General features: G+C 66.2%; 48 protein-coding genes and 1 tRNA gene (1 of these 49 running past the window's edge). 24 read left to right on the top strand and 25 right to left on the bottom strand.

What is annotated here, in order from left to right; all coding sequences use genetic code 11:
- The 6 genes from ACZY0B_RS17810 to ACZY0B_RS17785 form a co-directional block, all read left to right on the top strand.
- Nucleotides 1-202: the final stretch of a hypothetical protein gene (locus ACZY0B_RS17810; protein ID WP_463765493.1), read on the top strand. The gene continues 1472 nt to the left of window position 1, outside the view; the window shows 202 of its 1674 coding nt (coding positions 1473-1674); its start codon lies beyond the left edge, outside the window; its stop codon occupies nucleotides 200-202.
- 164 nt (nucleotides 203-366) lie between these two features.
- The gene (locus ACZY0B_RS17805) at nucleotides 367-1812 is read left to right on the top strand and encodes a tyrosine-protein kinase domain-containing protein (protein ID WP_463765492.1); all 1446 of its coding nucleotides are present in this window, start codon (nucleotides 367-369) and stop codon (nucleotides 1810-1812) included.
- Nucleotides 1809-3284 (top strand): O-antigen ligase family protein, encoded by a 1476-nt coding sequence (locus tag ACZY0B_RS17800; protein WP_463765491.1) that lies wholly within the window; start codon nucleotides 1809-1811, stop codon nucleotides 3282-3284. The genes ACZY0B_RS17805 and ACZY0B_RS17800 overlap by 4 nt, the downstream gene beginning before the upstream one ends.
- A gap of 79 nt (nucleotides 3285-3363) precedes the next feature.
- Entirely contained in the window at nucleotides 3364-4368 is a 1005-nt protein-coding gene (locus ACZY0B_RS17795) for a glycosyltransferase family 4 protein (protein WP_463765533.1), read from the top strand.
- Nucleotides 4365-5321, top strand: a complete 957-nt coding sequence (locus ACZY0B_RS17790) for an aldo/keto reductase (RefSeq protein ID WP_463765490.1) — start codon at nucleotides 4365-4367, stop codon at nucleotides 5319-5321. Before ACZY0B_RS17795 ends, ACZY0B_RS17790 begins: the two co-directional genes overlap by 4 nt.
- Nucleotides 5318-7021 (top strand): FAD-dependent oxidoreductase, encoded by a 1704-nt coding sequence (locus tag ACZY0B_RS17785; RefSeq protein ID WP_463765489.1) that lies wholly within the window; start codon nucleotides 5318-5320, stop codon nucleotides 7019-7021. Before ACZY0B_RS17790 ends, ACZY0B_RS17785 begins: the two co-directional genes overlap by 4 nt.
- 5 nt (nucleotides 7022-7026) lie before the next feature.
- Here ACZY0B_RS17785 and ACZY0B_RS17780 read toward each other — a convergent pair whose 3' ends face one another.
- Nucleotides 7027-8070, bottom strand: a complete 1044-nt coding sequence (locus ACZY0B_RS17780; RefSeq protein WP_463765532.1) for a glycosyltransferase — start codon at nucleotides 8068-8070, stop codon at nucleotides 7027-7029.
- An 11-nt stretch (nucleotides 8071-8081) separates the two neighbouring features.
- The gene (locus ACZY0B_RS17775; RefSeq protein ID WP_463765488.1) at nucleotides 8082-8903 is read right to left on the bottom strand and encodes a class I SAM-dependent methyltransferase; all 822 of its coding nucleotides are present in this window, start codon (nucleotides 8901-8903) and stop codon (nucleotides 8082-8084) included.
- Between the two features lie 228 nt (nucleotides 8904-9131).
- On the opposite strand from ACZY0B_RS17775, the gene ACZY0B_RS17770 reads away from it, so the two are divergent.
- Nucleotides 9132-10007: a hypothetical protein gene (locus ACZY0B_RS17770; protein ID WP_463765487.1), complete on the top strand. Its 876-nt coding sequence runs from the start codon at nucleotides 9132-9134 to the stop codon at nucleotides 10005-10007.
- A gap of 36 nt (nucleotides 10008-10043) precedes the next feature.
- Here the strand turns inward: ACZY0B_RS17770 and ACZY0B_RS17765 are convergent, their stop codons facing one another.
- The 5 genes from ACZY0B_RS17765 to ACZY0B_RS17745 form a co-directional block, all read right to left on the bottom strand.
- Nucleotides 10044-11990, bottom strand: coding sequence for a glycosyltransferase (locus tag ACZY0B_RS17765; RefSeq protein WP_463765486.1), 1947 nt, complete (start codon nucleotides 11988-11990; stop codon nucleotides 10044-10046).
- Nucleotides 11987-13450 (bottom strand): oligosaccharide flippase family protein, encoded by a 1464-nt coding sequence (locus ACZY0B_RS17760; RefSeq protein ID WP_463765485.1) that lies wholly within the window; start codon nucleotides 13448-13450, stop codon nucleotides 11987-11989. The genes ACZY0B_RS17765 and ACZY0B_RS17760 overlap by 4 nt, the downstream gene beginning before the upstream one ends.
- Nucleotides 13451-13456: 6 nt before the next feature.
- Nucleotides 13457-14962, bottom strand: coding sequence for a sugar transferase (locus tag ACZY0B_RS17755; RefSeq protein WP_463765484.1), 1506 nt, complete (start codon nucleotides 14960-14962; stop codon nucleotides 13457-13459).
- Between the two features lie 149 nt (nucleotides 14963-15111).
- On the bottom strand, nucleotides 15112-15675 hold the full coding sequence (locus tag ACZY0B_RS17750) for a dTDP-4-dehydrorhamnose 3,5-epimerase family protein (protein WP_463765483.1): 564 nt from the start codon (nucleotides 15673-15675) through the stop codon (nucleotides 15112-15114).
- 85 nt (nucleotides 15676-15760) lie between these two features.
- Nucleotides 15761-16921, bottom strand: a complete 1161-nt coding sequence (locus tag ACZY0B_RS17745) for a PPE family protein (RefSeq protein ID WP_463765482.1) — start codon at nucleotides 16919-16921, stop codon at nucleotides 15761-15763.
- Between the two features lie 481 nt (nucleotides 16922-17402).
- Here ACZY0B_RS17745 and ACZY0B_RS17740 point away from each other — a divergent pair, with 481 nt between their 5' ends.
- The 3 genes from ACZY0B_RS17740 to ACZY0B_RS17730 all read left to right on the top strand — a co-directional run bounded on the left by ACZY0B_RS17740 (nucleotide 17403) and on the right by ACZY0B_RS17730 (nucleotide 20956).
- Nucleotides 17403-18080, top strand: coding sequence for a TetR family transcriptional regulator (locus ACZY0B_RS17740; RefSeq protein ID WP_463765481.1), 678 nt, complete (start codon nucleotides 17403-17405; stop codon nucleotides 18078-18080).
- 114 nt (nucleotides 18081-18194) lie between these two features.
- On the top strand, nucleotides 18195-18902 hold the full coding sequence (locus ACZY0B_RS17735; RefSeq protein ID WP_463765480.1) for a TetR family transcriptional regulator: 708 nt from the start codon (nucleotides 18195-18197) through the stop codon (nucleotides 18900-18902).
- Nucleotides 18903-18976: 74 nt separating this feature from the next.
- Nucleotides 18977-20956, top strand: coding sequence for a hypothetical protein (locus ACZY0B_RS17730; RefSeq protein ID WP_463765478.1), 1980 nt, complete (start codon nucleotides 18977-18979; stop codon nucleotides 20954-20956).
- Between the two features lie 20 nt (nucleotides 20957-20976).
- On the opposite strand, the gene ACZY0B_RS17725 is transcribed toward ACZY0B_RS17730, so the two are convergent.
- Together ACZY0B_RS17725 and metG are read right to left on the bottom strand one after the other, a co-directional pair.
- On the bottom strand, nucleotides 20977-21339 hold the full coding sequence (locus ACZY0B_RS17725) for a PAS domain S-box protein (protein WP_463765477.1): 363 nt from the start codon (nucleotides 21337-21339) through the stop codon (nucleotides 20977-20979).
- A 197-nt stretch (nucleotides 21340-21536) separates the two neighbouring features.
- Nucleotides 21537-23093 carry a methionine--tRNA ligase gene (metG, locus tag ACZY0B_RS17720; protein ID WP_463765475.1) on the bottom strand — a complete coding sequence of 519 codons (1557 nt, stop codon included), beginning with the start codon at nucleotides 23091-23093 and terminating at the stop codon, nucleotides 21537-21539.
- Between the two features lie 18 nt (nucleotides 23094-23111).
- Here metG and ACZY0B_RS17715 point away from each other — a divergent pair, with 18 nt between their 5' ends.
- The 5 genes from ACZY0B_RS17715 (at nucleotide 23112) to ACZY0B_RS17695 (ending at nucleotide 29123) form a co-directional block, all read left to right on the top strand.
- Nucleotides 23112-23972, top strand: coding sequence for a TatD family hydrolase (locus ACZY0B_RS17715; RefSeq protein ID WP_463765473.1), 861 nt, complete (start codon nucleotides 23112-23114; stop codon nucleotides 23970-23972).
- A gap of 143 nt (nucleotides 23973-24115) precedes the next feature.
- A complete protein-coding gene (locus tag ACZY0B_RS17710) occupies nucleotides 24116-25243 on the top strand; it encodes a transglycosylase family protein (RefSeq protein ID WP_463765471.1) in 1128 nt (375 codons plus the stop codon).
- Entirely contained in the window at nucleotides 25207-26127 is a 921-nt protein-coding gene (rsmA, locus tag ACZY0B_RS17705) for a 16S rRNA (adenine(1518)-N(6)/adenine(1519)-N(6))-dimethyltransferase RsmA (RefSeq protein WP_463765469.1), read from the top strand. The genes ACZY0B_RS17710 and rsmA overlap by 37 nt, the downstream gene beginning before the upstream one ends.
- Nucleotides 26128-26198: 71 nt before the next feature.
- Nucleotides 26199-27158: a 4-(cytidine 5'-diphospho)-2-C-methyl-D-erythritol kinase gene (locus ACZY0B_RS17700; protein ID WP_463765468.1), complete on the top strand. Its 960-nt coding sequence runs from the start codon at nucleotides 26199-26201 to the stop codon at nucleotides 27156-27158.
- Nucleotides 27159-27485: 327 nt separating this feature from the next.
- Entirely contained in the window at nucleotides 27486-29123 is a 1638-nt protein-coding gene (locus ACZY0B_RS17695; protein WP_463765466.1) for a fatty acyl-AMP ligase, read from the top strand.
- 76 nt (nucleotides 29124-29199) lie between these two features.
- Here the strand turns inward: ACZY0B_RS17695 and pth are convergent, their stop codons facing one another.
- From pth to ACZY0B_RS17655, 8 genes are all read right to left on the bottom strand, one after another.
- Entirely contained in the window at nucleotides 29200-29775 is a 576-nt protein-coding gene (pth, locus tag ACZY0B_RS17690; protein WP_463765464.1) for an aminoacyl-tRNA hydrolase, read from the bottom strand.
- 12 nt (nucleotides 29776-29787) lie between these two features.
- Nucleotides 29788-30450: a 50S ribosomal protein L25/general stress protein Ctc gene (locus ACZY0B_RS17685; RefSeq protein ID WP_463765462.1), complete on the bottom strand. Its 663-nt coding sequence runs from the start codon at nucleotides 30448-30450 to the stop codon at nucleotides 29788-29790.
- A gap of 141 nt (nucleotides 30451-30591) precedes the next feature.
- Nucleotides 30592-31461, bottom strand: coding sequence for an oxidoreductase (locus ACZY0B_RS17680; RefSeq protein ID WP_463765461.1), 870 nt, complete (start codon nucleotides 31459-31461; stop codon nucleotides 30592-30594).
- A gap of 119 nt (nucleotides 31462-31580) precedes the next feature.
- Nucleotides 31581-32219, bottom strand: a complete 639-nt coding sequence (locus ACZY0B_RS17675) for an LpqN/LpqT family lipoprotein (protein ID WP_463765459.1) — start codon at nucleotides 32217-32219, stop codon at nucleotides 31581-31583.
- Nucleotides 32216-32581: an arsenate reductase (glutaredoxin) gene (gene arsC / locus ACZY0B_RS17670; protein WP_463765457.1), complete on the bottom strand. Its 366-nt coding sequence runs from the start codon at nucleotides 32579-32581 to the stop codon at nucleotides 32216-32218. Before arsC ends, ACZY0B_RS17675 begins: the two co-directional genes overlap by 4 nt.
- The gene (locus ACZY0B_RS17665) at nucleotides 32582-33562 is read right to left on the bottom strand and encodes a ribose-phosphate diphosphokinase (protein WP_463765455.1); all 981 of its coding nucleotides are present in this window, start codon (nucleotides 33560-33562) and stop codon (nucleotides 32582-32584) included.
- Between the two features lie 100 nt (nucleotides 33563-33662).
- Nucleotides 33663-35138: a bifunctional UDP-N-acetylglucosamine diphosphorylase/glucosamine-1-phosphate N-acetyltransferase GlmU gene (glmU, locus tag ACZY0B_RS17660; protein WP_463765453.1), complete on the bottom strand. Its 1476-nt coding sequence runs from the start codon at nucleotides 35136-35138 to the stop codon at nucleotides 33663-33665.
- Between the two features lie 129 nt (nucleotides 35139-35267).
- Nucleotides 35268-35339, bottom strand: a tRNA-Gln gene (locus ACZY0B_RS17655).
- Nucleotides 35340-35508: 169 nt separating this feature from the next.
- Between ACZY0B_RS17655 and ACZY0B_RS17650 the strand changes: the two genes are divergently transcribed.
- Complete coding sequence (locus ACZY0B_RS17650) at nucleotides 35509-36102, top strand: TetR/AcrR family transcriptional regulator (protein WP_139826646.1); 594 nt, start codon at nucleotides 35509-35511, stop codon at nucleotides 36100-36102.
- Between the two features lie 195 nt (nucleotides 36103-36297).
- Here ACZY0B_RS17650 and lysA read toward each other — a convergent pair whose 3' ends face one another.
- Nucleotides 36298-37638, bottom strand: coding sequence for a diaminopimelate decarboxylase (gene lysA / locus ACZY0B_RS17645; protein ID WP_463765451.1), 1341 nt, complete (start codon nucleotides 37636-37638; stop codon nucleotides 36298-36300).
- A 107-nt stretch (nucleotides 37639-37745) separates the two neighbouring features.
- Between lysA and mfd the strand changes: the two genes are divergently transcribed.
- The 8 genes from mfd to ACZY0B_RS17605 all read left to right on the top strand — a co-directional run bounded on the left by mfd (nucleotide 37746) and on the right by ACZY0B_RS17605 (nucleotide 48740).
- Nucleotides 37746-41405 (top strand): transcription-repair coupling factor, encoded by a 3660-nt coding sequence (gene mfd, locus ACZY0B_RS17640; protein WP_463765449.1) that lies wholly within the window; start codon nucleotides 37746-37748, stop codon nucleotides 41403-41405.
- Nucleotides 41406-41444: 39 nt separating this feature from the next.
- Entirely contained in the window at nucleotides 41445-42542 is a 1098-nt protein-coding gene (locus ACZY0B_RS17635) for a nucleoside triphosphate pyrophosphohydrolase (protein WP_463765447.1), read from the top strand.
- Nucleotides 42543-42808: 266 nt separating this feature from the next.
- Nucleotides 42809-43540, top strand: coding sequence for a lytic transglycosylase domain-containing protein (locus ACZY0B_RS17630; protein WP_463765445.1), 732 nt, complete (start codon nucleotides 42809-42811; stop codon nucleotides 43538-43540).
- 89 nt (nucleotides 43541-43629) lie between these two features.
- Complete coding sequence (eno, locus tag ACZY0B_RS17625; protein ID WP_463765443.1) at nucleotides 43630-44919, top strand: phosphopyruvate hydratase; 1290 nt, start codon at nucleotides 43630-43632, stop codon at nucleotides 44917-44919.
- 35 nt (nucleotides 44920-44954) lie between these two features.
- On the top strand, nucleotides 44955-45650 hold the full coding sequence (locus ACZY0B_RS17620; protein WP_463765441.1) for an FtsB family cell division protein: 696 nt from the start codon (nucleotides 44955-44957) through the stop codon (nucleotides 45648-45650).
- Entirely contained in the window at nucleotides 45643-46134 is a 492-nt protein-coding gene (locus tag ACZY0B_RS17615; protein WP_463765439.1) for a DUF501 domain-containing protein, read from the top strand. Before ACZY0B_RS17620 ends, ACZY0B_RS17615 begins: the two co-directional genes overlap by 8 nt.
- Complete coding sequence (locus ACZY0B_RS17610) at nucleotides 46125-47069, top strand: Ppx/GppA phosphatase family protein (RefSeq protein WP_463765437.1); 945 nt, start codon at nucleotides 46125-46127, stop codon at nucleotides 47067-47069. The genes ACZY0B_RS17615 and ACZY0B_RS17610 overlap by 10 nt, the downstream gene beginning before the upstream one ends.
- 63 nt (nucleotides 47070-47132) lie before the next feature.
- Nucleotides 47133-48740, top strand: a complete 1608-nt coding sequence (locus ACZY0B_RS17605) for an MFS transporter (protein ID WP_463765435.1) — start codon at nucleotides 47133-47135, stop codon at nucleotides 48738-48740.
- A gap of 116 nt (nucleotides 48741-48856) precedes the next feature.
- Here ACZY0B_RS17605 and ACZY0B_RS17600 read toward each other — a convergent pair whose 3' ends face one another.
- The 7 genes from ACZY0B_RS17600 to ACZY0B_RS17570 all read right to left on the bottom strand — a co-directional run.
- Complete coding sequence (locus tag ACZY0B_RS17600) at nucleotides 48857-49537, bottom strand: response regulator (protein WP_463765434.1); 681 nt, start codon at nucleotides 49535-49537, stop codon at nucleotides 48857-48859.
- Nucleotides 49534-52113, bottom strand: a complete 2580-nt coding sequence (locus tag ACZY0B_RS17595; protein ID WP_463765432.1) for an ATP-binding protein — start codon at nucleotides 52111-52113, stop codon at nucleotides 49534-49536. The genes ACZY0B_RS17600 and ACZY0B_RS17595 overlap by 4 nt, the downstream gene beginning before the upstream one ends.
- Before the next feature lie 12 nt (nucleotides 52114-52125).
- The gene (locus tag ACZY0B_RS17590; protein WP_463765431.1) at nucleotides 52126-53049 is read right to left on the bottom strand and encodes a potassium-transporting ATPase subunit C; all 924 of its coding nucleotides are present in this window, start codon (nucleotides 53047-53049) and stop codon (nucleotides 52126-52128) included.
- Nucleotide 53050: 1 nt separating this feature from the next.
- Nucleotides 53051-55201 (bottom strand): potassium-transporting ATPase subunit KdpB, encoded by a 2151-nt coding sequence (gene kdpB / locus ACZY0B_RS17585; RefSeq protein ID WP_463765430.1) that lies wholly within the window; start codon nucleotides 55199-55201, stop codon nucleotides 53051-53053.
- A complete protein-coding gene (gene kdpA, locus ACZY0B_RS17580) occupies nucleotides 55201-56871 on the bottom strand; it encodes a potassium-transporting ATPase subunit KdpA (RefSeq protein WP_463765429.1) in 1671 nt (556 codons plus the stop codon). The genes kdpB and kdpA overlap by 1 nt, the downstream gene beginning before the upstream one ends.
- Nucleotides 56871-56960 carry a potassium-transporting ATPase subunit F gene (locus ACZY0B_RS17575; RefSeq protein WP_463765427.1) on the bottom strand — a complete coding sequence of 30 codons (90 nt, stop codon included), beginning with the start codon at nucleotides 56958-56960 and terminating at the stop codon, nucleotides 56871-56873. Before ACZY0B_RS17575 ends, kdpA begins: the two co-directional genes overlap by 1 nt.
- A gap of 371 nt (nucleotides 56961-57331) precedes the next feature.
- Nucleotides 57332-57671, bottom strand: a 340-nt coding sequence (locus ACZY0B_RS17570; RefSeq protein ID WP_463765425.1) for a DUF2254 family protein, incomplete at its 5' end; no start/stop codon positions are given.

The raw sequence follows: 57671 nt of genomic DNA, 5'->3' as shown, positions 1-57671 counted from the left end.
CATCGACATCGGGAGCTTGCCGCCCGGGAATTACACCGTGCAGGCCGCGGCCACCTGGCAACAGCACAAGCCCGCGGCGTCGCATGTCGTGAACTATCCGCCCATGCAGTTGGCCCGCGACGGGCGGGACGGAACCGGCTGGTATCCCGTCGCGACGCTCGACATACCGCGCGATGTGGTCACCTCCACCCCCCGCCAGTGAATGGCGCGTAGGGTGCCTCCGCAAAAGGCCGCTACTGCCTGGGCAGACGGGGGAATCTCGATTTGACGATGCTGCATAATGAACGATGAGTTTGCTCAGCGGGCATGAAAGAGACTAAATGTATGCTCTGCACCGACTGGGGATGTTAGAAGGGTATTAGTTGGATGGATTTCCGTACCTTCGTCCGGATTGTCGGCGCGCACTGGAAGCTCGCCGCGGGCGCGTTCCTGGCCTGTCTCGTCGGTGCCGTCGTCGTCACGGCGTTGCAGACGAAGCATTACCAGTCGTCGGCCACGATCCTGATCTCGTTTTCCGGTGCCACTGACCTGACCGAGCTGTACAACGGCACGCTGACCGCGCAGGAACGGCTGTCGTCGTACGCCCAGATCGCCGGCGGACGCACGGTGGCCGAGCGCGCGATCAGCCAGCTCCAGGTTCCGATGAGCCCCGATGTTCTGGTGAGCCAAACGCAGGTGAAATACACCGCGAAGTCGATGCTCTTCACGATCGCGGTCAGAGACACCGATCCGGTGCGTGCCGCGGCGCTGGCGGGAGCGATGGCCGACCAGTTCGCCGTGATGGTCCCGACGCTCGGCGTGACTGGGCACTCGAACACCGGAGCGCCCCCAACGACCACGCCGCGACCCGACACGGGTGAGGCGCCCCTGCCGCCGGAGGTGCCCGGGCAGCCCACCCCCAAACCGTTGCCGGTAGCCAGGGCGCGAGTGGTGGAGGCGCCTCGGGTACCCGATCACGCGATCGCCCCGTCGCCGGTGCGCAATATAGCGTTGGGACTGGTCGCCGGCCTGCTTCTTGGTATCGCGGTGGCGCTGGCCCGCGAGGCGACCGATCGCACGGTTCGCACCCGCGAGAAATTGGAAGAACTTTCGGGCTTGCCGACGTTGGGGGAGCTGCCCGGAAAGCGCGGCACCGCACCGAAATTCGGCACCGATATCGCATTCGACGACGCGGTCCGGGGCCTGCGCACCCGGCTGACCAGGGCCATGGGACCCGATGCGCGCCGGGTGTTGGTGGCGGCGCCCTTCGGCGGTGAGGGAACCACGACGACGGTGCTGAACCTGTCGCGGGCATTCACCGAACTCGGCCAAGACGTCCTGCTCATCGAGGGCGACACCAGGCGGCCCGTGATCGCCGGTTTGCTGAGCGTCGAATCAGGAGAGGGGTTGGCGCATGCGCTGGCCGACCCGAGCATCGCCGTGCAAGCCGTGCGGCCGACCCCGATTTCGAGGCTGTTCCTGCTTGCGGCCCGGTCCGGCCGCCGCGGCGAGGGCGTGCCCGCCAGCGCGTTCACGCCGGACGTAATCGACAACGTGCTGGCGAACCTGTCTTCGCGGTTCGGGCACACAGTGGTCGACGGCCCGCCGGTGTTGGCCACGGCTGACTCCGGGCTGCTGGCCGGCGCGGTTCAAGCCACTGTGCTGGTGGTGCGCGCGAAGCGCACCACCGTCGATGAACTCACCGACGCGCTGGCAGCGCTGCGTGCGGCCGGCGCGCAGATCGTCGGAACCGTGCTGACCGATGCCCAACCGTCCGTGCACAGCAGGGCCGCCGCCCGCGCCTACCGGGGAAAACTCAGCGGGTCGTCGTGATTTTCTACCTGCGGAGTCGCGATCGCCTGATAGTGGCTGTTGCTCTGCTGGCTGTGTTCCTGTTGGGATGCTTCCTGTTCGGCGTGCTGTCCGTCCGTCGAACCACCGAGGGCGTGATGCTGATCGCCGCCCTGTTCTGCCTGGTCGTGTACTGGGTGAAACCCGAAGGGATGGTCGCGATCACGCTGTTCGGGGCGTTCGCGGCACTGCCGGAAGGTCTGCACGTCGGCAAGGTGATCGGTCCGGTCGCGATCTACGCCTACCAAATCGCCGCGGTGCTGGCGATCTTGTACCTGATCCCGATCGTGCGACCGCGGTTTTCCGATTACCTCCTGCCGGGGGTGTTCGCCATGACCGTGGTGCTCTACACCTTTTACGGATTCTGGGCCGGGCACGACGACCTGATGGTGGCGCGTGAATCGACGACGCTGCTCGAAATGGTCGGCGGGTTCGTGCTGGGCATGCTGGTCGTCTACGGCCATTACACCGCATGGTTGATCCGCGTGGTGATCGTCATTCTCTGGTTTTCGGCTGGCATGGCGATCGTCAGTTCGTTGCATGCCGTTCGGCTGGCCGGCCGGGCGGAAAGCCTGGAACAGGCGACGGGCGCCGGCCAGGCCCTGCGCATCGTCTTGTCCACCCAGACACCGGCAACCGCCGTGCTGGCCGCACTGGTCGCCGCCGCGATCGTCGGCCGGGTGAAGCCGGTGATGCTTTACGCGCTGGGGCCGCCCGCGTTGATCATCTCGCTGCTGTCCTTCTCCCGGAACACGCTGATCGCCATGGTGGTCGCCGCCTTTGTCGCGTTCCTTTCCAGCTTCGGGTTGCCGGCCCTGCGGCGGATGGTCACGGTTATCGCGGTCAGCGTGGCGGCCCTGGCGATCACGGTGCCCGGATCGCTGTTCTTGCTGCAGCATTCGCAGGCCGGGGCGTGGCTCAGCGATCAGTTCACCGCATTCGGCCAGCGGGTGCTCGGCGGGATTTCGACAAGCGCGCTCGCCGTGGACGACTCGACGCTGGACCGACTGCGGGAAAACGCCCGGCTCAATACCGCGATCGCCGAGGCGCCGATCTTCGGCCATGGTCTGGGCTACGCCTACCAGCTGCCGACCGGGAACGACCCGGATGCGTTCGCGTGGAAGTTGGGCCCCACCTACTCTCACCTCTTCTATCAGTGGTGGTTGGCCAAAGCCGGGGCCGTTGGCATGGCGGTGTTTGCATGGTTCGCGGCCACACCGATACTCAAGGCGGTGCGAGGCGCGTCGGCGCCGGCCAAAATCAGCGCGGCGGTCAGTGCCAGCCTGCTGGCGATATCCGCGGTCTGGCCGTTGCCGGAGATGCCGATGGATGCCTTGGCGTTGGGCCTGGTCCTGGGAGCGACGATGGGATTTGCCGGGCTTCAGCGCCGAGACCAGGAGACGAGCCAAGACATCGTCGACCGCGTTCCGGAGCTGGCCGCCACGCCCGGCTGATTTTTCGAAGCGTCACGCGGGCGGTTGCTGAGCTGGTTTATCTTGACCGTGTGGCCAGTCTGCTGGGGGACCTAGCTTGGTGTTAGCCGTTACCCATGTCGGGCCCGACATGTACAGCTTTGGCGGGACGCAGTCCGTGATCCGGGTCATCCGCGACAACAAGATCGGCGCCGACGATATCCGGGTCCTGTCCACCTGGGACGGGCGCAACCACGCGAAGAGCTTCCTTCTCACCGCACGCGCGGGCGTGGCGCTGGCCCGGACTCGACGCCCGGCCATCGTGCATTTCCACATCTCGAATGGCGGCGCGTGGTTGCGCGAGGGGCCGCTGATTCGGCTGGCGAGCGCTCGCGGTTTCTGCATCGTCGTCACCATCCACGGCTCCGACTTCAAAGAGTTCGCCGCGGCGCGCCCCCGCTTTGTCGGTGCCACGTTGCGACGTGCCGACCACGTGATTCTCTTGTCGGAGGAAGCTCGGGCCGCCGTTCTCGAGGTGGTGCCCTCGGCGGCGACCTCGGTGGTGGCCAACCCGATCCCGATCGATCTCGATGCTCCTCGAGCCGCCTCGACGCCACCCGTGGTGCTGTTCGCCGGCACCATCGGTCGCCGCAAAGGTGTCGACGATCTTGTCGCGGCCTGGCGGCTGCTCCTGGACGAGGGCATCGAAGGGCATTGCCGGATCGTCGGCCGCATCGACGACTACACCCCGCCACCCACCGAGCGGATGACCGTCGAGGGACCCGTACACCCCGACGACATCCGCGATCTGCTCCGGACGGTTCGGGTGGTAGCACTCCCGTCCTACGCCGAGGGGATGCCGATGATCCTCACCGAGGCCCTCGCCGGCGCGCGGCCGTTCGTGGCGACTCCGGTCGGCGGAACAGCGGAAATAGCGTCCGACCCGGGTATGCTCGTGCCCGTTGGTGATGTGCCCGCGCTGGCAGCGGCGATCGGCCGGTATCTGCGCGATCCGGGCTTGGCCGAGCGTGATGGGCTGCGCGGCCAGGCGCACATTGCGGCAACACGTAGCCCCAAAGTGATTGACGCGGAACTTCGCCGGATCTACGGGGGCTGTGGGCTTTGAAGCAAGTCGAACTGGAGGGACCGCAGCTCGCGGTGAGCGCGGTCGGTTTCGGATGCGGCGGTTTGCTGCAAGCGCCGTCCCGCAAGGAGCGGATGGCCGTCCTCGGCAGCGCCCTGGACAGCGGAATCACTCACTTCGACACCGCGCGGATGTATGGCCTGGGGATGGCCGAGGCAGAGCTGGGGGTGTTCGTACACACGGTCGGACGCGACGCCGTGACCATTGCCACCAAGTTCGGCATCGATGTCGGCGGCGCGGCGCGGCGTCTCGGCCGGTTCCAGGCTCCGGCGCGGGCGTTGCTACGCAAGGCGCCGGCGCTGCGCCGCGCCATCAAGCGACAGCAGGGGCCCGATACGACCGCCCGGGTCTACGACGCGGCCGTCGCGGCGCGCAGCCTCGACGAGAGCCTCGCTGCGCTGGGTGTCGACCACGTCGACATCCTCTTCATCCACGCCCCGAAGCCCGGCGACACGGTCGAAAGCGGTGAACTCCGCGAGTTCTTCGAGCGCGCCAAGCAGCAGGGCAAAATTCGCGCCTGGGGTGTCTCTCAAGACGAGGGGTTCGAGGTGGATTTTGCCGAGGAGTTCGCGCCGCGGGGCGTGAGCCAATTTCGCAGCGACCTGCTCAACCCTGCGCCGCGTCCTGCCGACATCGCGTTCGGCGTGCTGAACCGGTCGCACACGATGCTCGCCGGGGCACTGTCGGCCGACGAGCGGTTGGCCGGACACTGGCGCGAGGCCCTGCACGTCGATCCGCTGGCCCCCGGCGTGCTCCCGAAGCTGATCATCGGGTCGTCCGCCGCGGCGACGGGCGCGCGCGCGATTCTCTACAGCACCACCAAGGCACACCGGGTCGCCGAAGCGGCAAGCGCTGCCTCGTCGCCGCCGGACGCGGAGACGCTGACGCGGTTCCTCGCTCTCGTCGCCGAGTTCCGCGAAGGTGCTGTCGCGTGATCCGTGGCCCGGAGGACTTCACCGCGAATACGACGATCGAGACCGACGTCGTGGTCGTGGGAGCCGGCGCGATCGGCATCGCCACCGCGCTGGAGCTCGCCGGGGCCGGCGTGCAGGTGGCGCTGATCGAAAGCGGCCTGCAGCGTCCCGACGAAGCGGCCCAGGACCTGGCGACGCTCGATTCGCGACAGGACGACTACTTCCACTCGCGCAGCGAGCTCACGGTCCGCCGACAGGTGGGCGGTACTACTGCGCTGTGGGGTGGGCGCTGCGTCAAGTTCGACCCCATCGATTTCGAGGACCGGCCGATCACCTCGCAGGCGCCGTGGCCGATCGGGGACGAAGACATCGAGCCCTACCGGCAACGAGCCTGCGATTGGGCGGCGTGCGGTCAGGCAATATTCAATGCGCGCGATATCCCCGAGATCGCGAATCACGACCTGGTCGTTGGGCTGCCCGACGGTGCTGTGCGCACAACCGATCTCGAGCGCTGGGCCTTGCCGACGCGCTTCGGCCGCGAGTATCGGGCGGCATTGCGAGACGCCCCCACGCTCACTCTGTGGACCGGCCTCACGTGCACCGAGATCGTCACCACCGACGCCGGCGACGCCGTCGACCACCTCGTCGTCAAGGCGCTCGACGGCCGGGAGGGGCGGATAGTCGCGAGGGACTACATCGTCGCGACCGGTGGACTGGAGGCGACGCGGCTGCTGCTCGTGTCGAATCGCCACCATCCGGCGGGTCTGGGAAATGCCGGCGGCCACCTCGGACGCTGGTACATGTCGCACGTCGAAGCGCGCGTGGCGCGCGTACATTTCAACACCGACCAGGTGCTGCATGCCTACGAGCGGGACAACGACGGGGTGTACGTTCGCCGGCGTTTCACCTTCGACCCACAGCTACTGCGCGACTCCGGGATGCCGAACGCGGCCACCTGGTTGGTCAACCCGCCGATCAGCGACCCGAGGCACGGAAGCGGGATTCTGTCGGGCGTCTACCTCACCCTGATCTCGCCGGTCGGTCGTTTCCTGCTCGCGGAGGCGATTCGGGAGGCACACACCAAGCGGGCCGGTTCGCCACAGGTTCTCGCGCATCTGCGCAACATCGTCCGCGACCTGTTTCCGTCGATCCGGTTCGCGGTCACCTTCTGCTACGCCCGGTTCCTCCGCAGGGGCCGCAAGGCGCCGGGCTTTTTCGTGAAGAGCGCCGACAACCGATATTTACTGCACTACCACGGCGAGCATCTTCCGCATTGGGAGAGCCGCGTCGAGCTGTCCGACGAGCGAGATGCTTTGGGGATGCGCAGGATTCGCACTCATATGCACTTCTCCGACGCCGACTACGGCAGTGTGCGCAAGGCCATCGGCCTCATCGATGAACACCTGCGCCGCCACGGCGTCGGACACGTCGAGTGGTTGAGCGACGATGTCGAGGGCCTGGTGCACAAGTACCTGGCGGAGATGGGCGGTTTCCACCAGGTGGGCACGACTCGAATGTCCTTGGCGCCCACCGACGGCGTTGTGGACCCGAACCTTGCGGTGCACGGCGTGCGCGGGTTGTACGTCGCGAGCACGTCGGTTCTGCCGACGTCGAGCCAGGCCAACCCGACGCTGCTCGGGATCGCGCTGGGCGTCCGGCTTGCCGACCATGTCGCAAACGCTCGAGCGGCGTGCCGACGCCCGGATTTCAGGACCGCCTGAGCACGTCAGCGCCGACTGGCGAGCACTTCGGCGATGACGTCCAGGATGCGATCCGCGACGATGTCGACGGCGCAGTGCTGCGCGTAGTGACGCGCCGCCTGTGCCCCGAGCTCTGCGGCCACGGACGCGTCGGCCAGCAGATCGAAGGCGGCGGCCAGCCCGGCGACGTCGTCGACGCCGATCGGGGGGCAGCCCGGCGGCTGGTATTCGGGCAGGGCACCTGCGGTGGACACGATCGGCATGACACCCAGCTGCATCGAGAGCACCTGCACGCCGCTTTGCGACGCGCGCCGGTAGTGGCAGATCGACCCCTTCGCGCATGCCAGCGTCGGGATGACATCGGCGTAGCGGTAGCTGCCGTTGCGCCAGAGCGTGTGTTTGGGCAGGGCGCCGGCGTCTAGCGGCCCGTCTCCGATGAGCACCAGGTTGTCGCCGCGCCACCGTTGGCCATCGACATGTCGCTGCCAGGCCTCCAGCACGACGTCGACGTTCTTGTAGGGGTTGAGCCGGCCGAACAGGACGAAGTCGCGGCGTCCCTCGGCGCCCACGAACGGCGGAATCCGGGGCAGGTCGACGTCGCTGGCAAGCGGCACGACGTGCACCGGCGTGCCGGCGACGTCGCGGCGGGCGGCGACACCGGTCGCGACGTAGTCGCTATAGGTGATGGTGGCCGCCGAGCGGGCGCCCCAGCGGTCGAATACCGCACGCTCATAAGCCGGGGTCTGCTCGTCGGGGCCGTGCGGCTGGTCGTCGTGCACCACCTGGATGCGCGGGGCCAGCCCGGCCAGGGCGATCCAGCGCGGGTCCCGGACGATCTCGGCGATCACCACGTCGGGCCGGAACGTGCGGATGCGGCGCCACGCCCGCAAGGTCGGGCCCCAGGTCGCAGCGGTCTTGAACCGCGGATCGAGCACCAACTCGTAATCGCGGGCGGCGTCGGATTCCGGGTGTTGGTCGGAGGTCACCAGCAGCACGTCGGCCCCATGCCGGATCAGCGCCTCGCACTGTACGCGTACCGCAGGCCGCGTCCACGGCGAAAGCCAAAGCACCCGAGGCGAATTCACTGCTCTCCGTCAGCCTGGAGGAAGATGTCGGCGTCGGTCCACATCCGTGTCTCCAGCGAACGCCGGGGCAATCCCGCAAGCAGGTTTGTCACGCGTGGCGAGGCGAGCAGGCGCCAGGCCAGCGGATTGATCTTCGCCCGTGTCCAGATGTGCAGACCCATGCCCCCGAGGAACCACCACCGGGTTTTGGAGGTATGGAACTGCATGCCGAAGCGTGCGCCGATCAGTTCCAGCGTCGGCTTCTGATAGAAGGTGATGTGCTGCCCGGTGGCAAAGGCGTAGTACATCCATTCCTCCGGCGGCGGGGGGCGGGCGTCGAAGAGCTCCGTCGTGAAGACGATCGTGTCGGTGCCGGTGGTTTCGAGGAGCTCGGCCACGAATTCGACGGGGTCGGCGAGATGCTCCATCACCTCGAAGGCGGTGACGACCGTGTACGGCTTGCCCGGACCCGCGTCCGCCTCGAAACCACGGGCGGTCAGGTTGGGGGAGTACCTGTCGGTCCAGTAGTAATCGAAGCCGATGTCGCGCATCAGGCGAGTGAAAACGCCGTAGCCCCCGGCGGCGTCGAGAAACCGGCCGCGCGGATCGAACAGGAAGTACAACAGCACCGACATCACGCGCGCGAGGTATTGGTTGCGCCAGAGCAGCGTGGTATCCGCCGCTGCCAGGGGGCTGGCATACGCCTCGTCCAGCCAATAAGGCTCTTCGGTCTGCAGGCCACCGCAGTTGTCGCAGAAGTAGTAGGTGCAATCGAATTTGCACAGCACCTGGTGTGTGAACGCCGGCGTGGTGGCCGAACTGCAGATGCGGCACCGCACGGTCTCAAAACCTCCTGAGCATCCTCGCGACATCAGCAAACCCTGAGGACAGTGGTGAACCTACGGCACATTCAGCGCGATGGGCAACCCCGCCACGGGCCGATCGGCGGACTCGGGGCGTTCCGCGGTGCGTGGGAAATCGCCGGAGCTACAAGAACTCCCACGTTCGGCGTTGCCGACCGTGGCGTGCCATTTCTCTGCCATCGGGATGGTAGCTTTAGTCACCAAATGTCCAGAAGCGCGACACCGCCGCCCAAAGAGACGCTCAAGGGAAAGATCCGGCGGATCCTCGGCACCGAAACCCGGGATCAGCTCAAGGATCTGATCCTGTTCGACCATTCCCAGTCGCTGAAGGCCAACCACTCCAATCCGCTGAATCGCGCGGGCAGGAAGTGTTTTTCCTCGACCGACGAGGACGGAATAACGCTGGAGATCCTGCGCCGGGTCGGTCGGCTCGACGACGGAGTGTTCGCCGAATTCGGCGTCGGTGATGGGACGGAAAACAACACGCTGATTCTTGCCGCACTGGGCTGGAAGGGCTTCTGGGTCGGGGGACAGGATCTGGCCGTCGAATACTCCGACGGCGCGCACTTCACCTACGAGAAGGCGTGGATCACCGCCGAGAACATCCTTGCGCTGAGCCGCTCATGCCTGCAGAGAATCGGTGCTGCGCAGGTCGACGTGGTCTCCCTCGACCTGGATGGCAACGACATCTATCTGATCGAAAGACTCTTGGCAGACGGGATGCGCCCGAAGCTGTTCATCGTCGAGTACAACGCCAAGTTTCCGCCGCCGGTGCAGTTTCAGATCAGCTATGACCCCGACCATGTCTGGGAGTCCGACGACTACTTCGGAGCGTCGCTGAGCAGTTTCGCCGCGATGTTCGCACGCTTCGACTACCGCCTGGTCTGCTGCAATTCCCACTCGGGTACCAATGCGTTCTTCGTCGAAGGCGCGCTGTCCCAGCACTTTACGGATGTGTCGACAGACATCAGCGAGATCTACGTGGAGCCGCGGTATTTCCTCTATTCGGGGCGGTATGCGCAGCATAAGACGTCACCCCGCACGATCGCGAAAATCCTGGGACCACGCGGCCAGCGTTAGCCTCGCGCCACGAACGCCAAAACAGCAGAACAGGATTCACAGTATCGCGTCGACCGCCTCGACGTAGGCGTCGGTCATTGCCTCCACCGTGTAGTGCTTGCACATGCGCTCGAAGCCGCGTTGTCCGATCGACGGCAGCTCGTCGGGCTCCGTCAGGATTTGCGCCAAGCGCTCTCGCCATCCCGACGCCGACACGGGGTCGACGAGGTATCCCGCCTTGCCGAAGTCCAGCATCTCCGGGACGGCGCAAATCGCCGATGCGGCAACCGGAACCGCCCGGGCCATCGCCTCCAGGATCACCAGCGGGAACGCCTCGGAGCGGCTGGGCACACACAGCAGATCAGCGTCGGCCAGGGCGGGGCCGGGGCCGGCCACCCATCCGCGCCACTGCACCCGATCGCGCAGTTCCGCCGGCGTGCGTGCCTGCAGTCTCTCCCGATCCGGGCCGTCGCCGAAAATCGATAGCCGCCAAGGCATATCGGACAGCTCGGCGAGCGCCTCGACCAGCAGGTGTGGGTTCTTGTGTTCGAGGATGCGCGAAAGCATCACCAGGTGCAGCGGTTCGCCCGCGGTCCGGGTCCGGGGCGCGGGTTCGCCGATCCCGCGAACGCCGTTGGGGGCAATGAATCGCCGTCCCCACAGCCGATGCTGTGCGGCCAGCATGTCCCAATGCCGTTGCGCGAGAACGATGAATCCGTCAGCCTGACGCATCGCGGCGGTCAGCGGGCGGGAGTAGATGGGCCGGTCCTCCTCGGGAGGAACATGCGGTGCCACCAGCCAGCGCCGGCCCCTACCGGCCGCGCGCCACAACGTGGCGAATCCGGCCTCGGTGTTGGTGTCGGCGGTGATGAGCACCGTCGGGCCCTCCGGAGCGTCGATGATCGGCGCCCACCAGGGCTGGCGCACCACTCGCACGGTGGGCGGAATTTCGGCGATCAACGGGCCGAACCGCTGCATGCAGACGATCGTCACCGAGTAGCCGCGGCGGTCCAATTCTGTTGCCAATAACGCCTTTTGCCGCTCAGCACCGCCGTAGACCAGGCGGTTGGTGGAGATCACTACCGCCGGCAGGTCGGATCGCCGGCCAACGCCGGCGATCCTGGGCGCGGCGCGCTTCGACCATCTTTGCAGCAGCGTGGTGCCGGCCAGATACAAGTCCGCGTGATGAACGCTGCGCTGGTGTTCGAGCAGCAGCGCGGTGTTGGTGCGCGCCAAATCCAGATCGCGGCGGCGTTGCGCGCCCTCGCCGGCCGTCGGGTTACCCCGGTCGACCCCGAGCTCGTCGGCCAACAGCACACGCCAGCCCGCCGCCCGCGCCCGGGCCTGCCAGTCGGCCGCCTCGCCGTAGCCGAAGAACTCTTCGTCGAAGCCGCCGATCGAATTCCAGGCCGCACGGCTGATCGCCAGGCAGTTGCCGCCCAAATCGCCGTCGATGCTTCGTGATTCGGAGGGCTGACGGGCATAGCGGCCTGAGATCGGCGTGCCGCGCAGCGAGTCGGAGTAGCCGACGTCCGCCATCAGCGCCCGGGCCAGCGTCTGGCGGCGAGTCGCGATGTCCCACGCCCGGCCGGGCGCCGCGCCGTCGCGCGCCATCGGCGAGACCGCCGCGACGCGCGGCTGGGCAAGCAGCTCTCGGGTGCGGGTCAAGGGTCCCAGCACGCGGGCATTGGGATCGAGCAACAGCAGGTCGACGTCGGCAGGCAGGTGTTCCACCAGCGCGTTGAACGCCGCCGCGAGGCCGACATTCGACGGCCCGGACACCCAGTGCACCGCCGGGTACCGCGTGGCCAATTCCGCGCCGCCGCTGCCGTAGACATAGACCGGCAGTTCAGGCAGATGGCCGGCGAGGCTGGCCAGGCACGCTTCGAACGGCTCGTGAACGTTGTCGGCCACGATCAGCACCGCGAGCGAACGCGTCGACGGTAGTGCGGCCGTGTCGCCGACCGGGCGCTTCAGGTATGACCGATCCAATTCCCGGTTCATGCCGCGAGCTGACTCCGGCGCAGCGAGGTCACGTCCGACCAGCGCAGCGGGCCGACGGCTGCGCTGGTGGCCAGGTAGACAGCAGCCGCAACCACCAAAATCAAGACCACATGATGACCCGAGAGTAGAAGTGTCACAACGACACTGGCTCCCGTCGGCACCAGCACCCGCAGCAAGAAGACCACCGGCGTGCGGTAACCGCAGTGCCGGTGCAGCCACCAGCTGCTGATCACCAGGTTGAAGAACTCCGTGCACACCAGCGCGATGCCGGGGCCGACGGCGCCGTAGGGCCCCGCGAGGGAGAGATTGAGCCCGACGTTGAGCACCAGGGTGGCGATCGTGAGCCAGAACAGGATCCGCTGATGGTGGCTGGCGACCAACCCTTGGCCGAGCGTGCCGCTAACGAAACGCAGCGCCGCCGCGACGAACAACAACGCCAGAGTCGGCGTCCCGCGGGCAACGAACGCCTTGTCGCCGAACAGTCCGATCAACGGCCCGGCCAGCAGCGCGCCGACGACCGCGACCGGGACCGCGACGAAGTACATCAGCTCGACGCTGCGGCGCAAGAAGCCGGCGAACGCGGCGACGTCACGCGCGAACAGCTCGGTGGCCGTCGACAGCGTCGACTTCAGGAAGATCAGCGACACCACAATCGTGTTGAAGGCGATCGTGAAGGCCAGCCCATAGACGCCCACCTCGGAGTGGGTGCTCACCAGGGACAGGATCACGCCGTCGGCGCGGCAGTACAGCAGCCCGACAACGAGGAATCCGATGAGCGGCAGACTTTCCCGCAACAGATCGGCGGCCTCGCGTGGCGCGAAGATGGGGCGCACCGAGATGTGCCGCATCGCCGCCGTGCCCTGGATCAGCAGCGCCACGGCGGGCGGGATGAGTTGGGCGACGGCGAACCAGATGACGTTTGACCGCTCCGCGACTAAAAAGGCGACCATGCCCAAAGCGCCCAGCCGGCCGACGACGTCGGAGATGGCCACCGCGGAGAACCGCACGGTGGCGAGAAACACCGGCTCGAAGCGCGTCACCATGGTCTGCATCAGCAGCGCCCCGGACAGCACGATGAGCATCACTTGCACATCGGAGTCGTGATAGATCAGCAAGCCTGACGCGGCCGCCAGCAACGCGAGCGGAACACAGTAAACCAGCGCCAGGCCGCTGTTGATGCGCACCAGGCGCTCGAGGTCGCCGCGTCCGGAGGTCACGCGGCGCACGATCACGGTGGCGATACCGAGATCGGCCAGGCTGGTCCACATGGCGATGAAGAGCATCGCGATGGAAAGCAGGCCGTAGCGCCCGGGGCCCAGATAGCGCGCGGTCATCGCGACCGACACCACCGAGGCCAGCATTCCCAGCGCTCGGCAGATCAATTGGATGGAGAACGCGTGAGCCATCCGCCGCAGCGGCACCGACGGTACGACCGCACCAGGTGCCGTCGGCTCAGTCATGACTCCCTAGTATGCGCCGTGGCTTGTGAGAACGGCCTTCACCGTCTTGGCAATGATCATGAGATCACCCGCCATCGACCAGTTGTCGACATAGGACAGATCCAACCGGACCGCCTGTTCCCACGAAAGGTCTGAGCGCCCGCTGACTTGCCACAAGCCGCTGACCCCGGGCTTGACCAGCAGCCGGCGCTTGACGTCACCGTCGTAGGCCTCGACTTCCCGGCGCAGCGGCGGCCGCGGCCCGACCACGCTCATATCGCCCTTGATCACGTTGATGAACTGGGGCAGCTCATCGATGCTGAATCGGCGCAGGATTCTGCCGACGGGCGTGACCCGCGGGTCCTGGCGCATCTTGAAGAGCATGCCGCCGGTGCTTTCGTTGTGCGGCAGCAGGTGGTCGATCTGCTTGTCGGCACCGTCGGTCATGGTGCGAAACTTCAGCATGGTGAAGGGATTTCCATCTATGCCGATGCGTTCGGACCGGTAGAAGACGGGGCCCCTGCTGGTCAGCTTGACAGCGATCGCCGCGGCGATCAGCAGTGGTGCGGTCGCGATCAGGGCTGCCAGGGAGAAACAGAAGTCGAAGGCCTGCTTCTGAAAGCGCTGTGTCCCTTCGTATTGCGGCTTTTCGACATGCAGTAGTGGCAACCCGCCGGTCAGCTGCAGAGTCAGCCGCGCCTCGGCGACGTCCATCACCCCGGGCGAGACCACCAGGTCGACGTCCTTGGTCTCCAACTGCCACATCAGCTCTCTGATCCCGCGCACACCGAAATGCTCGGTCCGGGTCACCGCTACGGTGTCCGCACCGCAGCTGCCGATCGCGTCCACCGCATGGCGTTCGTCACCCAGGATCGGGATCTCGCGGCCGTCGACCAACAAGGTGTTACCCCGCGACGGCCCGTATCCGGGAATGCAGACCCCGACCACGACGCAGCCGGCCCTGGGGTTGCGCGCCAGCTCATGCGCCAGGTGTGCGACTGCCTGCCGGTCTCCGATTGCCATTACGTTGGTCTGACATTGGCCGCGTGCCCGCAGGCTGCCGATGTGGCGGCGCCACAAGCTGCGGCTGGCCAGCAGTCCGAGGGTGCCGGCGGGAAGTGCAATCGCGAGGTAACCGCGGGCCAGGTCGACCTTGGCCAGCAGGGTGACCATCGCGATGATTCCGAACGTCCAGAATGACGCGCTGCCGATCCGCCGGTACTCGTCGATGCCCGTTCCGATGAGCCGCGCAGATCTCGTCTGGAATACCGCCAGAGCCGACAGCCACAGCGCTGCGAAGAGAATCGAGAACAGCGTCATGACCGGGCCCGAGTACGCCGAGGTCCGGGCGGGGGATTCCCCGAATCGCACGTACTGCGCAAGCATCACCGATCCGAAGACGATCACCGAGTCGGTGACGCGCAGTCGCCCCGAGTAAAGGTTCTGCCAACGCCGCGCGGCGCTGGCGCCGGACGCGGCCACCTGTTGCGTGATTGCCGAACCCGGAGTCCGGTTGCCGGGCAACGAGATCATTCCAGCAGGCTTTCGCTTATACGGTGGCTGGTTGGGGCGGAACGCCGTCGTGGAGGGCCCCGGAGAAATCGGCATGATCATTGCGCGGCGCCCTTAGATAGCACATGACTGGTAGGTCAGCTGCAGAGCCGGCGCTGTCGCGGCACCCCTCAGCATGAAGCTGCGCTCACGATCGGTACTGACCGGGGCACATATGCGGGCCAGCTGGCGTCCTCCTCGGAGATGACGGTGACTGGCAGCGGCCATTCGATGCCGAATTCTTGGTCGTCCCAACGTAATCCGTGCTCATCGGCCACCTCGTGCCGACCGCTGATCTGGTAATTGACCTCGGTGTTGGCGGTCAGGGTCTGAAAGCCGTAAGCGACGTACGGCGGCAAGAACAGCGCCCGGTGGTTGTCGGCGTTCAGCTCCACCATCACGTGGTCGCCGAAAGTCTGTGCCTCGGGCCGGATGTCGACGACAGCCGCCGCAATAGCGCCACGGGTGCAGCGCACCAGCCTGGACTCGGCGTCGGGAGGCAGCTGATGATGCAGGCCCCGCACGGTGCCCCGGGTGTAGTTGAAGAAGACATCCGTCTGCGTGACCGGGAAGGTCAGGCCGTAACGATTGAATTCGTTGGCGCAGAACGAACGTGACGAGAAGCCGCGGTGGTCCCGTCGCGGTTCGAGGTCGACGATCGTCGCGCCGGCGACCTTCGTTGGCGCGTACTTCACGTACCGCTCCTTGAGCTGGATTCGTCTGCGGCGGCGCAATATTCGCGGACGCGGCGCCGAATTCCGGTCATCTGGCGGCTCCTCGCTATCCGGCCGCGAACGGGCGCGCCATCGCGGTGGGGATGAGCCCGTAGCGGGGAACCGGAGGCGTGCGCGGCGCCGTGCCACGCGCCATCGGCAGCCCGCCCAACATGTTCGGAACTGAGCTGCCGCCGACGGAGATGTTCGGCAACGCCGCGGCCGCCATCGGCGCTTGCGGGATCATGCTGGTCCAGGCCGAGGGCACCGACATCGGGCCCAAATGCGCCGCCGTGCCGAGGCTGCCCATCACGCCCGATCCGATGTTCGGCAACGCCGCGGCCGCACTTGCCGCACCCGACGCCGCCCCTTGCACAGCACCCGCGGCGGCTTGGGCCGCGGTGCCCGCCATACCCTGCGCGGTCTGGGCCATCGACAGCACGGACGACATCCCGTACAGCGGGGTCGCTGCCGCCATGAAATAGGTCGGAAGCTGCGACGAGAGGCTCGACAGCGAGTTCGAAACGGCAGTGCTCGTCGCGGCCGTCGTGCCCGTGGACGCCGTGCTGGCGACAGGTGAGCTGAGCGCCTGCATGGCGGAGGGCGCCGAGGAGACCAGATTCGCCAGGTCCGCGTGCTGCGCTGCGGTGCCGGCGGTGGCCTGACCGACCGCGTTGCTCTGTGCGACCAGACCACTGTCCTCGGTGACCTTCGGTGGAATGTTGAACGGTGTGACGTCGCAGACGGCCACCGAGTTTCCGGCGTACTGGTACATCGCCGCGGCGTCCTGCGCCCACATCTCGCCGTATTCGGCTTCGTTGGCCGCGATCGCGGCCGAGTTCTGGCCGAAGAAGTTGGTGGACATCAGCGTCGCGAGTTGGACCCGGTTGGCGGCCACCGCCGGTGGCGGAACGGTCATCCCGAAGGCGGCTTCATAGATCTCGACGGCGAGCGTGGCGTGGCTGGCCGCCTCCTCGGCCCGCGCGGCGGCACCCGACATCCACGCCACATAGGGGCCGAAGGCCGATGCCATGGTCAGCGACGTGGGACCGAGCCACCGTCCGGTGGTCAATCCCGCGATCAGTGACCGGTAAGAGCTCGCAGCCGAGTGCAGTTCGGTGGCCAGGTTGGTCCAGGCGACCGCAGCCATGCTCAGCGATAGCGGGCCGGGGCCGGCGTACATCCGCGCGGAGTTGACCTCCGGGGGCAGGGCGCCAAAGTCGATCACGTGAAATCCCGAGCTCAGCGGACCGCGCAGGTCGTTACGACCTGGGCACTCGGCTGCGTGACGAAGAACGACATCTGGTTTCCATCCCCGTGGAGGTCCGTGCTACAAACTGACAAGTACATAATAACCAATAAAACATACCAATGGTCAACAATATTGCTTGTGATCCTGACGACAGGTATCGAGTGGAGGCTCGACGCCGGCGTTAATTTGGAGACCTTGCTGCTAACCTCAAAGCCAGTTCAAATGTCGTCCCGAGAAACGCGGTGGTGTTTGCGCGAGACCGCTGATGAGCCGAGGTGTGCGCCCTGTTCCAGGAAGGCATCATCGACATGAAGGCGATCAACCCAGGTCAGGGCGTTTTGCTCGCGATGGGGGCCCGGACGGTCGTTGGGGGGTTGCGCGTTCGCGCCCGGTTGCCACTGCCGATCGGCGTTGAAAAACGATCTCCCCACGCCGGAGAGCCGAGTTGTCCGCTTCGATGACGAGCCACTCGACCGACGGACGTGCCGACGCGACTCGCCGGCACATCTTGCGGGCCGCGTCGCATCAGTTCGCGCGGCGGGCCTACCACGAGGTCGGTCTGGACGACATACTCGCCGAGGCCGAACTCACCAAGGGCGCGATGTACTTCCACTTCCGGTCCAAGCACGCCCTGGCGGTCGCCATCATCGACAGGCAGACCGCCGCCGGCACCACGGCCGTGCAAGACCTGGTGACGCGAGGGCTTTCGGGCCTGGAGACCCTGATCGACTTCTCGTACCTGATCGCCATCCAAGACATCAAGACCGACCAGGTCAGGGCGGGACTGAACCTGATCGAGTCCGTTGGGCGTTCGGAAGGGCTGCAGGAGAAGCTGCTGGATCGATGGGTCAAAGCCCTGGGTGTCGTGGTTGAGCAGGCCATTGCCGAGGGTGACGTCGACGAACGGTGTGACCCGCAGGATGTCGGACGGATGATGGTGTCCCTGCACATGGGCCTGCGGAAGACCAGCAATCTGGACGAACCCGACCGGTTCTTGCTCGACCTCGAAAGGTGCTGGGGCCTGCTATTGGGCGGGATCCTGCAACCGGACCGGGGCGATTATTTCCGCCAATTCCTGAGGCGACGGGCGGCGCTGGCGGTCAGCTCCACTTCAGCTACCGCTGACTCCCCGTAACCAGGTCGAACGCCAGGAACGGCAACGGCTGTTAATCTTGATTCTGTTGCAGCGCAATGTGAGACGAGATGACTGAATCTGCGCACTCGATGAAACTCCAGAGGAACAGGGGTAATGGCGCGCCAGGTTCGATCTGAGGTCACCCGACGGAAGATTCTCAACGCCGCCATCGATGTGTTCGCTGAGGTCGGGTATTCGGCCGCCGGCTGGGGGACCATCATCGAGCGCACCGGGATGACCAAGGGCGCCCTCTACCACCACTTTGATTCCAAAGAGTCGCTGGCGTCGGCCATCATCGAGGAGGGCGCCGAGACGCTCCTCAACGGTTTCCGGAACGTGTGTGGGGCGGCGTCACCGGGGCTCGAGAACCTGTTGCACGGCACGTTCACCATCGTCGGAATGCTGAGCTCGGATGAAACCGCCCGCGCGGCCGAGCAGCTGACCTGCACATTGCGCGGTTTCAACGCGGCTGCCGGGCGCTTTTGCAAGGACATGGTCGAGCTGCTGACCGCCGAGGCCCGGCGGGCGATCTCGGAGGGCGACCTGCAGCCGTCGCTCGGTCCGGAAGCGGTCAGCGAGTCGATCGTCGGCGCCATGTTCGGAACGCGCGTGCTGTCGGATGCGATGTCCGGCCCGGGTGCCGAGAGAAATGCCGCCACTGACCTCGAGCGCTTGACCCGGGTGTGGGAGCTGCTGCTTCCCGGTGTCGTCTCGGAAGCTTCGCTGCCCTATATCCGCCAGTTTCTTGCTCGCGAAGCCGTGCGTTATGCCCGGCCCGCTGTGACGCGCGGCGAGACGGCTGCGGTCTCAGAAATCGGGTAATCGTGGCCAGCTGCCTTGCATGGACCAGGGTCCACGGCGTCCGACGCGCGCCGTTTCGACAACGTACCGAAAGAATGCATACTGTTCCGGTGGTGTACCTGAAGTATGTAGGCAGACTTGTCGCTTTGGCGAGTGTGATCGGGTTCCTGGTCATGAGTGCCCCGCCGTCGGTGGCCGCGCCGTCGGACACAGGCACCCCGACGGACTCGCTGACGCTGTCGCTGGGTGACCTCGGGTCTGCCCCCAACTTGGAGTTCTGGGGCCTGACCAGCACGCAGGTGTTGACCGTGCCGGTTCTGCGGGGGCTGACACCGAACGCGCTGAACGCCACCGTCGAACTGCCGATCAATCTGCGGTCGGGGACGCTCACCGTCTCGCAGGACCAGCGCACCCTCGTGCGGATGAATCTGCCCACCGCGGACCAGACGCCGATCGTCATCCCCCTGGCCGGGGCGGAAGTAATCGACAACTGGCTGACGGTGACGCTGCGGACCTACCTGGTGCCGCAAGAAGGCTTCTGCTTGTACCCGGAAAGCCCGCTGCGCCTTTCCAGCACGTCGATCAGCTACACCGGGATCGAACAGCCGCCCACTACGGTGGCGCACTTCTTGCCGCCCGTGCTGAAGAAGCTGAGCATATTTCTGCCGCAATCGCCGTCGTCCTCCGAATCCGACACGGCAATTCAATTGGCCGCCTCCGCCGCCTCGCACTACGGCAGGCAGAATCCCGAGATCGCCGTCGTCCCACTGACTGAAGGGCAGCTTGCGCCGCCCACACCGCCGCAACCGCTGGAACGCCAGATCGTCGTCAAAGAGGGATCGGACAACGGGCTTGCCCTGCAAGGCTCCGGGGCGGCGACCTGGCTGCTGATGTCTGGGCCGCTCGGGGAAAACGACGAATCAGACACCGCGGTGCTCTTCAGCGATCTGTCCCAGCTGGCGGTCTCGTCCAAGGCCGTCGTGGATCAACTGAAGCCCACCCTGCAACAACCCGGCAATTCGACCACGCTGCGCGATCTGGGTCAGCCCGTCGCCAACGCCACCTCGCTGCAACCGCGGGTGTCGCTGGGGCTGGACCAGACCCGGTTCGGCAGGTCCATCCGTGGGGTTCGCGTGCATCTGCAGGGGTCCTACACCCCGACGCCGTCCAACATCGGCGGCCAGATCGCCGTCACGATCGGCCCGGAGACCATCGATCACTTCCCGACCGACGGCCACGGCACCATCGACCGCTGGTTGGACGTGCCCGACCGGCTGCTGCAGCGATACACCGGTCTTGATGTGGTGCTCGACGTTGCGAGCAACGTCGGACACTGTGGTGACTTCTACACCGCCGGGCCCGGAAACCAGCTACTGAATTTGAACATCAACGGCGACACCACCGTTGAGAGCAGCCCTGCCACACCGCCGGTGCCCGACGGCTTCCAGTCCATGCCGCAGGCCCTGATGCCCCGTTTCCAGGTGGGTATCGAGGCGCACTCGCTGCCCGACACATTGCGCGCCATCAACCTGGTGGTGGGACTGCAGCGAATCAGCTCGACGCCGATCTACACCCACGTGACCAGCGTGCAGCAGGCTATCGACTCGTCGAACCCCGCGATATTGATCTCCGCCGACGGGTGGAATCATTCCAATGTCGTGCTTCCGGTCTCGGCGGGGGCGAGTGGGCCGATCACCGTCAACGCCAACACGTCCGACGGCAAGCCGACCACACTCGCGCTGGACCCGGTGATGAAATTCGCTTCTCTGCAAACGGTTTTCAACCATGGCCGGTCGCTGTTGGTGGCGACATCAAACGGCACGTCCGCTCAGCTCGATGAGCTGATCAGATGGCTTGGCGGCGACAACAACAAGCGCTGGCAGCGGCTCAAGGGTGTCGCGGTAGTGGCTGTTGCCGGACAAGACCCGGTGACCGTCGATCACTCGCCGACCGCCGGCCCGGTCGCCGCGCCCCACGATCACTCGGACCTGGGGTGGCTCTGGTGGCTGGGCGGCGGATGGCTCGCGGTGACCATCGTCGGTGCCGGCGTGATCGTGCTGCGCAGCCGGCGCTGATCGCCGGGCTCAACGGGACGCTAGTGCTCGTCGTCCCATAACTTTTCGGTCAGATCCTGGAACGTCGCGAGCGCGAATTGGTCGTCGGCGCGCATTCCCACTGACTTGCTCATCAGCGCGCGCACCACCGAGCCGTCCTTGTGTGCCAATTCGACGACCATGTTCGCCAGGGCATGAACGACCGACAGCAGGGATTCCGAGTCGGGGGCCTGGTAGAAAATCTCACGGAACCGCAGCGCCAAAACTTCCTCCGGCTCGTAGCCCACCATGTCCGCGAACGCGGTGTTGGTGAACAAGATCGTGCCGTCGTCGCCGACCGCCAGCACCGGAACCGGGATCCGCTCCAGTACGACCAGAGCGGGTAGCTGCTTCAAGGTGGTCATCGGCGATTGAGCGTGCTGATGCCGATTCTGTCGTCGCTCCACAGGCCGATTATGGTCTATGCCAGAGGTCATGTCGGACACGATTTCCTAACGCAGGCGCTGACTGCAATTTGCCGCACTCATTTTCGTTTCCGCTCACTCGACTTCGGAAGGTGGATTCTCGTCTCGTTCCCGTCACTCACTGCGTTCGTTTCCGCTCATTCGGCTTCGGAAGCCGGCTGGTATCGGGGGAAGACGCCGGTAGGCGGCGGCAATACCGAGCCTGGGATTAGCCGGGCGGCGATCGCGGTAAACGTCCTTTGCTCTTGGGCCTGCCCGAGCAGGTCCAGCAGCTTGCCGGCTGATTCCGGCATGACCGGCTGGACCAGCAGCGCCGCGACCCGAACCGCTTCGCAGGTCGTGTACAGGACGGTGCGGAACCGCACCTGATCCGCCTCGGATTCGCTCTTGCGCAACACCCACGGCTGCTGGGCCGAGAAGTACTTGTTGGCCTCGCCCAGCATCAGCCAGATCGCCTCTAGCGCCAAGTGCATCGCCTGGTCGTCGAAATTGGCGCGAACCCGATCCAGCAGTGCGTCGGCCGTCTTGAGTAGCCCGGTGTCGGCGGCGGTCAATTCGCCGGGTTCGGGCATCACCCCGTCGAGATTCTTGGCGATCATCGACAACGACCGCTGCGCCAGGTTCCCCAGCTCGTTGGCCAGGTCGGTGTTGATCCGGTTGATGATGGCCTCTTCGCTGTAGCTGCCGTCCTGGCCGAACGGCACCTCACGCAACAGGAAGTAGCGCAGCTGGTCCACGCCGAACGCGTCGGCCAGGGCCACCGGGTCGATGGTGTTGCCCACCGACTTGCTCATTTTCTCGCCGCGATTGTGCACGAAACCGTGCGCGAAAACCCTTCGCGGCAGCTCGATTCCGGCCGACATCAAAAAAGCCGGCCAGTAAACCGCGTGGAACCTGATGATGTCCTTGCCGATCATGTGCAAATCGGCGGGCCAGTAGCGGCGAAACAACTCCGAGTCAGTGTCGGGGAACCCGGCGCCGGTCAGGTAGTTGGTCAGCGCATCGACCCAGACGTACATGACATGGTCGGGATGACCGGGCACCTGCACGCCCCAGTCGAACGTGGTCCGCGAAATCGAGAAATCGGTGAGCCCGCCGGAGACGAAGCTGACCACCTCGTTGCGGCGCACGTCGGGTCCGATGAAGTCGGGGTTGGCGTCGTAGTGCGCCAGCAGCTTGTCGGCGTACGCCGAGAGCCGGAAGAAGTAGGTCTGCTCCTTCTCGGTCCAGGTCACCGGCGCGCCGGTCTCGGTGGCGATGCGGGTGCCGTCGACCACCTCGGTCTCCGAGTCGGAGAAGTAGCGCTCGTCGCGCACCGAGTACCACCCGGAATAGGTAGCCAGGTAGATATCTCCGGCCGCCTCCATACGCCGCCAGATCTCCTTGGACGCTTCGTGGTGGTCGGTATCGGTGGTCCGGATGAAACGGTCGAACGAGATGTCCAGCGCTTCCTGCATGCGCTGGAACACATCGGAATTGAGCCGGGCCAGCTCGGCGGTCGGCACCCCCGCGGCCGCCGCGGTCTCGGCGACCTTCTGGCCGTGCTCGTCGGTTCCGGTCAAGAAGCGCACGTCGAAGCCGTCGAGCCGCTTGAAGCGGGCGATCGCGTCGGTGGCGATGTACTCGTAGGCGTGACCCACGTGCGGCGCGCCGTTTGGATACGCGATCGCAGTGGTGACGTAATAGGGCCTCATCGAGATTCACCCTATTGTGTGCGCGTGAGCTCCAGCCGACCTGGTAAACGAGAAGCGCCGCCCGCACCCCGGCCGTTGGCGCCGCTCATCGACGCCCACACTCACCTCGACGCATGCGGCGCCCTCGACGCAGACGCGGTGGTGGCCATCGTGGACCGTGCCGCGGCGGTCGGTGTGGGCGCGGTCGTCACCATCGCAGACGATCTGGACTCGGCGCGCTGGGTAACTGAAGCCGCCGAGTGGGACCCGCGGGTGTATGCCGCGGTGGCATTGCACCCGACGCGTGCGGACGCACTCGACGACGCGGCTCGGGCCGAGATCGAGCGGCTGGTCGCCCACCCCCGCGCGGTGGCCGTCGGCGAGACGGGTATGGACATGTACTGGCCCGGCCGTCTGGACGGCTGCGCCCAGCCCGACACCCAACGCGAGGCCTTCGCATGGCACATCGACCTGGCCAAGCGGTGCGGTAAACCGCTGATGATTCACAACCGGGAGGCCGACGCCGAGGTGCTCGACGTGTTACGGGCCGAAGGTGCACCCGAAGTGGTGATCTTCCACTGTTTTTCGTCCGACAGCGCAATGGCACGCAGCTGCGTTGACGCCGGGTGGTTTGTCAGCCTGTCCGGGACGGTCAGCTTCCGCAATGCTCGCGCGCTGCGGGAGGCCGTGCCGTTGATACCGGCCGAGCAGCTGCTTGTGGAGACGGACGCGCCCTTTTTGACACCGCATCCTTACCGTGGCGCGCCCAACGAGCCATATTGCCTTCCTTATACTGTGCGGGCGATCGCTGAACTGCTCGATCGCCCGGCAGAAGAGCTGGCCCGAATCACCACGAGCAACGCCGGGCGGGTCTACGGACTCGCCACATCGGACGGGTGATTTCCGCAACACATTGCTGCCGGAGTTGCTCCAGGTTGACCGGTTCGTTACCGTCTTGTGATCGAATCGTTGGTTTATTGCACTGCTGTCAATTGCTGCTGGGTAGGTCGTTAAGTGGTTGCTGAGGTCGAGGTAGAGGCGCGTTGACCGTATTGGGAAAACTTCATCAGGCCCCGTCACCGATGTTGCGTCTCGTCGTCGGAGGGCTGCTTTTAGTACTCGCTCTCGCCGGGGGCTTCGCCGTTTCGGTGTCCAAGACGGTGACGTTGACCGTTGACGGCATCGCCATGCGGGTGACGACGATGAAGTCGCGGGTGATCGACATCGTCGAAGAGAACGGCTACATCGTCGATCAGCGCGACGACCTGTACCCCGCCGGCGACGTGCAGATTCACAACGCCGACAAGATCGTGCTGCGGCGCAGCCGGCCCCTGCAGATCTCGCTGGACGGCCGCGACGCCAAGCAGGTGTGGACGACGGCATCCACCGTCGACGAGGCGCTGGCTCAGCTCGCGATGACCGACACCGCCCCCGCCGCCGCCTCGCGCGCCAGCCGGGTTCCGCTGGCCGGAATGGCCCTGCCGGTCGTCAGCGCCAAGACCGTCCAGATCAACGACGGCGGCACGATCCGCATGGTGCACCTGCCCGCCCCCAACGTGGCGGGGCTGCTGAATGCGGCCGGCACGCCGCTGCAAGACAGCGACCAGGTGGTGCCCGCCGCGACGTCGCCGATCGTCGACGGCATGCAGATCCAGGTGACGCGTAACCGCATCGAGAAGGTCACCGAGCGAATCCCCTTGGCGCCCAACGCGCGCAAGGTCGAAGACCCCGACATGAACATGAGCCGCCAGGTTGTCGAAGACCCGGGTAACCCCGGCACGCAGGACGTGACCTACGCGGTGGCCACGGTCAACGGCGTCGAGACCGGCCGGTTGCCGATCGCCAACATCGTGATCGCGCCGGCCCGCGATTCCGTGGTGCGCGTCGGCACCAAGCCGGGTACCGAAGTGCCCCCGGTGACCGACGGGTCCATCTGGGACGCCATCGCGGGCTGCGAGGCCGGCGGAAACTGGGCGATCAACACCGGTAACGGGTATTACGGCGGCGTGCAATTCGACCAAGGCACCTGGGAGCGCAACGGCGGGTTGCGGTTCGCCGCCCGCGCCGACCTTGCCAGCCGGGACGAGCAGATCACCGTCGCCGAGGTGACCAGGGAGCGCCAGGGTTGGGGCGCGTGGCCAGTGTGCAGCGGAAGAGCCGGTGCACGCTGACGATTCAGCTGCTCGGGCGTACCGATATCAGGCGGCTGGCCAAAGAACTTGAGTTTCGGCCACGGAAATCGTTGGGCCAGAATTTTGTCCACGACGCCAACACCGTTCGACGAATAGTTTCGACCTCCGGAATCGGCCGGGCCGACCATGTCCTCGAGGTCGGCCCCGGCCTCGGCTCGCTGACGCTGGCGCTGCTCGACCGCGGCGCCACGGTCACCGCCGTCGAGATCGACCGGGTGCTGGCCGAGCGGCTGCCGCAGACCGTGAGCGAGCATTCGCACCGGGAGATCCAACGGCTGACGGTGGTCAACCGTGACGTCTTGACCCTGCGGCGAGACGAACTGGCCGCCCAGCCCACCGCGGTCGTCGCCAATCTGCCCTACAACGTCGCGGTCCCGGCGTTGCTGCATCTGCTTGCCGAGTTTCCGTCCATCGCGACCCTCACCGTGATGGTGCAGGCCGAGGTCGCCGAGCGGCTCGCCGCTGAGCCGGGCGGTAAGGAGTACGGCGTGCCCAGCGTCAAGGCGCGTTTCTTCGGACGGGTGCGGCGGTGCGGCATGGTGTCGCCCAACGTCTTCTGGCCGGTGCCCCGCGTGTATTCCGGCCTGATCCGCATCGACCGCTACGACACCGCGCCGTGGCCGACCGACGACGCGTTCCGGCGGCAGGTATTCGAACTTGTCGACATCGCCTTCGCACAACGGCGCAAGACGTCCCGCAACGCATTCCTGGCGTGGGCGGGCTCGGGCAACGAGTCGGCAAATCGCTTGCTGGCGGCCAGCATTGATCCCGCCCGCCGCGGTGAGACGCTGTCCATCGACGACTTCGTGCGGCTGCTGCGGCGCTCCGGCGACCCCGCGCAACCGCAGGCTTCCGGTGGCTGACTGCGGCGTTTGTGAGGCACCGTCCGGCGCCGTTGCGTGTAGTTGGCTGCCGGCAGCGTTAGTCTGCTGCGGTGTCCGCGTCTGACGGCAACACCGCCGCGCAGTGGGTTCCCACCGGGTCAGTCACCGTTCGGGTGCCCGGAAAGGTCAACCTGTACCTTGCGGTCGGCGATCGCCGCGACGACGGCTATCACGAGCTGACGACGGTGTTTCAGGCCGTCTCGCTGCTCGACGAGCTGACGGTGCGTAATGCCGACGTCTTGTCCCTCGAAATCGTCGGGGAGGGCTCCGACAAGCTGCCCACCGACGAACGCAACCTGGCTTGGCAGGCCGCCGAGCTGATGGCAGAACACGTCGGTAGGGCGCCCGACGTCTCGATCATGATCGACAAATCCATTCCGGTGGCCGGCGGTATGGCCGGTGGCAGCGCGGACGCGGCGGCAGTGCTGGTTGCGATGAACGCCCTGTGGGAGCTCAACGTGCCTCGCCGCGATCTGCGCATGCTCGCGGCGAGGCTGGGTAGCGACGTGCCCTTCGCACTGCACGGTGGCACGGCGCTGGGCACCGGGCGCGGCGAGGAGCTGGCCACGGTGTTGTCCCGGAACACCTTCCACTGGGTGCTGGCCTTCGCCGACGGCGAGCTGCTCACCCCGACGGTGTTCGGCGAGCTCGACCGGCTCAGGGAAACCGGAGACCCGCCCCGGCTCGATGAGGCCGGGCCGGTGCTGGCGGCGCTGGCCGCGGGCGACCCGCAGCAGCTGGCGCCACTATTGGGTAACGAATTGGCAGCCGCCGCGGTCAGCCTGGATCCGGCGCTGCGGCGTGCTCTGCGTGCCGGTGAGGAAGCGGGTGCGCTGGCTGGCATCGTGTCCGGTTCGGGCCCGACATGTGCGTTTTTGTGCACGTCAGCGCCCTCGGCAGTCGATGTCGGCACTGCGCTTTCGGGGGCCGGTGTCTGCCGTACGGTCCGAGTCGCGAGTGGTCCGGTGCCGGGTGCCCGCGTGGTCCCGACGCCGATGACCGAAGACTGAACGCGCTGTGAAATCCGACTCAAATCGCCGAAATGTTGGGTTGTTACTTAAGAGGAGTTTAAGATAGCTCGCGGTGACGACTACCGATCAGGACGAGAATTCGGTTTGGCCGTCCGCCGGCAGCCACGGTGGACGGCCAATTGGTCGGCGCTGGCCGGACTGGGCTCTCGCTGATCGGGCAACCGGACACGGGGTTGCTGGTTCAGCACTATTTCGAGATCTAACCGCTTCCCAACTGTGCTCGCGTGCCTGCTGCAAAGTGTTGCCCGGCGAGCGGAACATGAAATTCCGGGTCTTGGAGACAACACCGGAACCTAGGAGGTTTGCGTGAGCAGGTTTACCGAGAAGATGATCCACAATGCCCGTATTTCGAAGAAGGGCATGGTCACCGGTGATCCCCACGCACCCGTCCGCCACACCTGGGGTGAGGTCCACGAGCGCGCTCGCTGCATCGCGGGCGGCCTGGCCGCCGCGGGCATCGGCCTCGGCGACGCCGTCGGCGTGCTCGCCGGCTTCCCGGTAGAGATCGCCCCGACGGCGCAGGGCCTGTGGTTGCGGGGAGCCAGCCTGACCATGCTCCACCAGCCCACCCCGCGCACGGACCTGGCCTTGTGGGCCGAGGACACCATGAACGTCATCGGCATGATCGAGGCCAAGGTCGTCATCGTGTCCGAGCCGTTCCTGGTCGCCATCCCGGTGCTGGAAGAAAAGGGCATCAAAGTCCTCACCGTCGCCGACCTGCTGGCGTCGGAGCCGATCGACGCCATCGAGGTGGGCGAAGACGACCTGGCGCTGATGCAGCTGACGTCCGGCTCGACCGGCTCGCCGAAGGCCGTCCAGATCACCCACCGCAACATCTACTCCAACGCCGAGGCGATGTTCATCGGCGCCCGGTACGACATCGAGAAAGACGTGATGGTCAGCTGGCTGCCCTGCTTCCACGACATGGGCATGGTCGGCTTCCTCACCATCCCGATGTACTTCGGCGCGGAGCTGGTCAAGGTCACGCCGATGGACTTCCTGCGCGACGCGCTGCTGTGGGCCAAGCTGATCGACAAGTACCAGGGCACCATGACCGCGGCGCCCAACTTCGCCTACGCGCTGCTGGCCAAGCGGCTGCGTCGCAATGCCAAGCCCGGCGACTTCGACCTGTCGACCCTGCGCTTCGCGCTGTCCGGCGCCGAGCCCGTCGAGCCTGCCGATGTCGAGGACCTGCTGGACGCGGGCAAGCCGTTCGGCCTGAGGTCCTCGGCGATCCTGCCGGCCTACGGCATGGCCGAGACGACGCTGGCCGTGTCGTTCTCGGAGTGCAACGCCGGTCTGGTCGTCGACGAGGTGGACGCCGACCTGCTGGCCGCCCTGCGCCGGGCCGTGCCCGCCACCAAGGGCAACACCCGCCGGCTGGCCACGCTGGGTCCGCTGCTGAAGGACCTCGAGGCCCGCATCATCGACGAGCAGGGCGACGTGATGCCCCCGCGCGGCGTCGGCGTCATCGAGTTGCGCGGCGAGTCGCTGACACCGGGCTACCTGACCATGGGCGGCTTCATCTCGGCCCAGGACGAGCACGGATGGTACGACACCGGCGACCTCGGCTACATCAACGAAGACGGCCACATCGTGGTCTGCGGCCGCGTCAAGGACGTCATCATCATGGCGGGCCGCAACATCTACCCGACCGACATCGAGCGGGCCGCCTGCCGCGTCGACGGTGTCCGCCCCGGTTGCGCCGTGGCGGTCCGCCTGGACGCCGGCCACTCCCGCGAGACGTTCGCCGTCGCGGTCGAGTCCAACGCCTTCCAGGACCCGGCCGAGGTGCGGCGGATGGAACACGAGGTCGCTCGCGAGGTGCTCAAAGAGGTCGACATGCGGCCCCGCAACGTCGTGGTGCTCGGTCCCGGGACCATCCCGAAGACGCCGTCGGGCAAGCTGCGTCGGTCCAACTCCGTCACCCTGGTCACCAGGTAGCGGTTCTTTCCATCGAGTGTGCGCCGACGGCGGCGACACGCCGAACGGCGCGCCCTGGACGCACACTGGACGTGAATTACCAGGCGTGGACGCTGTTTTGCGCGGGCTCTAGCCCCAGCTCGATCAGCAACTCGGTGGCATCGGCCGCCTGCTCGCAGATCGCGGGAACCTCCGGGCGCTCGTTGGCGGTGAAACTTTCCAGCACGAACGCCGCCGGGTCTTTGCGTCCGGGCGGACGCCCGATCCCGATGCGCACCCGCTGAAAGTCTTTGGTGCCCAACGCCGACACGACCGAACGCAGGCCGTTGTGGCCGCCTTCGCCGCCGCCGAGCTTGAGCCGGATGCGACCGAAGTCGAGGTCAAGGTCGTCGTGGATGACGATCATGTCGGCCGGCGCCACGGAGTAGAACTTGGCCAGCGGGCCCACCTGGCGGCCGGACTCGTTCATATAGCAGCGCGGCTTGGCCACCAGCACCGAGTGCCCGGCGATCCTGCCGCTGACCACCTCGGCGCCGGAGCGCTTGTGCACCTTGAACTTTGAGCCCAGTCGCGCAGCGAGCAGGTCGGCAACCATGAACCCGACGTTGTGGCGGGTGCGGGCGTAGTTGTCTCCGGGATTGCCCAGGCCGACCACCAAATGCGGTTCGGCCACGTTGCCGGCCCCCTACTCGGACTCTTCTTCGGAGGCCTCGGCTTCGCCGGCCTCTTCGTCTGACGGAGCTTCCTCGCCCTCGGCGGTCTCGCCGGCGCCCTCTTCCTCCAGGTCGGCGGCGGTCGGTGCGTTCACCACGTTCACGACCAGCATTTCCGGGTCGGAAATCAGGGTGACGCCCGACGGCAGCGTGATCTGTCCGGCGGCGAACTGGGTGCCCGGTTCGGCGTCCTGGACGGACACCGTCAACTGCTCGGGAATCGACATGGCGTCGACCTCGATCTCGATGGTGCTGGCGTCCTGGGTGACCAGGGTGTCAGGTGCGGCGTCGCCCTCGATGACGACGGAGACCTCGACGACGACCTTCTCGCCGCGACGCACGACCAACAGGTCGGCGTGCTGAATGTTGCGGCGGATCGGGTGGATGTCGAGGGCTTTGGTCAGTGCAAACTGTTCCTTGCCCTCGACGTCCAGGGTCAGCACCGCGTTGGTCCCGGAGTGGCGGAGCACGGCGGCGAAGTCGCGTCCGGGCAATTCCAGGTGCTGGGGATCGGCGCCGTGGCCGTACAGGACGGCGGGAATCTTGCCGTCGCGGCGCGCTCGCCGGGACGCGCCCTTACCGGTCTCGGTTCGCACCGTGGCGGTGAGTTGGTTGACTACGGATTTTTTAGCCATCGTGTCGCTCCTGTGTGCTCGCTACCTAGGTTTCAAGGCACGGCGAGGATCGCGACATATGTCGGTCTCCGTCGATAACGGTGCTGGCTAGACGCCTGCCACCCTCGCCGTGACGCCCGGTCAGGGTATCCCATGAGCGCCCTAGAGCGGAAATTTGGTGCCGGTGACCTGCTCGGACAGGTCCCAGAGCGCGGTGGCGGTGGTCGGATCCTGTGCCCGTCGGCTGCGACTGACGGGTTGGGTTCGGCCGATCCAACCGAATTTGGGGCCGATGAACGTGTCGCCCGGCAGGTCCTGCGACGCGGCGTACAGCGTTTGCTGAGCGCCGAAGTCGGCGCTGGTGGCAACCACCCGGGTGGCGGCGGACATCAGCGCGTCGCCCAATTTGCGGCCCGAGGCGCCCTGCAGGTTGGTGTGCGAGTAGCCGGGATGAGCCGCCACCGAGCGCAGCGGCGAACCGGCCAACTTCAGGCGCCGTTGCAGCTCGCTGGTGAACAACAGGTTGGCCAGCTTCGACTGGCTGTAGGCCAGCCAGGCCGAGTAGCGCCGGTTCTTCCAGTTGATGTCGTCGAAGTCGATGCGCCCGGGCCAGTGCGCCATCGACGACAGCGTCACCACCCGGTCGGTGAGCTTGGGCAGCAATAGGTTGGTCAGCGCGAAATGACCGAAATGATTGGTGCCGATCTGGCTCTCGAAGCCGTCGGCGGTGAGCGCGAACGGGGCCGCCATGATGCCGGCGTTGTTGATCAGCAGGTCGGCGTTCGCGATCCCGTCGGCGAATTGGTGCACCGACGAGAGGTCCTGTAGATCCAGTTGACGCACCTCGACGTCTCCGGTCATCTGCGCCGCGGCGGCCTCACCCTTGCTCGGGGTGCGCACGGCCAGGATGACTTTGGCGCCGGTTCGGGCCAACTCGCGGGCCGTGATCGCGCCCAGCCCACTATTGGCTCCGGTGATGATCGCGGTGCGCCCGGCGAATGACGGCAGATCGGCGGCGGTCCAGTCAGTCATGCCTGACAACCCTACTGTTCGAGAATCCGCCGACGAGGCGGCGCATCGACATTGCCGCTATGGCTGTCGTTGGGGCGCCGTCACGACCCTGACGGCAATCTCGTTGCAAAGCCGCGACGCTATTTCGCGGCGACGGTGAACCCGTGAATGATCGTGTCGACGTCGGTCGACTGCGCGGCCGCCTGATCGGCCAGACCGGTGATGGTCAGCTGAACCAGGTACTTCTGCTTGGCCGGAGGTGACCCGGTGGGCAGCACGATCCGGTTCCAGCTGTGCAGCCGGGTGCCCTCGTTGTTGTAACTGCCCTGGATCATCGACGAGGGAAACCCGTTGAAGGGTGCCATCGAGGCGTCCAATTGCTTGAAGTCCTCGAACAATTGGGCATCGTCGTTGCCGTGCTTGATGACTTGCGCCGGGTCGAAGTCGCCGTTCAGCTTGAACACCACGAGCCGCGCCGTCGGATACTTGCCGCCCTTGGCCAGAATCAGTGTCTGCGGCGTGATGTGCGGATTGGTAAACGGCGCCCAGCCCGGAGGCGTCGGTATCGACACCGTCAGGTCGGTCAGCGAGCTCGGCGCCACCTGTTGCCCGGTCACGCCGATGCTGTCCAGATACTGCGACAGCGGGACGGGCTTGTCGGTCGTCGTGGTGGTCGTGGTCGTCGAACTCGTCGTCCAGACCGACTGGTAGTCGGGTGTTTTGGGCCCACAAGCAGCCGTCAGTGCGGCAATCGTGACAGCGGCGGCGAGCCGTCTCACAGAATCTCGCGGATCGCGTCGATCGGACGGGCCAGTCGGGTGCCCTTCGCGGTCACGACGAACGGGCGCTCGATCAGAATCGGATGTTCGGCCATCGCGTCGAGCAGCCGATCGTCGGTTGCATCGGCCAGTCCCAGTTCGGTATACAGCGATTCACGCTTACGCACCGCGGTGCGCACATCGATGCCCGCATCGCGGATCATCTTCACGAGCTCGTCCCTCGACGGCGGCATCTTCAGATACGGCACGATGGTGGGTTCTAAACCGTTGTCCCGCAACATATCCAGCGTCTTGCGAGAGGTACTGCACTTAGGGTTGTGGTAGATGACGGCGGAGCCGGAGCCCCCAGAAGCCGAAGCCATCTAGGCGTCTCCGTCGAATAGCCCTGTGACAGAGCCATTTTCGAATACAGCGCGAATGGTGCTGGCCAGTAGCGGCGCGATCGAGAGCACCGTGAGCTGCGGGAAACGCTTCTCGTCGCCGATCGGCAGCGTGTTCGTGACGATGACCTCGCGGGCACCGCATGCGGCCAGCCGTTCGGCGGCCGGCTCCGACAGCACACCGTGGGTCGCCGCGACGATCACGTCACTGGCGCCGTCTTCGCGCAACAGATTCACGGCGCCGGCAATGGTGCCGCCGGTGTCGATCATGTCGTCGATCAGCACGCAGGTGCGACCGTCGACCTCACCGACGACGCGGTTGGACACCACCTGGTTGGGCACCCGCGGGTCGCGGGTCTTGTGAATGAAGGCCAGCGGAACGCCACCCAGCGAATCGGCCCATTTCTCGGCGATGCGCACCCGGCCGGAGTCGGGGGAGACCACGACCATGTTGCCTTCGGGATAGTTGTCCTTGATGTAACTGGTCAGCAGGGTCTGGCCGCGCATGTGGTCGACGGGGCCGTCGAAGAAACCCTGGATCTGATCGGTGTGCAGGTCGACGGTCACGATCCGGTCGGCCCCCGCGGTCTTGAGCAGGTCGGCGACCAGTCGCGCCGAGATCGGTTCGCGGCCGCGATGCTTCTTGTCCTGGCGGGCGTAGGGGTAGAACGGCATGACGGCGGTGATCCGTTTGGCGCTGCCGCGCTTGAGTGCGTCGATCATGATCAGCGCTTCCATCAGCCAGTTGTTCACCGGATCCGGACAGGACTGCAGGACGAACGCGTCGCACCCGCGTACGGATTCGTCGAAGCGAACGAAGATCTCGCCGTTGGCGAATTCCCGCGCCGTCTGTGCGGTGACGTGAACGTCGAGTTCCTTGGCGACCTGCTCGGCCAGCTCGGGATGTGCCCGGCCGGAGAACAGCATCAGATTCTTGCGATTATCGGTCCAGTCGTGGCTCACCGTGCTGCCCTCGCCGTTCGGATCGAAATGGAAGTGCCCATCGTACGTAGCGAATCGTACGGAAAGTTGGCCGGGTTGCCAGACACCAAATTCATGGTGTCTATCCGGATTCGGACGGCGGGGTGGCCGCCGGTGCTTGCTGGGCGGCCTTGTCCGCGGCTTCCGCGGCGGCGCTGCCTGGACGTTTACGTTGCACCCAGTTCTCGATGTTGCGTTGCGGACCGGCCGAAACCGCCAGTGCTCCTGGCGGGACATCGTCGCGGAGCACCGTGCCGGCGCCGGTGTAGGCCCCGTCGCCGACGGTCACCGGCGCCACGAACATGGTGTCCGAGCCGGTGCGGACGTGTGAGCCGACGGTGGTGCGCCGCTTGGTCGTGCCGTCGTAGTTGACGAACACGCTGGATGCGCCGATATTGCTGTGCTCGCCGATGTCGGCGTCGCCGACGTAGCTCAGGTGCGGCACCTTGGTACCGGTCCCGATGTTGGAGTTCTTGACCTCGACGAACGCGCCCAGCTTCCCATCGGCTCCCAGCACGGTGCCGGGCCGCAGATACGTGTAGGGGCCGACCATGGCGCCGCTACCGATCGCCGCCGATTCGCCGTGCGTCCGGATCACCGAGGCTCCGTCGGCGACGGTCACGTCGGCCAGCGTGGTGTCCGGGCCGACGACGCAGCCGCCGCCGATCTGGGTTCCGCCCAGCAGTTGGGTTCCGGGGTGGATGACGGTGTCGCGGCCGATCGTCACGTCGACGTCGATCCAGGTGGTGGCCGGATCGATCACGGTGACGCCCGCGATCTGGTGGGCGGCGACGATGCGGCGGTTGAGCTCGGCACCAAGCTGGGCCAGCTGGACGCGGTTGTTCACCCCGGCCACCAGCGCGCTGTCGTTCACGTGCCGGGCATGCACGAGCTGGCCATCGTCGCGCAGGATGGCGATGACGTCGGTCAGGTAGAGCTCCTGCTGGGCGTTGTTGGAGCTCAGTCGGCCCAGCGCCGAGCGTAAGGCGGCGGCGTCGAAGGCGTAGACGCCGGCGTTGACCTCGCCGATCTTGCGCTGCGGGGCAGTCGCGTCGGCTTCCTCCACGATCGCCATCACCTCGTCGTCCTGAGTGCGCAGGATGCGGCCGTAGCCGAAGGGATCGCTCAGCGTGGTGGTCAGCACCGTCGCGGCGGCCGAAACCGCGTTGTGGGTCGCGATCAGGTCGGCCAGGGTGTCGGAGTCCAGCAGCGGGGTATCGCCGGAGGTGATCACGACGACGCCGGCGTAGTCCTGCGGCAGCGCGGACAGGCCGCAGAGGGCGGCGTGGCCGGTGCCGCGGGGTCGGTCCTGCAGGGCGACGTCGATCGGACGTCCGAGGGTGCCGGCGAGTTCGGCGACGATCGGCGCGATGCGCTGGTGCTCATGGCCCAGGACCACGACCAGGCGCGCAGGCGCCACCTTGGTGATCGCGTGCAGGGCATGCGACAACATGCTGCGGCCGGCGATGGTGTGCAGCACCTTCGGGGTGTCAGAGCGCATCCGGGTGCCGGGCCCGGCCGCTAAAACGACGACCGCAGTGTCACCGCGAAACGACATGGAATCTCCTCGTGCTTTGTCCCACGCGAGGCGGGAGGCCGAAGCCCCGCCACGTCGTCAAGACTGTCATTCACCTGCACCGGTGGCAAAAATCCCATCCCCGTGCGCCCCTAAGACGGGCAACCTAAGCTCCGTCGCCAGGACTCGAACCTGAACTATCTGAACCAAAATCAGAGGTGCTGCCGATTACACCACGACGGACTGCAGATCACGGGCGGCGGCGGCTAACGCCAACCGCGCCACCAAGACTTTAGACGGTGTGGGTGCCATTAGCGCCCACAGGAAAACTCGGGCGATTTCACCTGGGCAAACCGATACGCTGGTTGACGTGGCAGCCCCGGATAAAGAAGTGCGCGCGCCGCGCGCGCGGATGACCGGTACTGAGCGCCGACACCAACTCATCGGCATCGCGCGCTCGCTTTTTGCCGAACGCGGCTATGAAGGCACCTCGATCGAGGAGATCGCGCAGCGCGCCAACGTGTCCAAACCCGTGGTCTACGAGCATTTCGGCGGCAAGGAGGGCCTGTACGCCGTGGTCGTCGACCGCGAGATGTCGGCGCTGCTGGACGGCATCACCTCGTCGCTGACCAACAACCGGTCCCGGGTACGCGTCGAGCGGGTGGCCCTGGCGTTGCTCACCTACGTCGAGGAACGCACCGACGGCTTTCGGATCATGATCCGCGACTCGCCCGCGTCGATCAGCGCCGGCACCTATTCCAGCCTGCTCAACGACGCGGTCAGCCAGGTCAGTTCCATCCTGGCCGGCGACTTCGCCCGCCGCGGCCTGGATCCGGATCTGGCGCCGCTGTACGCCCAGGCGTTGGTGGGCTCGGTGTCGATGACCGCGCAGTGGTGGCTCGACACCCGCGAGCCCAAGAAGGAAGTCGTCGCCGCGCACCTGGTCAACCTGATGTGGAACGGCCTGACGCATCTGGAATCCGATCCCCGGCTGCAAGACGAGTAGGGCGGCTTCGCGAGCCTAGAGCCGCTGCGGGCCGCCCGCTCCGCGCCCCCCGAGCCGCTGCGGGCCGCCCGCTTCGCGAGCCCCGAGCCGCTGCGGGCCGCCCGCTTCGCGAGCCTAACCGCAGTGCGATTTTCGGCCTGATTTTTCGCAGCGCCGTTAGGCTCGACGACCTGGCGTGGCCCCGCGGGGCCACATTCAACCGCAGTCGCGTGACATCAGGTCGGCGACCGTCTCCCGGCGAATCAGCTGGCGGACCCGGCCGTCCTTGACGGCCACCAGTGGCGGGCGGCAGACCATGTTGTAGTTCGACGCCATGCTGTGGTGGTAGGAGCCGGTGCACGCCACGGCCAGCAGGTCGCCGGGATGCAGGTCCACCGGTAACTCGATATCGCGGGCGATCTCGTCGCCCGCCTCGCAGTGCCGGCCGGCGACCGTGACCCGCTGCTTGAGCCCCAGCGAATGGCGGTTGGCCAACGTGACCGTGTACTGGGCGCCGTACAACGACACCCGCGGGTTGTCGCTCATGCCGCCGTCGACGGCGACGAAGGTGCGCCCACCGGGCTGCGTTTTGACCGAGCACACGCGGTACAGCGTCACGCCGGCCCGGCCGCTGACGGCGCGACCGGGTTCCACGACGATGGTCGGCCGCGGGAAGTGTTCGGCGGCGCAGGCCTCGTCCACGGCGTCTTCGATGACGACGGCCAGGTCGTGGAGCTCGAACTCGCGATCGCCCGAGATGTAGGGGATCGCGTGGCCGCCGCCGATGTTCAACTCGGTGAGGATGACGCCGTGCCGCGCGCGGATGTCGGCCATCGCGGCGATCATCCGGTGGATGGCCTCGCCGTACAGGGCGGGGTCGGTGACCTGCGAGCCGATGTGGCAGTGCAGCCCGACCAGGTCGAGGATCGGGTGGGCCAGCACGCGCTGCACCGCGTCGGCGGCCCGGTCCTCGGCGAGGGTGAACCCGAATTTCTGGTCGCTGATACCGGTGGTGACCGCGCGGTGCCCGTGGATGTCGATGTCCGGTGTCACCCGGATGAGCACCGGCTGGCGCTTGCGGGCGCATCCCGCCAAGTAGGCGATCTCGATGCAGGAATCCAGCACGATGCGCCCGACTCCGGCGCGCACCGCCTGCTGCAACTCGTCGGGCGATTTCGCGTTGCCGTGCATGATGATCCGGGCCGGGTCCACGCCGCCGGCCAAGGCGACGGCCAGCTCACCGGCCGAGCAGACGTCGACGCCCAGGCCTTCTTCGCGTGCCCAGCGTGCCACTGCCGTCGTCAGCAGAGACTTTCCGGCATAGACGACCTCGACGCCGCGCAACGCCTTGCGGTAGCGACGGGCGCGGAAGCGGAAGTCGGTTTCGTCGATGACGTAGGTGGGGGTGTGGAACTCGTCGGCGATGTCCGGAAGGGGTACGCCGCCGATGCAAAGGCGGCCCTCCTCGTCGGAATGCGTAGTGACAGGCCAGATCGCGGGATCCAGCCGTCGGGGAGCCGCCCGGCCGATGGAGGGCAGCATGTCAAGCAATGTCATGACTTCAAAGTGCGTCCGGTCAGGGGCGGATGGCGTGATCCTTACGATCCTTTGACGCACCCAGGGGCAATATTGACGATGTTCGGCGCACCTAGAATGAGTGCATCATGACCGCACCGGGGCCTGCTCGCCCAGAAACCCCGATCGCGGGGCTCGTTGAATTAGCGCTGACAGCGCCAACCTTCTCCCAGCTCGTCGAGTCCACCGCCGGTGTACCCGCCGAATTGAGCCTCGTTGGCCCGGCCAGCGCGCGGCTGTTCGTGGCAAGTGCGTTGGCACAGCAGGGTTCCTTGCTGGTGGTCACCGCCACCGGGCGCGAAGCCGACGACCTCGCCGCCGAACTGCGCGGCGTCTTCGGCAGTGCGGTCGCCGTCTTCCCGTCCTGGGAGACCCTGCCGCACGAGCGGCTCTCGCCCGGCGTTGATACCGTCGGCACCCGTTTGATGGTGCTGCGCCGGCTGGCTTACCCCGACGACACCCGGCTGGGCCCGCCGTTGCGGGTGGTGGTGACCGCGGCGCGTTCGCTGCTGCAGCCTATGGCGCCGCGGCTGGGACACCAGGAACCGGTAACCCTTCGCGTCGGTCAAGACATCGGCTTCGAAGAAGTGATCGCCCGACTGGTCGAGCTGGCGTATACCCGGGTGGACATGGTCGGCCGGCGCGGCGAGTTCGCTGTCCGCGGGGGGATTCTCGACATATTCGCCCCGACGGCCGAGCACCCGGTGCGCATCGAGTTCTGGGGCGACGAGGTCACCGAAATGCGGATGTTCTCGGTCGCCGATCAGCGCTCCATCCCGGAGATCGAGGTGCAGACGCTGATCGCGGTCGCCTGCCGGGAATTGCTGCTCACCGACGACGTGCGGGCGCGGGCCGCCGAGTTGGTCGCACAGCACCCTCCAGGTTCGGACGCGATCACCGGCAGTGTCACCGACATGCTGGCGAAGCTGGCTGAAGGAATCCCCGTCGACGGGATGGAGGCACTGCTGCCGGTGCTGCGGCCCGACGACCACGCGCTACTGGTCGAACAGCTGGCCGAGGGAACGCCGGTGTTGCTGTGCGACCCGGAAAAGGTGCGCACCCGGGCCGCTGACCTGATCAAGACCGGCCGTGAATTCCTCGAGGCGTCCTGGTCGGTGGCCGCGCTGGGCACCGAGGCTCCCATCGACGTCGAACAGCTGGGCGGGTCGGGCTTCGCCGAACTGGACGACGTGCGGGACGCGGCGGCCCGGGCCGGTCACCCATGGTGGACGTTGAGCCAGCTGTCCGACGAATCGGCCGTCGAGCTGGATGTCCGGGCGGCGCCGTCGGCGCGTGGTCATCAGCACGATATCGACGGCATCTTTGCGATGCTGCGTGCCCACGTCTTGACCGGCGGCTACGCCGCGATCGTCGCACCCGGGACGGGGACCGCCCATCGGGTGGTGGAGCGGTTGGCCGAGTCCGACACCCCGGCCGCCATGTTGGAATCCGGCGCGGCTCCCAACCCGGGGGTTGTCGGGGTGCTCAAGGGTCCGCTGCACGGCGGCCTTGTGATACCCGGCGCCAACCTCGTCGTCATCACCGAAGCCGATCTGACCGGGAGCCGAGCCACGGCAACCGACGGCAAGCGGCTGGCGGCCAAGCGGCGCAACACCGTCGACCCGCTCGCGCTGACGGCGGGCGATCTGGTGGTGCACGATCAGCACGGAATCGGGCGGTTCGTGGAGATGACCGAGCGGACCGTCGGCGGCGCCCGGCGCGAGTATCTGGTCCTGGAGTACGCGTCGGCCAGGCGGGGTGGCGGTTCCGACAAGCTCTATGTCCCCATGGATTCCCTGGATCAGCTGTCCCGGTATGTGGGCGGCCAGGCCCCGGCGCTGAGCAAGCTGGGCGGCAGCGACTGGACCAACACCAAGACCAAGGCACGCCGTGCGGTGCGGGAGATCGCCGGCGAACTGGTGTCGCTGTATGCCAAGCGGCAGGCCAGTGCCGGACACGCGTTCGCGCCGGACACGCCCTGGCAGGCCGAGATGGAGGACGCGTTCGGTTTCACCGAGACCGTCGACCAGCTGACCGCGATCACCGAGGTCAAATCCGACATGGAAAAGCCGATCCCGATGGACAGGGTGATCTGCGGCGACGTCGGCTACGGCAAGACCGAGATCGCGGTGCGGGCGGCGTTCAAAGCTGTACAGGACGGCAAACAGGTCGCGGTGCTGGTGCCCACCACGCTGCTGGCCGACCAGCATCTGCAGACGTTCACCGATCGGATGACCGGCTTCCCGGTGACCGTGAAGGGGCTGTCCCGGTTCACCGACCCCACCGAGTCACGCACCGTGATCGACGGCCTGGCCGACGGGTCGGTGGACATCGTGATCGGCACCCACCGGCTGCTGCAGACCGGGGTGCGCTGGAAGGATTTGGGCCTGGTCGTGGTCGACGAGGAGCAGCGGTTCGGCGTTGAGCACAAGGAGCACATCAAGTCGCTGCGCACCCACGTCGATGTGCTGACCATGAGCGCGACTCCGATCCCGCGCACCCTGGAGATGAGCCTGGCCGGGATCCGCGAGATGTCGACGATCCTGACGCCGCCGGAAGAGCGCTACCCGGTGCTGACCTACGTCGGCCCGCAGGAGGAAAAGCAGATCGCCGCCGCGTTACGGCGCGAGCTGCTGCGCGACGGGCAGGCCTTTTACGTGCACAACCGGGTGAGCTCGATCGACGCCACCGCCGCGCGGGTGCGCGAGCTGGTGCCCGAGGCGCGGGTGGTCGTCGCGCACGGGCAGATGCCCGAGGACTTGCTGGAACGCGCCGTGGAGGGTTTCTGGAACCGCGACTACGACATCCTGGTGTGCACCACGATCGTGGAGACCGGGCTGGACATCTCCAACGCCAACACGCTGATCGTCGAGCGCGCCGACACCTTCGGGCTGTCCCAGCTGCACCAGCTGCGCGGCCGGGTCGGCCGCAGCCGCGAGCGCGGCTACGCCTACTTCCTCTATCCACCGCAGGTGCCGTTGACCGAGACGGCCTATGACCGGTTGGCGACCATCGCGCAGAACAACGAGCTGGGTGCCGGCATGGCGGTCGCGCTGAAGGATCTCGAGATCCGCGGCGCCGGCAATGTGCTGGGTGTCGAGCAGTCCGGCCACGTCGCGGGCGTCGGCTTCGACCTGTACGTGCGGTTGGTGGGCGAGGCCGTGGAGGCGTACCGGGCGGCCGCCGACGGCCAAACCGTCACCTCCCCCGAAGAGCCCAAGGATGTGCGCATCGACCTTCCGGTGGACGCGCACCTGCCGCCGGACTACATCGCCAGTGACCGGCTCCGGCTGGAGGGCTATCGGCGCCTGGCCGCCGCACCCGACGACGCGGCCGTCGACGCCGTCGTCGACGAGCTCACCGACCGCTACGGGTCGCTGCCCGAACCGGCGCAGCGGCTGGTGGCCGTGGCGCGGCTGCGGCTGCTGTGCCGCGCCTCGGGCATCACCGAGGTCTCGGCCCCATCTGCGGCTACGGTGCGGCTGTCGCCGATTACGCTGCTGGATTCTGCCCAGGTGCGCCTCAAGCGGATGTATCCGGCCGCCAACTACCGCGCCACGACGTCCACGGTGCAGGTTCCGATTCCGCGGGCCGGCGGTGTGGGCGCGCCGCGGCTCCGCGATGTCGAGTTGGTGCAGATGGTGGCCAACTTGGTGACGGCCCTGCAAGGGAAACCGCAGCAAGAAATTGGTATAACGAGTGCGTCACCGGCGCGCGACGACGAAGCGGACCGCAAGTCGGCCGGCTGAGTCAGCTTCAGCGATGACCAGGGAGGAGTAACAGGCGCGATGATCGTCGTCTTGTTCGACCCCCGCCGTCCCTCGCTGGTGCCCCTCCAGGCGATCGAGCACCTCACCGGCGAGATTCAGTACACCGAGGAGATGCCCGTCGCGGTGCCCTGGTCGCTGTCGTCCGCGCGGCCGGTGGACACCGGCGACGACGCGCCGGTGTTGTTGTCATCAGACCCCGACCACCCCGCCGTCACCGCCCGGTTGGCCGCGGGTGCCCGGTTGATCTCGGCGCCGGAGACACCCCGCGGTGAACGACTTGTCGATGCCGTCGCGATGATGGACAAACTGCGCACCGCCGGACCGTGGGAAAGCGAGCAGACCCACGACTCGCTGCGCAGGTTCCTGCTCGAGGAGACCTACGAGCTCTTGGACGCGGTCCGCAGCGGCAATGCCGACCAGCTGCGCGAAGAACTCGGTGACGTGTTGCTGCAGGTGCTCTTTCACGCCCGCATCGCCGAGGAGGCGCGCCAGTTCCCGTTCGACATCGACGAGGTCGCCGCCACGCTGATGCGAAAGCTGGCCAACCGGGTGCCGGGAGTACTTGCGGGCCAATCGATTTCGCTTGAAGAGCAACTGGCCCAATGGGAAGAGCGTAAGGCCGCAGAGAAACCGCGCAATTCGGTGATGGATGACGTCCATACCGGTCAGCCGGCGTTAGCGCTGGCGCAGAAGGTGGTTCAACGCGCGCATGCGGCCGGTCTGCCCGCCGATCTGATTCCCGCCGAGATCACCTCGATCTCCGTGCTGACCGACGTCGATGCGGAAAGCTTCTTGCGCACAGCGGTTTTGGAGTTCGTGGACACGGTCCGCGCGGTCGAGAGGTCGATCGCCGCCACGCGCCGCGGGGACAGCGTGCCCGAAGAGTTCGACATGGCTCCGCTGGGCGAGGTCACCGAGGCGGAGTGGCGCGAGCACTGGCCCTCCGACGCGGTCGAGGATGTCGCGGCCGAGGACGCCGAAGAGGACACCGCCGAGGCCGAGGACGACGGCGATGCCGACGATGCGGACGAGGACGCCGGCGACGCCGAGGAGGAGTCCGGCAAGGAGTCCAAGAGGTCGGGCAAGGGCTCCAAACGGAGCCGGGACCGAGGCTGACGCCGGTTTAGATCGCGCGCACGCTCGCGGTCAGCGACCGCCGCGATGTTTGCCGTTTTTCGTGGTCCCGGCGGGTAATGTGGCCTGTGAGTTGGTGAATCCCGGTGGTCGGCATCGTTCTCACGTTGCTATCCACGGTAGTCGTCAGCTAATCGAAAAATTAGCTGAAAGCGGGTTTGCCGACTCGACGCGACCGGCCCCGGCGAAAGGTCATGGGACGATAATCAGTGGGTGACGTTGGTGTAGAGGAAGTTAAGGGGTACGTGGTGTCGCCGAGGCGTTGGTTGCGGGCGGCCGCCGTGATCGGCGCGACCGCGATGCTCCTGGCCTCCAGCTGTACCTGGCAGCTCAGCCTCTTCATCCCCGCCGGCGTGCCGCCGCCGTTCGGGGATCCGGTGCCGCCGGTGAACACTCATGCCAGCGGCCGGCCCGCGGACCAGTTGCGGGACTGGGCGCTGCCACGCTCCGCGGCACTGGAGATCCCGCTGATCGCTTTGGAGGCCTACGCGTATGCGGCCCGGGTCGCCGAGGTGGAAAACCCGAAGTGCCATATCGCGTGGACCACGCTGGCGGGCATCGGGCAGGTCGAGAGTCACCACGGCACCTACCGGGGCTCGACGCTGTCGCCGAATGGGGATGTGAGTCCACCCATCCGGGGTGTTCAGCTGGACGGTACCAGCGGCAACCTGCGCATTGTCGACGCCGCGCAAGACAGTACCGACAGTCAGCCCGCGATAGCCCGCGCGATGGGGCCCATGCAATTCATTCCGGAGACATGGCGGTTGTACGGTGTCGACGCCCACAACGACGGTCGCCTCAGTCCGGACAACATCGACGACGCGGCGCTCGCGGCGGCGGGTTACTTGTGTTGGCGTGGAAAGGATCTCGGGACGCCCAGGGGATGGGTCACCGCGCTGCGGGCCTACAACAACTCCGGCGTCTACGCGCGCGCCGTCCGGGACTGGGCGACCGCTTACGCGGCGGGTCACCCGCTGTAGAAGGATGAATCGCTGACCCAGGCTTTAGGCTGAAGGCCGGCCGGGGGACAGGCATCAGCTACTAGAAAAGTTTAGGCAAGGAGATCCTAGTGCCGATTATCGAGCAGGTCGGGGCCCGCGAGATCCTCGATTCCCGAGGCAACCCGACGGTCGAGGTCGAGATTGCCCTGATCGACGGAACCTTCGCCCGCGCGGCGGTGCCGTCCGGCGCGTCGACCGGGGAGCACGAGGCCGTCGAGCTGCGTGACGGCGGGGAGCGCTACGGCGGCAAGGGTGTGCAAAAAGCCGTGCAGGCCGTGCTCGACGAGATCGGCCCGGCCGTGATCGGCCTCAACGCCGACGATCAGCGGCTGGTCGACCAGGCGCTGGTGGACCTCGACGGCACCCCCGACAAGTCGCGGCTCGGCGGCAACGCGATCCTGGGCGTCTCGCTGGCCGTCGCCAAGGCGGCCGCCGATTCGGCCGAGCTGCCGCTGTTCCGGTATCTCGGCGGCCCCAACGCGCACATCCTGCCGGTGCCGATGATGAACATCCTCAACGGCGGCGCCCACGCCGACACCGCCGTCGACATTCAGGAGTTCATGGTGGCGCCGATCGGCGCACCGAGCTTCGTCGAGGCGCTGCGCTGGGGTGCCGAGGTGTACCACTCGCTGAAGTCGGTTTTGAAGAAGCAGGGCCTTTCCACCGGCCTGGGCGACGAGGGCGGCTTCGCCCCCGACGTGGCCGGAACCACCGCGGCGCTGGACCTGATCAGCTCGGCCATCGAGGCGACGGGTTTCAAGCTGGGCACCGATGTGGCGTTGGCCCTCGACGCGGCGGCCACCGAGTTCTACACCGACGGCACCGGCTACAGCTTCGAGGGCGCCACTCGTACCGCCGAGCAGATGACGGAGTTCTACGCCAAGCTGCTCGACTCCTACCCGCTGGTCTCGATCGAAGACCCGCTGTCGGAAGACGATTGGCAGGGCTGGGCGGACCTGACGTCGTCGATCGGTGACCGGGTACAAATCGTGGGCGACGACATCTTCGTCACCAATCCCGAGCGGCTCGAGGAGGGCATCGAAAAGGGCGTCGCCAACGCGTTGCTGGTCAAGGTGAACCAAATCGGCACGCTGACCGAGACTCTCGACGCCGTCGCGCTGGCTCACCACAGCGGATACCGCACGATGATGAGCCACCGCAGCGGCGAGACAGAAGACACCACGATCGCCGACCTGGCGGTGGCCGTCGGCAGCGGGCAGATCAAGACGGGCGCGCCAGCCCGCAGCGAGCGGGTCGCTAAATACAACCAGCTGCTGCGCATCGAGGAAGCACTCGGCGACGCGGCCCGCTACGCCGGCGATCTGGCCTTCCCGCGCTACGCGCTGGATGTGAAATAGCTTGACAGTCAACGGGAAACGCGACTAGATCTCCGATGCCCGACGCGAAACGCCCAGATCCGAAACGCCGCTCCCCGGCATCGCGCCCGGGGAAAGCGGGCGATTCGGTTCGGCGCCCTCGCGCCGCCAAACCGTCGTCCAAGCCGGCGTCGCGCACGTCGAAAACCGCGCAGAACGCCGCCGACGCCCGGACGACGGCCGAGCACATCGTCGAACCGATCAAGCGGCAGATCGCGGAATCCGTCGAGCAGCGGTCCGAGCAGCGGATGGGCTTCACCGCCCGGCGTGCGGCGGTGCTGGCCGCGGTCGTCTGCGTGCTGACATTGACCATCGCGGGTCCGGTGCGCACCTATTTCGCGCAGCGCACCGAGATGTCGCAGTTGACGGCCAGTGAAGCCGCGCTGCGACGTCAGATCGCCGACCTCGAGCAGAAGAAGGTCAAGCTCGGCGACCCGGCTTACATCGCGGCGCAGGCCCGCGAGCGCCTGGGCTTTGTGATGCCCGGGGACACGCCGTTCCAAGTCCAACTTCCGGCGGCCGCGGCGGCATCCGCGCAGCCGGGAGCCGAGACGGCGAAACCGGCGAGCAGCGCACCCTGGTACTCCTCCTTGTGGCACACCATCGCCGACGCCCCACACTTGCCACCGGCCAGCGCCCCGGCGCCCGCGCCGGCCGAGCCTGGAGCGCCCGCACCGCCGGAATCACCGAAGCCCACGACTCCCGGTGGTTGATCGTGCCGACCTGGAAGCGGTGGCACGCCAGCTCGGTCGCGAGCCGCGCGGTGTGCTGGAAATCGCCTACCGGTGTCCCAACGGCGAGCCCGGCGTGGTGAAGACCGCGCCGAAACTTCCTGACGGCACGCCGTTTCCGACGTTGTACTACCTGACGCATCCGACGCTCACCACGGCCGCGAGCAGGCTGGAGACGACCGGACTGATGCGGGAGATGACCGAGCGGTTGCAGACGGACGCCGAATTGGCCGCCGCCTATCGGCGGGCTCACGAGTCGTATCTGGCCGAGCGTGACGCGATCGAGCCACTCGGGACGACGTTCTCGGGCGGCGGCATGCCGGACCGGGTCAAATGCCTGCACGTGCTGATCGCGCATGCACTGGCCAAGGGGCCCGGGCTCAATCCGCTCGGCGACGAGGCGTTGGCGCTGCTCGCCGCCGAGCCGGCGATGGCCGCCGTGCTGGATGGTGAGCTATGGCGTTGAGAGCCGCCGGAGTCGACTGCGGCACCAACTCGATACGGTTGCTGATCGCCGACGTATCCGGTGGGCAGCTGCGCGATGTGCATCGCGAGACGCGGATCGTGCGCCTGGGCCAGGGTGTCGACGCCACCGGTCAGTTTGCGCCGGAGGCGATCGAGCGGACCAGAGCAGCGCTGGCCGACTACGCGGATCTGATGCGAGCCCACGGCGTCGAGCGAGTTCGGATGGTCGCCACATCGGCCGCCCGCGACGTCTCCAACCGTGCTGACTTCTTCGCGATGACGGCCGACGTGCTGGGCAGCGTGCTGCCCGGGGCGGTCGCCGAGGTGATCACCGGAGCCGAAGAGGCCGAGTTGTCTTTCCGCGGCGCGGTCGGCGAATTAGACCACACCCGTGGGCCTTTCGTCGTCGTCGATCTCGGCGGCGGCTCCACCGAGATCGTGCTGGGCGCAGACCAGGTGGTGGCGAGTTACTCGGCCGACATCGGCTGCGTCCGGTTGACCGAACGCTGCTTGCACTCCGACCCGCCGACATCGCAGGAAGTGGAGGCGGCGCGTCGGTTCGTGGGCGAGCGGCTCGAACCCGCACTGCGGGCAGTGCCCGTGGCGGAAGCCCGGACCTGGGTCGGGCTGGCCGGCACGATGACCACGCTGTCGGCGTTGGCGCACAATATGTCAACGTATGATGCTGCGGCCATTCACCTTTCGCGGGTCGCCGGCGATGACCTGTTGTCGGTGTGCGAGCGGTTGATCGGCATGACGCGATCCCAGCGTGCGGCGCTGGCGCCGATGCACGAAGGCCGGGCCGATGTGATCGGCGGCGGCGCGATCGTCGTCGAGGAGTTGGCCCGCGAGCTGAACGCCCGGGCGGGCATCGACGAGCTGACCGTCAGCGAGCACGACATCCTCGACGGCATCGTGCTGTCGATCGCGCGGTAGTCTGGTCGCCGCTCGGCGAGCGCTGCGCGCGCCGCAATTGGCTAGTTGCCCTAAAGTTCAGTGGTGACCCAGTTGCAAGAGCGCGCCGGTGGGCAACCGTCGGCTTGGGCGCCGTTGCGCAGCCGCGTCTACCGCGGCTTGTTCATTGCGCAGCTGGGCTCCAACATCGGGACGTGGATGCAAACCGTGGCGGCCCAATGGTTTTTGGTGGAAAGACACAGCAGCGACGTCATCGTGGCGCTGGTGCAGACGGCAACTCTTGGGCCGACGTTGCTGTTGGGATTGTTCGCTGGCGCGCTTGCCGATCTGTTCGACCGGCGGCGGTTACTGATATTTCTGCAGTCGTATGCCGTGCTGGTGGCGCTCGCCCTGGCGGTGCTGACCTACCTCGGTCGGCTTGGCCCGACATCGCTGTTGATGTTCACCGTGGCCATCGGTTGCGCTTCCGCGCTGACCGGGCCGGCCTGGCAGGCGATTCAGCCTGAGCTTGTCCCGCGGGAGCAGATACCGGCTGCCTCGACGTTGGGCAGCGTCGCGGGTAATGCCGCCCGGGCGATTGGACCGGCCCTCGGTGGCCTCGTGGTGGCATTGTCCGGCGTCGCAGCGGTTTTCGCGATCAATGCAGTATCGTTTGGCGGAATAATTGTTGCTCTGCTGGCGTGGAAACAGCCCAAGCAAAGCGTGCTGATCGAGCGAGAACACTTCGGCCAGGCCATGGTCGCCGGACTGCTCTTCGTTCGTCACGGTCCCAATTTCCGCAGGATTCTGTTGCGCGCCGCCCTTTTCCTGCTTCCCGCCTCGGCGTTGCTGGCTCTGCTGCCGGTGGTTGCCGCCCGCAGATGGCACCTGGCAGCGAGCGGCTACGGTGTGGCGCTGGCGGCCATCGGTTTTGGTGCCGTACTGGCCGTCGTGGTTGCCGCACGGTTACGCCGGTGGGTGTCCGACAACGCGCTTTTGGCGGGCTCCGCGGGCGTATACGGTGGGGCATTGCTGGCGGTCGCCTGGCTGCCGTTCGCCGTGTCGATTCCCATTTTGATGTTGTCGGGGATGGCCTGGCTTATGACGTTGACAACGTTGAACGCTGCAGCGCAGCTATCGTTGCCGCGCTGGGTTCGTGCCCGCGCGTTGGCGGTGTATCTACTCGTCTCCACGGGATCACAGGCAATTGGCTCCTATCTCTGGGGTGCCATCGCCACGCGCGAAGGACTTGACGTCGCGCTGGTGTGCTCGGCGGTGTTGCTGGGCGTTGTTGCCCTGAGTGTTGCCGCGTTGCCGCTACGACCGTCCACCGGAAAGCTGGGAGTCGAGGTTTCCTGTACGTGGCCGTCACCGACGATCGTGTTTGAACCGCCTCCCGAAGATGGACCGGTGCTCGTCACCGTTCGTTACCAGGTGCCGGCCGACAACCTCGACTACTTTGCCGAGGCGATGAGCTCGGTCCGTCGATCACGGCTGCGAACGGGCGGGCATAGTTGGCGGCTTTATCACAGTGTCGGGCAACCGGACACGTTCCTCGAAAGATTCACCGTGGCGTCCTGGACCGAGTTTGAGCGCCAGCGCACCCAGCGCTGGCTGGAATTCGATTCCGAGGGCGTGACGCAGGCGATGCGCTATACCGTCGACTGCACTCGACAGCATGACTACTACGTCGCTTTGCGCATACCACGCTGACTCGTATCGCTGCCACGCTTTTCGAATGTGCATTGACGGCTTTCAGTGTGCGTGCAGGGCGAGAATTTCGCACACTCGACGCCCTGGACGCACACTCGACGCACTTAGCGCACGACTCACGCCTCGAACCGGTAGCCCATACCCGATTCGGTCAGCAGGTGTTTGGGATGCGACGGGTCGTCTTCGAGTTTGCGCCGCAACTGTGCGAGATACACACGCAGGTAATGAGTTTCGGTCGCATACGCCGGCCCCCACACCTCTTTGAGCAGTTCCTCGCGGCCGACCAGCTTGCCGCGGTTGCGCACCAGCACCTCGAGCATGCCCCATTCGGTAGGGGTGAGGTGCACCTCCGTGCCGTTCTTGGTGACCTTCTTGGCGGCCAGGTCGACGGTGAACGCGTCGGTTTCGACCACCGGCTCGTCGGTTTCGGAGGCCGCGGTGTTGCGGCGGACCGCGGCCCGCAGTCGCGCCAGAAATTCGTCCATCCCAAACGGTTTCGTGACGTAGTCATCGGCCCCGGCGTCCAGTGCCTCGACCTTGTCGGACGAATCAGTGCGCGCGGACAACACGATCACCGGCGCGGTCAGCCAGCCGCGCAGACCACCCAGGACCTCGATGCCGGAGATGTCGGGCAGGCCGAGGTCGAGGATCACCACATCGGGTTTGTGTTCGGCCGCGGCGCGCAGGGCACCGGCACCGGTCGACGCGGTAATGACCTCGTAGCCTCGCACGGACAGGTTGATGCGCAGTGCGCGCAGGATGTGCGGCTCGTCATCGATCACCAGGACCCTGGTCATCGGGCGCCGATCTGTTGCTGCGGCGCAGCGAGGTCTACCACCACCGTGAGTCCGCCCCCGGGGGTGTCACCGGCCTGAATGGTGCCGCCCATGGCTTCCACGAAGCCGCGCGCCACTGACATTCCCAGTCCGACGCCGGTGGTGTTGTCGTGATCCCCCAGCCGCTGGAAGGCTTCGAAAATCTGGTCCTCGGCTCCGTGCGGGATCCCGGGGCCTTCGTCGATGACATTGATCAAGACGCGATCGCCGACCCGTCCCGCGTTGACCCGGACTACGCAGTTGGGCGCGTACCGCAGCGCATTGTCGATCAGGTTGGCAAAGACTCGTTCGAGTAGCCCGGGGTCGGCCATCACCACGGCGTCGCCCACGTCGACCTTGACGCGATCGATCGCCGACCGGTAGAAGCCGGTAGCGCCCTTGCCGATGCTGATCAATGCGCGTTGCATCGTTTCCTCCAGGTACACCCGGCGCAGATCGGGGTGAACCACGCCGGCGGCCAGACGAGAGGAATCGAGCAGGTTTCCGACCAGTGCGGTCAGCTGGTCGATGGATTCCTCGATGGTGGCCAGCAATTCGGCGGTGTCCTCGGCGGAGAAGGCCACATCTTCGGCGCGCAAGCTGGACACCGCGACCTTGGCCGCGGCCAGCGGCGTGCGCAGGTCGTGGCTGACCGCCGAGAGCAGCGAGCGGCGCAACTCGTCGGCCCGCCCGATCGCCTCTGCCCGGCTGGCTTCTTCGGCCAACTCGCGCTGCCTGATCAGACCCGCTGCCTGCTTGGCCACCGCGGTCAGCACCCGGCGGTCGCGTGCCGAGAGCTTCCTGCCGGCCATCAGCATCCAGAACTCGTCGTCGCCGACCTCGATCGCGGTGTCGGCGGAATCGACGGTCACACAAGGGTCTTTGCCCACGCAGGCGACGAGATAGCTCTTCCTCCCATTCGCCCGGTCTACCTCGCTAGGCTCACGCAGCATGCTGACCGCACGCTGTGAGTAGGCCTCGCGCACCCGTTCGAGCAGCGTCTCGAGGTCGGCACCGCGCAGCACCGACCCCGCGAACAGCGTGAGCAGTTCCGCCTCTTGCGAGGCCAGTCGGGCTTCCCGGGTGCGTTTGGTCGCGCCGTCGACAAGGACCGCGACGGCAACCGCGATCAGCAACAGCACCAATTCGGTGATGGCGCTGTTGGGTTCGGCGATGGTGAAGCTGTGCCGGGGGGCTATCAAAAAGTAATTGAGCAGCAGCCCGGACAGTACTGCCGAAAGTGCCGCCGGGGCAACACCTCCCAACAGGCCGACCAACAGCACCCCGATGAAGAACAGTGCGCTCTCGCCGCCGGTGTCCAGATACGGGTCCAGCATCGTCACCGTGACCGCGCAGATGATCGACGGGACGATGAAGGCGGCTAGCCAGGAGGTGATGCGTCGCTCGCCGGGCGCCAGCGACGCTATGTGAAAGCCGCCTTTGGACTCCTCATGGGTCACGATGTGCACGTCGATCTTGCCGGACCGCTCGACGATCGTCGGGCCGATGCCCTCATCGAACACGCGCGCCCAGCGGGGCCGGCGGGAGGTGCCCATCACGAGTTGAGTGGCGTTCATTTCGCGGGCGAAATCCAGTAGGGCCGTGGGTACGTCGTCACCGACCACCGTGTGCACGGACGCGTCCAAGCTGTTTGCCAGTTCACGGATCTTGTTCATTCGGGTTTCCGACAGGCCGGCCAACCCGTCACCGCGTACGACGTGCACCACCATCAGCTCGGCGCTGGACTTCGACGCGATCCGGGATGCCCGTCGCACCAAGGTCTCTGATTCCGGCCCGCCGGTGACCGCGACCACGACTCGCTCGCGCGCCTCCCACATGTCGGTGATCTTGTTCTCCGCGCGGTATTTGGCCAGTGCCGTATCCACCTGGTCGGCCAGCCAGAGCAGCGCCAATTCCCTTAAGGCGGTGAGGTTTCCGCGACGAAAGTAATTGGACATCGCGGCGTCGATCTTCTCCGAGGCATAGACGTTGCCGTGGGATAGCCTGCGCCGCAGCGCCTCCGGCGTGATATCGATGAGTTCGACCTGCGCAGCCTGGCGCACGATCGAATCCGGTATCGTCTCTTGCTGTTCGATACCGGTGATCTGGGCGACGACGTCGTTAAGGCTCTCCAGGTGTTGGACGTTGACGGTGGAGATCACCGTGATCCCCGCGTCGAGCAACTCCTCGACGTCCTGCCATCGCTTGCCGTTCTTGCTGCCCGGTGTGTTGGTGTGGGCGAGTTCGTCGACCAAGACCACTTGCGGATGGCGTGCCAGCACGGCCGGCACGTCGAGTTCGGGGAAGCTGGTGCCGCGGTATTCGATATAGCGCGGCGGAATAATCTCGACGCCCTCAAGTAGCTCAGCGGTTTTCGCTCGTCCGTGGGTCTCGATCACGGCGGCCACCAGGTCGGTGCCGCGATCCAAGCGCCGATGGGCCTCGCCGAGCATCGCGTACGTCTTGCCAACGCCCGGAGCGGCGCCGAGGTAGATGCGTAGCTCCCCGCGCTTGGGATGGTGGTCCCTGAGGGTGACGTCGCTCACGTCAACCATCATCCCCCTGTGTCACTAGGTCGTGACCGGGAACCGGTGGTCGAGTTCCAGGTTCAGTTGCAGGACATTGACCGTAGGCTCACCGAAAAATCCAAGGGTGCGGCCGCTTCGGTTCTCCGCCACGACCGCACGTATCTGCTCCGGGCTGACATGCCGAGCCTTGGCCACCCTGGCGACCTGGATGTCGGCGTAGGCCGGTGAGATATTCGGGTCGAGACCGCTGCCGCTGGCTGTCACTGCGTCGGCGGGCACAGCCGGGTTAGCTGGTGCGGCCCCGCGGATGGGCACGATCTGGCCAATCGAGTAGTCCTCGCCGAACTTGGCGCACTCGACCCGTACCCCCTGGTAGGTCGTCAGGAAGGGCGCCTGCGTCGTCTGGCACGGCTCGTTGACGCTGACCACCCGGGTGGGGTGGATGACGTTCCCGCGGGAATCGCGGGGGCCGATCACCGAGAGCACCGCGCCGACACCGCCGCCCGTGCAGAACGGACGTGACCCATCCACACCCTCCAGTTGGCCCACTGCGGAGCTACGCGAGCACACCTGCGTCAACAGGCTCGGTTTGAAGCCGGCGTCGGTCGCGGACTTGCCGGCTGCCAGTTGCGACGGATCGGCGGCAGTATCGACGATGCTTTCCGGCCCGAGGTTGCTCGCGCTCGACGACAGCGGGTCATAGCCGGTACCGGCCGCCGAAGGCCGACTCTGGAAGTACTGCGACAGCGGGTTACCGTCCTTGTCGGTGAACAGCTGACCGATAAGCCGACTGCCGACCTGTTTGCCGTTGGCGGTGAGAATCGATCCGTCGGCCTTGTCGTGTAACCCTGGAATCTGCGCGACTAGCCAGATGAACAGCGGATAGGCGAGACCCGTGATTACGGTCAGCACCAGCAGCGCGCGAAAAGCTGCCCAGTGCACGCGGATGAAATTCGAGAAAGTCATGTCAGGACATCCCTGGGACGAATTGGACGACTAGGTCGATCAGCTTGATCCCGATGAACGGGGCGATGATTCCGCCGAGCCCGTAGACGTAGAGGTTGCGGCTCAACAGTTTTGAAGCGCTGCTCGGTGTGTAGCGCACGCCGCGCAGCGACAACGGGATAAGTGCCACGATGACGATTGCGTTGAAGATCACCGCCGACAGGATCGCCGACTGCGGGCTGTGCAGCCGCATGATGTTGATCATGTCCAGCCCGGGGAACAGTGCGACGAACATCGCCGGAATGATCGCGAAGTACTTCGCGATGTCGTTGGCGATAGAGAACGTGGTCAACGCGCCACGCGTGATCAACAGCTGCTTGCCGATCTCGACGATCTCGATGAGTTTGGTGGGATCGGAGTCGAGGTCGACCATGTTGCCGGCCTCTTTGGCGGCGGACGTGCCGGTGTTCATCGCCACGCCCACATCGGCTTGAGCCAACGCCGGCGCGTCATTGGTGCCGTCACCCGTCATCGCGACCAGCTTGCCGCCTTCTTGCTCACGCTTGATCAGCGCGAGCTTGTCCTCAGGCGTGGCCTCGGCGAGGAAGTCGTCGACACCGGCCTCGTCGGCAATCGCCTTGGCGGTCAACGGGTTATCGCCGGTGATCATCACCGTGCGGATGCCCATCTTGCGCATCTCGTCGAAGCGCTCACGCATGCCCTGCTTGACGACGTCCTTGAGGTGGATGACGCCTAGCACCGCCGCCTTGCCATCGACGCTCTCCCCGACGACCAGCGGGGTGCCGCCGCTGGCGGAAATGCCATCGACGATCTCACCGAGCTGGGGCGGAACGTTACCGCCTTGCCCGCGTACCCATTCCGCGACCGAGCTTGCCGCGCCCTTGCGCAGCACGTGCCCGTCGAGGTCGACTCCTGACATCCGTGTCGTGGCGGAAAAGGTCACCCATTCGGCGTGCGCGAGTTCACCCGGGGTGCGCGCACGCAGCCCGAAGTGCTGTTTGGCAAAGACGACCACCGAGCGTCCTTCCGGTGTTTCGTCGGCGAGGCTGGACAACTGCGCGGCGTCGGCCAGCTGTTCATTGGTGACCCCGTCGACAGGGATGAAGGCGGCCGTCTGCCGGTTGCCCAGGGTGATGGTGCCCGTCTTGTCGAGCAACAGCGTGTTGACGTCGCCGGCCGCTTCCACCGCGCGCCCGGACATCGCGAGCACGTTGCGCTGCACCAACCGGTCCATGCCGGCGATGCCGATGGCGGAAAGGAGCGCGCCGATCGTCGTGGGGATCAGGCACACCAGCAGTGAAACCATCACGATCCCGGTGACACCATTTGCGTTGAGCGCCTGGGTATCGGGGACGCCGGGGTTGTTCATCTTGGAGTAGATGGCCAGCGGCTGCAGGGTAGCGACAGCGAAGACGAAGATGATCGTCAACGCCGCCAGCAGGATGTTCAGCGCGATCTCGTTGGGTGTTTTCTGCCGGTTGGCGCCCTCGACAAGCGCGATCATCCGATCGATGAAGCTTTCTCCGGGCTTTTGGGTGATTTGCACGACGATCCGGTCGCTCAGCACGGTGGTGCCGCCGGTGACCGCCGAGCGGTCACCGCCGGATTCGCGGATCACCGGCGCCGACTCACCGGTGATCGCCGATTCATCCACTGAGGCAATGCCTTCCACCACGTCGCCGTCACCCGGTATCGCCTGCCCGGCCTCGATCACGACGATGTCGCCCTGTTGCAGCAGCGGCGCAGCAACTTCCTCCTCGACCACAGGAGCGCCGGGCGCCCAGTTCTTGAGCCGCCGGGCCATGGTCTGGGACTTGGCTCGGCGCAGCGTTTCGGCCTGGGCCTTGCCGCGGCCTTCGGCCACCGCCTCCGCGAGGTTCGCGAATAGCACGGTCAGCCAGAGCCAGACCACGATCAACCAGGCGAACCATGTTTCATTGGCGACCGCCAACACGGTGCTCCAGGCGGCGCCGATTTCGACGATGAACATCACGGGGTTGCGCCAGAGGGTGCGCGGATCGAGTTTGCGCAGTGCATCCGGTGTCGACTTCCACAGCATGTTCGGATCCAGCAAGCCGCCCTGCACGCGTTTCGTGCTGGTGGGGGTGGCGGGCCGCGTCTCTGCAGCCGGATCGATGGTGGTCGAGGTCATCAGTGAATTCCTTCAGCGAGAGGCCCGAGCGCGAGCATGGGCAGGAACGTGAGGGCAACGAGAATCACCGTGACGCCGGCAACCATTCCCACGAACTGTGGCCGATGGGTGGGCAGGGTGCCGACCGATTCCGGCGTGTGTCCCTGCTTGGCCAGCGAGCCGGCCAGCGCGAGCGCGAGCACGATGGGTAGGAATCTGCCGAAGACCATCGCCAGCCCGAGCGCGGTGTTGTACCAGTTGGTGTTGACGCTGATTCCGGCGAAGGCCGACCCGTTGTTGTTGGCCGCAGACGTGAACGCGTACAAGACCTCCGACAGTCCGTGCGGGCCGGTGTTCAGCATCCCGGCGCGTTCGCCCGGCAGCGCCATCGCGATCGCGGAGCCGGTCAGCACGATGAGCGGCGTTACCAGGAAATAGCTTGCCGCCAGCTTGATTTCGCGGGGATTGATCTTCTTGCCGAGATATTCCGGGGTGCGCCCGACCATCAGTCCGGCAACGAAGACGGTGATCACCGCCAAGATCAGCATGCCGTACAGGCCAGACCCGGTACCGCCCGGCGCGACCTCCCCGAGCTGCATGTTGAACATCGTGATCATCCCACCGAGGCTGGTGTAGGAGTCGTGGAACGAGTCAACGGCACCGGTAGAGGTGAGCGTCGTCGAGTCGGCGAACACCGCTGAGTTGGCGACGCCGAAGCGCTGCTCTACGCCTTCCATGGCTGTCCCGACAGCGGTCGGCACCGTGCCGTGGTGCTGCAACTGGAACCACATCATCAACGACACGCTGATCGCATAGAGCGTCGCCATGACCGAGGCGATCGCATAGCCCTGCTTCGGGCTGCCCACCATGCGCCCGAAGGTGCGCGGCAGCGAGAAGCTGATGACCAGCAGCAGAAAGATCTCTAACCAGTTCGTCCACGTCGTCGGGTTCTCAAACGGGTGCGCGGAGTTTGCGTTGTAGAACCCGCCGCCGTTGGTGCCGAGTTCCTTGATGACTTCCTGGCTGGCCACCGGGCCGCCGGTGATCGTCTGCTGGGCGCCCCCAAGGGTGTTGACAACCTGATCGTGCAGGTGGAAGTTCTGGATCGCCCCACCCGCGATCAGGATGATCGCGCCGACACTCGCAATGGGCAGCAGGATGCGAAACACCGTGCGCACCAGGTCCACCCAGAAGTTCCCCAAATCGCCGGTGCGCGTGCGGGCAAACCCGCGCACCAGCGCGATCGCCACTGCCATGCCAACGGCGGCCGAGACGAAGTTCTGCACCGCCAGCCCGGCCATCTGCACCAGGTGACCTTCGGTGGACTCGCCGGAGTAGGCCTGCCAGTTGGTATTGGTGATGAAGCTGACCGCCGTGTTCCACGCCAGCGCCGGGGTCATTTGGGTGGCCGGGTCATGCAGATGCAACGGCAATTTGCCTTGCACGAGCTGGAACACGAACAGGAAGAGGATGCTGATCGACGAAAACGCCAAGACACTTCGGGCGTAGGCGCCCCACGTCTGCTCGGAGCGCGAATCAACACCGATCAACCGATAGGTCACCCGTTCGACGTACAAGTCCTTCTGCGACGTGTACACCCGGTACATGTAATCGCCGAAGGGCACATGCACTACCACCAGTGCCACGACGAGAACGACGAGGAAGATCACCCCCGCTGTTGTCGTACTCACTAGAACCTCTCCGGGAACAACAGGGCGCCCGCGAGAAACAGCGCCAGCAGAATGGAAAGCACCAAGCCGACCAGGTTTTCGTAGCTCATAGCCGTTCGACCAATTTTTGCGCCAGGCCGAGCACGGCGAACACCGCCACCGTCAGCGCGAGGTACACCAACACGCCCATCTTGTCTCCGTTCCGCGCCAGGCACGTGCATACGAGAGGGCCCCATCGAGTCAGCCACAGCGCAGTCTCGGAGGCAAGGTCAGCTTGAAGTTATTCGGGACCGGTCGGGTAGGGCCTTTGGTTGACACTTTCCTAACGCCGCCGCAGTGCACCTTTACGTTTCCTTGACGCCACTACGTTCGAACGGGATTGCTCTGTTCAGGCGTGTGATCGCTTCCCCACGAGCCCTGTGGCCTCTACCCGCTCGACCGCCATCAGAGCGAACCGCCACGCGCGGTTCGTCGTAACCAATCACGAATCGCGACAGAGCTTTTCGTGAATGGCCAGTAATGTGACGTAACGGCGTTCGACGTCGGCGCGGTCAGACTGTTCGGAAACCGATTCCACATTCACACGCTGAATCATGGCTGCTTGATCCAGTAGGACTTCGGCACGTTGCGGGTCGATCGTTTGTTCCATGATTGTCGTTAACGCATCGAGTTGGCGGATCATCACCGCTGGCATGCCGCGGCCGGCCTGCCGGATCTTCTCGAACGATCGCTGCACCAGCCGCTCGTAGCTCACTTGATCGGAGATAACACGAATGACTCCGCGACGGTCGCGATGAACTTGGGTCGGCGCCCATATCGGT

It is taken from the genome of Mycobacterium sp. IDUB_19 (assembly GCF_055419445.1).
Note: the sequence above shows the minus strand (reverse complement) of the source record. Positions and strands in the feature narration are given on the sequence as shown.

Bases quoted from the DNA above. Each gene is read 5' to 3' on its own strand.
- ACZY0B_RS17805 (WP_463765492.1), top strand. From the start codon at position 367: ATGGATTTCCGTACCTTCGTCCGGATTGTCGGCGCGCACTGGAAGCTC.
- ACZY0B_RS17770 (WP_463765487.1), top strand. From the start codon at position 9,132: ATGTCCAGAAGCGCGACACCGCCGCCCAAAGAGACGCTCAAGGGAAAG.
- ACZY0B_RS17765 (WP_463765486.1), bottom strand. From the start codon at position 11,990: ATGAACCGGGAATTGGATCGGTCATACCTGAAGCGCCCGGTCGGCGAC.
- ACZY0B_RS17760 (WP_463765485.1), bottom strand. From the start codon at position 13,450: ATGACTGAGCCGACGGCACCTGGTGCGGTCGTACCGTCGGTGCCGCTG.
- ACZY0B_RS17755 (WP_463765484.1), bottom strand. From the start codon at position 14,962: ATGATCTCGTTGCCCGGCAACCGGACTCCGGGTTCGGCAATCACGCAA.
- ACZY0B_RS17740 (WP_463765481.1), top strand. From the start codon at position 17,403: ATGACGAGCCACTCGACCGACGGACGTGCCGACGCGACTCGCCGGCAC.
- ACZY0B_RS17735 (WP_463765480.1), top strand. From the start codon at position 18,195: ATGGCGCGCCAGGTTCGATCTGAGGTCACCCGACGGAAGATTCTCAAC.
- ACZY0B_RS17730 (WP_463765478.1), top strand. From the start codon at position 18,977: ATGCATACTGTTCCGGTGGTGTACCTGAAGTATGTAGGCAGACTTGTC.
- ACZY0B_RS17725 (WP_463765477.1), bottom strand. From the start codon at position 21,339: ATGACCACCTTGAAGCAGCTACCCGCTCTGGTCGTACTGGAGCGGATC.
- metG (WP_463765475.1), bottom strand. From the start codon at position 23,093: ATGAGGCCCTATTACGTCACCACTGCGATCGCGTATCCAAACGGCGCG.
- ACZY0B_RS17685 (WP_463765462.1), bottom strand. From the start codon at position 30,450: ATGGCTAAAAAATCCGTAGTCAACCAACTCACCGCCACGGTGCGAACC.
- ACZY0B_RS17680 (WP_463765461.1), bottom strand. From the start codon at position 31,461: ATGACTGACTGGACCGCCGCCGATCTGCCGTCATTCGCCGGGCGCACC.
- arsC (WP_463765457.1), bottom strand. From the start codon at position 32,581: ATGGCTTCGGCTTCTGGGGGCTCCGGCTCCGCCGTCATCTACCACAAC.
- glmU (WP_463765453.1), bottom strand. From the start codon at position 35,138: ATGTCGTTTCGCGGTGACACTGCGGTCGTCGTTTTAGCGGCCGGGCCC.
- ACZY0B_RS17650 (WP_139826646.1), top strand. From the start codon at position 35,509: ATGACCGGTACTGAGCGCCGACACCAACTCATCGGCATCGCGCGCTCG.
- lysA (WP_463765451.1), bottom strand. From the start codon at position 37,638: ATGACATTGCTTGACATGCTGCCCTCCATCGGCCGGGCGGCTCCCCGA.
- mfd (WP_463765449.1), top strand. From the start codon at position 37,746: ATGACCGCACCGGGGCCTGCTCGCCCAGAAACCCCGATCGCGGGGCTC.
- ACZY0B_RS17635 (WP_463765447.1), top strand. From the start codon at position 41,445: ATGATCGTCGTCTTGTTCGACCCCCGCCGTCCCTCGCTGGTGCCCCTC.
- ACZY0B_RS17620 (WP_463765441.1), top strand. From the start codon at position 44,955: ATGCCCGACGCGAAACGCCCAGATCCGAAACGCCGCTCCCCGGCATCG.
- ACZY0B_RS17610 (WP_463765437.1), top strand. From the start codon at position 46,125: ATGGCGTTGAGAGCCGCCGGAGTCGACTGCGGCACCAACTCGATACGG.
- ACZY0B_RS17600 (WP_463765434.1), bottom strand. From the start codon at position 49,537: ATGACCAGGGTCCTGGTGATCGATGACGAGCCGCACATCCTGCGCGCA.
- ACZY0B_RS17595 (WP_463765432.1), bottom strand. From the start codon at position 52,113: ATGATGGTTGACGTGAGCGACGTCACCCTCAGGGACCACCATCCCAAG.
- ACZY0B_RS17590 (WP_463765431.1), bottom strand. From the start codon at position 53,049: ATGACTTTCTCGAATTTCATCCGCGTGCACTGGGCAGCTTTTCGCGCG.
- kdpB (WP_463765430.1), bottom strand. From the start codon at position 55,201: ATGACCTCGACCACCATCGATCCGGCTGCAGAGACGCGGCCCGCCACC.
- ACZY0B_RS17575 (WP_463765427.1), bottom strand. From the start codon at position 56,960: ATGAGCTACGAAAACCTGGTCGGCTTGGTGCTTTCCATTCTGCTGGCG.